The following is a 44,796-nucleotide window of genomic DNA, read 5'->3' as shown; positions in this document are numbered from 1 at the left end:
TTTGATAAAATTTCATTTGATGCGCCTGTTTTTTGCCTTTTTTGTCAGTGTTAATCGGAGCAATCTACGATTTCATAAAACGGATTGTGGCAGATTCGGCGCGATGACTGCATGGGGGCTTAAAGATACTTCCTCACGGCCCGCCAAAGACTTGGGGGGAACCCTGCGGCACACGATACGAACGGTGCTGCGGAGTTATGACAGCCGCGCCAGCGGAGACCTGTTATTATACCGGTCAATAGGCTTGATTATGCCGATTTTTGTAAGGGGTTGAAAGGGATGAAAAGTCAGCAGACTTTAATCAACTAGATTATCACAGGCAGGATGCAATGGGATTGTGTATTTCTGGACGAGGATACACCTTATCTATCGGTGAGGCGGGCATGGCGTACAGAGCATCAAATACACGGTTACCCCAACGCTGGGCATGACCCAGAAAAATCAACCCAAAATCAGATATACGCTGGACTTTGATGTAACCCCGCATCAGCTGCGGCACACTTACATTACCAATCTTCTCTATGCTGGTGTTGATCCAAAGACCGTCCAATACGTTACTGTGAACGAAGTGAACAGTAACCAAAAGTTTGACTTGATTCGAAAAAGTATATTGAGTATATTGCAAACAAAAAATGCATATGATATAATGCCAGTAGGCAAAATGATAAGGTTAAATTCATTTATAACACAGCAAAAGCCCCAGAGTTGCGACCTCTGAGGCTTTTTTATTCCGTTTGGGCAGGGTGGCTTATTCCCCCAGGCTGGCTACCAGCTGCTATTTTCTATCCAACCATTTGCAAATGTAGTAGGCGATTACACTTGCCAAGATAGAAAGCATAAATGATAAGATCATATCCATTTACAACACACCCCCTTTCTGCACCTGTCTAGGGGTGGTAGCTCAACTATTATATCATAGAACAATGTGTACAGAAAGACTATACTTGAAATATATACTGGGATAGTGGTGTGTGAACAGTAACAAATATGTTACAATTAAGTCTGTAATTATTATTAGTCTTTGACATTCCCGCATCTTTTTGATACTATAGAATCAGTAAAAAACTAGCAGACCTCCCATGGGAGAAATCCTATGGGAGGTTTTTGTAACGAGGTGAGGTGTATAATGAAAAAAGAAAACAATTCTGCACATAACCATAACAGAGGAAGCTTTTCCGGAAGGATCGGCTATGTGCTGGCAGTTGCAGGTTCTGCAGTAGGACTGGGAAATATCTGGAGATTTCCGTATCTTGCAGCGAAATATGGAGGCGGAATTTTCCTGCTGATCTATATTCTTCTGACTGCATCATTTGGTTATGTGCTGATCATGTCAGAAACAGCCCTTGGACGAATGACCAGAAAGAGTCCGGTAGGTGCATTTGAGCATTTTGGAAAAACGAAATCCTTCAAAATCGGCGGATGGTTAAATGCAGTGATTCCAATGCTGATCGTTCCTTACTACAGTACGATTGGCGGATGGGTAATTAAGTACCTTGTGGAATATTTCAAAGGAAATGTCCAGGCAGTAGCGGAAGACGGATATTTTGGAAACTTTATTTCCGACTCCTGGCAGGTGGAACTCTGGTTTCTGGTATTTGCGGCGCTTATATTCATCATCATTCTCGGTGGTGTACAGAACGGTGTAGAGAGAATGTCAAAGATCATGATGCCGGTTCTGGTAGTTCTGGCAGTCGTGGTTACAATCTATTCTGTCACACGTCCGGGTGCTGTTGAAGGTGTGAAATATTTCCTGATCCCGAATGTGAAAAATTTCTCCTGGATGACAGTAGTAGCAGCGATGGGACAGATGTTTTATTCTTTGTCCATTGCAATGGGAATCCTGTATACTTACGGTTCCTATGTCCGTAAAGATATGGATATCGAGAGATCTACCACACAGGTTGAGGTTTTCGATACAGGTATCGCAATCCTTGCGGGACTGATGATTATTCCGGCGGTATTTGCATTCTCCGGTGGAAATCCTGAAACACTTCAGGCAGGACCATCTCTGATGTTTATCACATTGCCAAAAGTATTTGCAAGTATGGGATTTGGTACTGCAACAGGAATCGTATTCTTCATACTTGTATTACTTGCAGCTCTGACAAGTGCAGTTTCCCTGATGGAAACCAGTGTTTCCACATTCATGGATGAACTTCACTGGAGCCGTAAGAAATGCTGCGGTCTGATGGTCGTGATCATGATTGTACTTGGAACCGCATCTTCCATGGGATATGGACTTCTGGATTTCATTCGTATCTTTGGAATGAACTTCCTTGATTTCTTCGATTTTATGACAAACTCAGTAATGATGCCGCTGGCAGCACTTGCAACCTGTATTCTGATTCTTCGTGTTGTTGGTATTGATGGAATGGAAAAAGAAATTGAACAGTCTTCTCCATTCCGCAGAAAGAAACTGTACAGAGTATTTATCAAATACTTTGCACCGATTTGCCTGATCATTATTTTGCTGAGTTCTATTGCAAACGTTTTGGGAATTATCAGTATGTAAAAAATATATGACTCTTTTTACAAAGAATGCAGCATGGATCAACTACAAGACAAGAGAAGAAGCAACTGCACAGTTCACCAGAAAGAATGGCTGGTAGGCAAACATGGCAGGAAATCTGCCAATGAATGTGTGAAATGCGGTAAGTGCGAAGAAGTATGTCCGCAGCATATTAAGATCAGAGATGATCTGGAGAAAGTTGCAGCAAAACTTCTTGGAAAATAACATATAATTGTGAGTTGTATTAAGCCTTCTGGATGAATTTCAGGGGGCTTTTACAGATTACAGGTTTGACATTTTCATTCAAGGTGTTAAAATATGTTCTAAATAATTTGTTTTTCAAATGAAATGAGTAAAAATACAATTGACTGTCTTAAATGCATTATTTACGAGGATTGCTATAGGACATTAAGAAAAAGACGAAAGTGAGAAAAACTATGGAGGACAATAAAAGGAAAGGCCTTGGAATGGTTCTGGAAGGTGGAGGTATGCGGGGACTGTATACAGCCGGAGTTCTGGATGAGCTGATGGAGCAGGGGATTTATGCAGATTCTACAGTTGGTGTTTCCGCCGGTGCAATTTTTGGATGTAATTATAAGTCCCGCCAGATTGGACGAACCCTTCGTTATAATACCAGATTCTGCAAGGATAAACGATATATGGGATTGAAAAGCTGGATCACTACCGGCGATCTTTACAGCAAAGATTTTGCATATGGGGAGGTGCCCTGGAAGCTGGATGTTTTTGACACAGAGACATTTGCCAGATCACCCATGAAGTTTACGGTTGTATGTACAGATATTGAAACAGGAAAACCCTGTTATCAGGAATGCAGAATGGGAGACAGGCTGGATGTGGAATGGATGCGCGCATCAGCTTCCCTGCCACTGGCCGCCAGACCGGTAAAGCTGAATGGAAGAATGTATCTGGACGGTGGTATCTCAGATCCGATTCCTGTAAACTGGATGCTTTCACAGGGTTATGAGAAAAATGTGGTAGTATGTACCCGTCATCCGGGATACAGAAAAGAACATAATAAGCTGATGCCGCTGCTCAGACTGAAGTTTAGGGAGTATCCGGAGCTTGTAAAGCTTCTGGATGAACGTCATATTCAGTATAACCGTATGCTGGATAAAATCGCATATCTGGAAAAAGAGGGCAGGATCCATGTTATCCGCCCGGACAGAGACATCAGTGCCAAACCGGTTGAGCGTGATCCCGCCCATTTAAAGGAGATTTATGAGGTGGGACGGAGAGTGATGAAAGCTGATATGGAGAAACTGAAGGCGTATTTGGCAGAGTAATGTTTAGTCTATCAGCAGGTAGCGAATCCGGTGATAGATTTCCATCTGATTGCAATTGACTTTGGGTGAGGAATTATGAACAGCAGCAAGTTATCAGTAAAGCTGTCAGATACAACGAAGTCAGTAAAAACAGACAGGAATAAAAATTGTATAAAACTGGTACATAAACCAATTAAAACAGTACTGATTTATCAGTTGCTGTTTTTTTTTTCGCAAAATAATACTTTTGTTCTATTGCTGTAAACAGCAAATATATCAATGTGTTTTCCTAATCTAAATGCTATAATCCGAAAAAAGTCCCATAGAGAAAATGCTATTAAAGGCTATATAATAAAACCATCAAAAACAAGCGCGCTGATAAAAAACAGGAGGAAATTTTATGAAGAGAAGAGGAATGGCTTTAGGTCTGGCGGCATTAATGACCTGTACTGCTTTATTTACCACAACTGCGAATGCAAAAAACAAGGGCAGTGACGAGAAAGAAACTATAAAATTCACTTACTGGGGAAGTGGAGACGAAAAAAAGGCTATTGAGGAATCTGTAGATAAATTCATGGAAGCAAACCCCAATATTGAAGTGGATCTGATGCATATTCCATCTGAGGATTTCCTGACAAAATTGAATGCTATGATTGCAGCCGGCGAAGCACCGGATGTAAGTTATTCAGCTTCATGGAAATGTCAGATGGGTGAGGATGGCCTGATTTATAACTTCTATGATCTTCTGGATGATATGGGACTTAGTAAAGATGATTATCTGTCTACCTGTTGGTGGAACTGGAGTCCTACAGAATCAGCAGGACCTGTTCAGGCCAATGTTACAACAAACCTGATGTATAATGTAGACTGCTTCGAAGAGGCAGGGGTAGATCTGCCGCCGACTAAGGTAGAGGATGCCTGGTCATGGGATGAATTTGTAGAGATGGCACAAAAACTGACGCTGGATACAGAAGGAAGAAATGCAGCTGATCCGGATTTTGATGCAAATAATATTAAACAGTACGGTGTAATGTTTGGAACAGACTGGAATGTATATATGCCGTTTATTTTATCAGCAGGCGGCGGTTACTTAAATGAGAGTATGGACGGACTTGGATTAAATGATGAGAAGTCAGCTCAGATTTTACAGAATTTTGCAGATCTGATCAATGTGTACCATGTATCTCCTACAGCAGTACAGAAGAATGCAATGCCAAGTGCAGCAACAGCACTGGCTGCAAAACAGACAGCAATGTACATTGACGGAAGCTGGAACCATCTGGATCTTATGAATTCAGGATGCAACTGGGGTGTAGGTGTTCTCCCAATTGATGAAAACTATACTACTTTCTTTGATGGTGGTTCTTTGATTATATTCAAGAGTACAAAGCATCTGGAGGCTTCCGAAAAACTTTATCTGTGGCTTACAAATCCAGAAAGTTCAGAAAGAATCACAGAATTATACAGAACTTTATGGATGCCTGTACAGACAGAATATTATACTGATCCGGATAAGATTGATTTCTGGGCATCTGAAGAATTGCCTGCAAGACCAGAGGGCTTTCAGGACGCTATTGTAAAGGCAACTTATGATCATGCAGTAGTGGCAACCGAAATTAACGTAAAGAATTTTAATGAGATTAATACATTAGTGGGTTCTGCACTGGAACAGGTGTGGTCTGGAAAGAAAACAGCAGAAGAAGCAATGACAGAAGTAAAAAGCCAGACGGATTCTTTGGTAGAAGGAACCTATTCAGGAGAACGTTCTTAAAGTATTCAAGTGAAAGGCTGCTTTTGGCAGCCTTTCCTGATTGAAATAGCTATAATGCCAGAAAGGAATAAATATGCAGACGAAAATAAAGTATAAAGTGACAAATCGCGAGAAAAGAGAAAATCGTTGGGGAATTTTATTCAGTCTTCCCTGTATTCTGGGATTTTTGATTTTTGCATTGCTTCCGATGGCAGTCAGTCTGGGGCTGAGTTTTACAAATTTTAATTTTACAACAGGCGGACAGTTTATAGGAATCAGCAACTATAAAAATCTGTTCAGTGGAAGTGATCCGTATTTTTATAAATCATTACTTGTAACAGTAATTTATGTTGCGCTTTCTGTACCGACAGCTATCATAGTTTCTTTTTTTATAGCAATGCTGTTAAATACAAATGTAAAAGGAAAAGGATTTTTCAGAACAATCTTTTATCTTCCAACTGTAGTTCCGATCGTAGCAATGGCAGCGATCTGGATGTGGATTTTCAATCCGGACATGGGATTGGCAAACAATATTTTAAAGGCAATGCATTTACCGGTAAGCACATGGCTTTCAGGTGAAAGTTCAGTTATTCCCACACTGGTTTTTATTAATCTGTGGACTACCGGATCTACAATGGTAATTTTCCTTGCCGGAATGCAGGATGTACCGAGACAGCTTCTGGAAGCAGTTGAGATTGATGGAGGCGGATTCTGGGCAAAGCTGCTTCATGTTACGATTCCTATGATGACTCCTACAATTTTTTATAATGTGGTAATGGGAATCATCAATGGATTCCAGATATTTACCCAGTCTTATGTTATGACACAGGGTGGACCAAACAATTCCAGTTTGTTCTATGTATACTATCTGTACAGAGAAGCATTTGAGTTTGGAAGAATGGGAAATGCCTGTGCAGTTGCCTGGGTATTGTTTCTGATCATTATGGTGCTGACTGCAGTCATATTTAAGTTTTCCAACCGTTGGGTTTATTATGGAGGAGAATGAATATGAAGAATACAAAGAAAATTATTTCAAAAATTCTAATATATTTTGCGCTGATTTTAGGTGTTTTGTTTTGTCTGGTTCCTTTGTACTGGATGATCAGAAGTTCACTAATGAACACAGTGGAAGTGTTTATGATGCCGCCTCGCTGGATTCCTTCTAAATTTATGTGGGAAAACTATCAGGAAGTTTTTGATACACTTCCCTTTGGAAAATATTTCCTGAATTCATTTATTGTAACCGGAGGATGTGTAGTGGGAACAATGCTTACCAGTTCCATCTGTGCATATGGATTGGCAAGAATTAAATGGAGAGGCAGAAATGTGGTATTTGCCTGCATTATCAGCAGTATGATGCTTCCAGCTGCGGTTACTTTGATTCCTACATTTCTGATGTGGAGAACTATTGGAATAACAGACAGCTTTATTCCACTGATTGTTCCGGCATGGTTTGGAGGCGGTGCATTTTACATATTCCTGCTTCGTCAGTTTTATCTGGGAATCCCGAGGGATTTTGATGAGGCAGCATATCTGGACGGTGCTTCCCATATTCAGATTTTTACAAAAATTATCCTGCCAATTACAAAACCGGCTCTGGCTGTTGTAGGTATGTTTGCGTTTTTAAATTCCTGGAACGATTTCCTGAATCCGCTTGTATATTTAAATTCTGAGAAAAAATATACAGTTGCACTGGGACTTCAGTTGTTTACTGGTTCTTACAGAGGTGAATGGAATTTAATGATGGCAGCAGCCTGCCTGGTGCTTGCACCTGTTGTGGTTGTATTTGCCATTGGTCAGAAGTATCTTATTGAGGGTGTAACAATGTCTGGTGTGAAAGGCTAAGAATAGGAGGAAAAACAATGCATTTAAGAGGAAATGTGATTTATAATACATGGGAAAATTTCTGGAAAAAGGCATATAAGTCTTCTTATTTCAGAGCACAGTATGATGAAACTTCGGAGCGCACAGACTGGTCATTAAGTGAGAGACAGCTATTTACACAGTCAAATGGAAGAACACTTTTGGGCCAGGATACCATGGGCAGACTGCACTTTTTGTGCACTCCTCATGATAAAATTTATGCAGTACCATCCGGAGGAACAGATCTGGGAGGACAGTTTAAAGGATACATAGGTCAGTATTATCAGAATGACACAGCATTACTTCTTGGAAAAATGAAATATGATCTGGAGCTGGACAATGGTCTGATGATCTCAGGTGCAAATAAGCAGTCATGGACAACTTATTATGATGATTTTCTTCCGGTTACTGCTACAGAGCATCCGGAACTGGAAACCAGAATATTTTCTTTTGCGCCGATTCTGGAGAAAGAAGCAGTTCCGGCGTCATCAATCCATCCGGTTCCGGGACCTGCAGGAGCATTCTACTGTATAGAAGTAAAAAATACTTCTGGATGCAAAATTAAAGGAAAACTCCGCCTGTCATTTGACCAGAAGTTTGTAAATCAGTTTGAGCATTATGGAAAATATTTCGATGATTATACAGTAACACCATATAAATCAGAATGGGATCAGAAATTGCTAGTATTATGGCACCCGGAAGCCTGTGCAGCAATTCAGCTTCTGGATTCCGTATGTGAAGGCCAGGGAGATAATCCCAGAATTTATGTACCATTTGAATTAAAAGCAAATGAAAGCAGAACATTTACAACAGTAATTGCTCTTACTCCAAAGAGAGAAGAGATTTATTCTGCCCTTGGAACACTGTATCAACATACACCGCTGGAATGGTTGAATGTTACTGATGATTTCTGGAAAGAAAGATTTGGAAAAATCACTACAGATATTCGGGAAAACCAGGAGGCTGGTGAGAAATACCGTGATATGCAGGTACGGTTTATTCTTGATAATTTTAACTGTCTTTCTTTCAGAGAAGATGGAAGTCTTCTGACCAACTGGCAGGGGGCACCGTCCCATAGTCTTTCGAGGCTCTGGGGAATTGATATTACTCCTGATGTGGTAAGTGTTATGTATGCAGTACCTGAGGTAGGAAAAAGTGCAATGTTTTATCTGGCAGAAAGAAACCGGCCACGTTATAGCCTGTATTCGGATCATAGTATGTTTTACTACATTTCTTTGCTTGTAATAGCAGGAAAATATCTGGAGCTGACAGGAGATGAGAAATTCTTCAGAGATCATCCGGAACTGGTTGCTGCTATTGATGAGATCTACGATGGAATGATGAAGCATAAACATAAAGAAAAAGCACTGATTTCTAGCAGATACGCCAGCGATCTTATTGTATTCCGCAAGTATGATTATGGTGCAAATGTACAGTGTTATTATGCGTTGAAATCTTACAGAAGAATTCTGAAACTTCTGGAACGGGATGCGACAGATGTGGACAGATTTATGGAACAGATGAAAGCAGACATGAAAGAACTGATGGAAGGTAGCGGACCATTCGGCAGACAGATTACAGGCGGAAACAACTTAGGTGAGAATGAGGAACGCTTCTACATCCAGGATGATCTGAATTATTATGGTGGTGAGGATACTGCTACAGTTATGGCACCTTTGTATGGACTATATGATTTCGATTATGAGCCATATGTAAATCTTCATAGATATGCACGTTCTATGTATATCACAAACTATGATCCGGAATTCCAGACAATGCGTGAATTACATTTTGGCATGAATCCATCTGCAACAGGCTGTACTTTAAAACTTGGCGGAAGTCTTACCAGACAGGAAATGCTTGATAACCTGAATCTCCTTTACGAACGTCTGGATGAAACAGGCTCACTTTTCTGGTGGCCAAGAGCAACAAATAAGAAAAGATGCCTGACTAGATGCAGCCAGGGACAGGGTGCATGGATTCAGCAGAGTGTTGAGCAGTGGTTTGGCCTCAGGATGGATGGAACACAGAAAACGCTGGTCATCAAGCCACAGGGATTGCTTTCCGGTTATAAACTTCAGAAAACACATCTTGGAGCTTATGTCTTTGATATTGAATATAGAGAAGAAAAAGGAAAAACTGTTATTAATATTAAAAACTATAATGAAGAAGCAATAAAGGTTGTTTTTGAAGTGCGTAAGTATGGTGCAGGTGCACAGGGAGAATGTATAAGAGCAGAGGAATTGGTACTGGCTGGAGCTTTTGTTGAGAAAGAGTTTGCTACAGAGACAATGGCTGTACAGGAAACGGATATTGCAGGAGCTGAGTGCAGCACAATGACAGAGGATGGAATTTTGTTCAGTCCATATGGAATTATTATGCCTAAACTTTATAATTCAGACTGTGGAATCTTTTTGTTCCGTTATCTGATCAGCCAGTCAACAGACACAGAATGGAAAAATGCAGAAGTGAAGATAGAAGTTCCTGATGGATGGAAAGTACAGTATAAACAATTCTATCACTGGGATTATCAACCTGTATTTTCAGACAATAAGGCAGTATGCATGGTGGGAGAAGTACCACAGAATACCCATAAGGTAGCTGGTTTTTATATCAGTTTGCCAGATGAACTGGCAGGAGGCGAGAAGAGCGTGATGCTGTCAGAGCATCCTTTCCCTCAGGATACACAGCATAAAATGAAACAGGTAACCCTGTATGTGGAGGGACAGAAAACACAGGCAGCAGGAGTGATCAGTGCAAGTCTTGAGACGGATGGAAAACAGTGTAAGGTTTCAGAAATACCGGTACTGATTCTTTCCAAGGAAGACTATGCCGATGCATTGGATAAGATGTATCACGGAACAAAAAAATAGAATTTGTAAAGACAGGTGTGCATTGTTCATGCACACCTGTTGTGCTATAATCAAAACGTATATATCAGACAGAACAGGAGATAAAATGTACAATATATTAGTAGTAGATGATGAGCGAATTCACAGAGAAGGACTTATTATGCTTCTTGAAAAAATATGCCCGGACGATATGCTGTGGGAAGCATCAAATGGTCAGGAGGCAATGGAGATCATGAATAATATTTCCTGTGAGATTGTGATCAGCGATATACGTATGGCAGAAATGGACGGCTTACAGCTGAAAAAAAAAGTAAAAACAGATTATCCAGAAACTGCATTTGTGATTGTAAGCGGATATGCAGATTTTTCCTATGCAAGAGAGGCGTTACAGTTTCATGCAAGTGATTATCTGCTAAAGCCTGTAGATGCAGAAGAGTTAAAGCGTGCCATTAAGAAAATAAAGAAATCAAAAAATCAGGATCAGGTTCAAAAACAAAAAGTAGATCAGATGGAACGACGATTGAAGGAATCTGCATATGGATATATGGAGTGGCTTCTGAATCAGTATATCCACCATACACGACGTAAGGTATGGGAGCCCTTAAGTGAGATGTTTCCTCTGAGACAGGAAGGCTATCTGATGTTGATCCGGATCAATAAGCAGCATCTGATTCTTAATGAAGAGATGAAACGGGAGATAGGGTATTTTATAAAAAAACATCTGATAGATACATCGTCAATTACATTTCAGGTCAACGGAACAGAAAATCTGCTGGCTGTGTTGGCCTTGTCAGGATCAAGAATTGAACAGGAACAGATCACTCAGATAGAGGAGTTTATTCAAAATATCCTGGTACTTGAGAAAAACAGAATTTATTTTGCAGTCAGCTCTCTGTATCCGGATATGGAAAGCTGCGGAAAAAAGGCATATGAAGAGGCTATGGCCGCGATGAAGTATTCTTTTTATGAAGAAGAAAGATATTTGCAGGCAGAGAAATATCTGTCTGATGAAAAGCAGGAGGATTCTGTAGGTAGTGAAGCAATTCTGAATTCTATAAAAGAAGGAAATCTGGAAAAAAGCGAAGCAATTTTTGAAAAAATAACAGAGGTTCTGTCAGAGCATAAAAGTGTTCAGCCGGATATTTTTAAAAGAAAAATCGTATTCTTTTTTTTCAGAATCTTACGTTATATGGAGCCCTATCTGAAAGCTGAACACTTGTCAGAATTAAATGCATTGGATAATCGTCTGATCGAAAGTCAGTGGTATTCTGAATTGAAAAAAAGGTCAGCGGAATTAATAAAAAATATAATCGCTTTCCGGGAAATAGCAGATTCACAGGAGACAGATCCTTTGGATGAAAGCAGAAGGTATATAGAGGAACATTATCGGGACGAGATCAGTCTGGAAAGGATTGCAACATTGTATCATTTTAATGCTTCGTATTTCAGTACTTTATTTAAGCAGAGATTCGGAATTTCCTTTTCTGAATATCTGTCAGATATTCGTATGGAGAAAGCAGAGGATCTTTTGAAAACATCTTCCGACAAGGTAAGGGAGATTGCATTGGAAGTAGGGTATAAGGATCCCAATTATTTTAACAGGGCATTTAAGAAACGTCATAATATGACACCTGAAGAATTTCGCAAAAGAGTTGGGTGATGATGGAAAAATTAAAATATACAAAATTTAAAACTCTGCTGATTAGTTCATTTATTTGTATTTCCATTATTCCTGTTGTGCTTTTGGGTTTATTTATCTTCCATTTGTCAAAACAGGAACTGATCAGGCAGTCAGAAAAACAAATGTGGCAAAATGCTGAGAATGTCAGTGATATTCTGGATGAAAAGTTGGATTATATTGAGGAATTTTCATTAAAAATAAATGTAGATGCGAGAATTTATAAAATATTTCAGAATCTGGATACGTCTGACAGTGTGCAGCTTGAAAGTGCCAGTCAGGAAATTTCAAAAATTTTGTTGGACTATCTGCCGTGGAATAACACGGTTTATTCTACGCATATTGTGACTCCGTATTATCAGTTTGGCGAAAAGGAAAAGAACTATTATCCAAATCATAGCTTTATGGGTTCTAAAATACAGAAAGCAGCAGATGAGTCAAATGGAAAACTTGTGTGGATTCCGGCATATAATTATCTGGACATGTTTTCAATTGAAGATATGTCGATAGATTTTCTGGAATATGAGCATGTATTTACGGCTGTCAGAAAGCTGCAGTTAAGCAGGGTAGAATCAGGACATATTGAACATCTGGAAAATAAGGCAGATCAAATGTATCTGGTGGTTAATTTTACAGAGGATAATCTGAATAATATGCTGAAAAAGTATACAAAGGCAAATTCTCAGATTCTTTATTATATCATGAGTGAAGATGGCAGTGTTGTTGGTCCTTACGGTGAGAATGAATCAAAGCTGTTTCGAAATGTAACTGCAGCTGATATGGGAATTACGGAGAATAAAGGAACTGTAAAATACTACGGTGCAAATAATCAGGAATATATCGTAACCTATTCCAAAAGTATGGTGACGGGATGGTATACACTTGCCATGATTCCAGTTAATGTTTTTAGCAAGAATATTGCTACAGATCTTACCAGGGCAATATTGATTCTGGTAACTATAGAAATTATTTTATCTGTTACTACGGCTGTTCTTATTTCCAGAAAGATCGGGAAAAAAGTTTATAAACCGCTGCACATGATAGAGAAAACAGAAGAGGGTAATTTTACTGCAAGAATTGTATATGACGACAGGGACGAGTTTGCGTTTTTTTATAAAAAACTGAATGAAATGAATCAGAACCTGCAGATGTTGGTTCATGAGAAATATGAGATGATGATCCAGAAACGAGACACGGAGATCATGTCGTTAAATATACAGATGAATCCCCATTTTCTCTATAATTCGCTGAATATCATTAACTGGGTATGCCTTAAAGGAGAACAGGAAAATGCCAGCAAAATGCTTTTGGATCTGTCGAGAATGCTTCAGTATACCAGCCAGAATGGTGATGTTCTGGTTCCGCTGTGGGCGGATCTGGACTGGCTTAAACGGTATATTGGAATTATGCAGAAAAGATATCAGGATCAATTTGAAGTGAGTATGGATATACCGGAGTATTTAAGAAGTCTGGAAGTTCCAAAGTTATTTCTGCAGCCGTTTGTAGAGAATGCCATTGTGCATGGATTTAAAAATTATCAGGATTCCGGGAAGATCTGGATTTCAGCAGAGGAAGAAGAAAATGATATTCTTTTTTATGTAGAGGATAATGGATGTGGAATCTGCGAGGAAGATTTGAAAGAGGTTCTGAATAAAGAGCGAAAGAGTATAGGCGTCAGAAATACAAATAAAAGGATTCGTATGATTTATGGAGAGAAATATGGGGTTACCATAAGCTCACAGCTGGAAGAAGGCACAGTTGTAACCATAAGGCTTCCGTTAAAAATTAATTCGAAAAAACAGAGTTAGATTAAGGTTATATGGATATTCAATTTTATGAGAAGGCAATTGTGAAAGATTGCTGGAAATAAGGTTGAATATCCATTTTTGATTATAATCAAATAAATACCATGTATAACAGTACAAAACAGTTGACAACAGTTATGCACTGTTATATACTGTTTGCAGATGGAGGAGAAACATATGCATATAATAATCAATAATTCATCCATGGTACCTATTTATGAACAGATCATAGACCAGATTAAGTCTGCGATTATCAGAGGAGAGTTACAGCCGGACACTGTATTACCTTCAGTACGCAGTTTGTCAAAGGAATTGAAGATCAGTGCCCTGACTGTGAAGAAAGCCTATGACAATCTGGAAGAAGAGGGATTTACCGTCACTGTTCATGGAAAAGGAACCTACGTTGCAGCCACAAATAAAAACCTGATGAGGGAAGAACAGCTCAAAGAAGTAGAACATGATCTGGAGCAGGCAATCATGAAGGGCAGAAGATGTGGACTGAACGATGAGGAAATCAGAAATCTTTTTGAAATGATCATGGAGGACTAAGACATGTTGAAAATCAGTCATTTGCAGAAACATTACAGAGGTTTTTCGCTGGACTGTTCTATGGAAGTACAGCCTGGGATGATTACAGGACTTATTGGAAGAAATGGTTCCGGGAAATCCACCACATTTAAAGCTTTGCTCGGCTTGATTCATCCGGATGGCGGAGAGATAGAGGTCTTTGGGAAAAAGGCAGAAGAGCTTAAGCCGGAGGATAAGCAGAAACTGGGAGTTGTTTTTGCAGATTCAGGCTTCAGTATGTATCTGACAGCAGCGGGCGTGGCCAATATTATGAAAAGCATATATCCGGATTTTGACAGAGATGAATTTCTGCAGCAGTGCAGGAGATTCAATCTGCCCACAGACAAGAAAATCAAAGAATTTTCCACTGGTATGAAAGCAAAGTTTAAAGTACTGGCAGCATTAAGCCATAAGGCAGAACTGCTGATTCTGGATGAGCCCACAGTTGGTCTGGATGTGATTGCCAGGGATGAGGTGCTGAACATGCTGAGAGAATATATGGAAGAAAATGAAAGCAGTTCTATTCTGATCAGTTCCCATATTTCATCAGAACTGGAGAGTCTTTGTGACGATTTTTATATGATCCATGCCGGAAAAATTATCCTTCATGAGGATACAGATGTACTGCTGTCAGATTATGCAGTTCTTAAAGTTGCAGAAGAAGAGTACGAAAAACTGGATCAGCAATACCTTATTAAGATCCGGAAAGAAGCTTATGGATACAGGTGTCTGACAAACCAGAAACAATTTTATATGGAAAATTACCCGGATGTTGTAATTGAGAATGGAAAGATTGATGATCTGGTAGTGATGATGGAGGAACAGGTATGAAGGGATTATTTGTAAAGGATATAGAACTGATGAAACAGCAGAAACAGTATTTTATCCTGGTTATTGTAATGGGAGTCATCCTGAATCTGGCAGGAAGTGGGAGCGTCAGTTTTGCTATAGGATATTTTACGTTTGTCACAGCAATTTTTGCCATTACGACTATAAGTTATGATGAGTTTGATAATGGTCTTGCATTTCTTATGACCTTGCCGGTTACCAGAAAACAGTATGTGGCGGAGAAATATCTGCTGGGAGCAGGGCTTACGGCTGCAGCGTGGGGAATTGAAGCAATAACGGGAGTGATCTGTAAAGGTGTGGCAGAGCTTCAGGGGTGCCTGAGTGAGAAAATTATTGGCACTCTGATATACATTCCACTGGCGCTTCTTATGTTGTCAGTATCGCTCCCGCTTGTAATACATTTTGGAGCAGAAAAAGGACGTTATATTGCAATGGTCATGTGGGCTATTATAATTGCCGTAGTTTATGCTCTGATAAAAACAATGGGACTTTCAGCAGACGCAGTCGATGAATGGCTGAATGGACTTAACCGGGGAATGGTATTGGCCGGAGTTGTATTATTTACAGTAATTGTATATATGGGATCTTTTTGGATTGGTGTCCGGCTTATGGAGAAGAAAGAATTCTGATGTGTATCGAATATGGTTGTAATTATAAAAGCAGTGTGCTAAAATTGTATCAGCGTAATTGAATAAGCTGTTAAGTGAACATTATCATATGCAGATTTTGTGTATGGTAATATGAGAGGGAATCAGGTGAAATGCCTGAACGGTTGCGGCCACTGTATACAGAAAAAAGCGGGATTGTAATATGTCATTGCATAAATATGTGAGAAGGCGGAATCCGGCTGTCAGAGAGTATCTGGAAATATTTCTGATACAACATTCATGAACTGTTGAAGCATGGATGTTGTATCAGTTTTTATTTTATGGAAACTTTCTGTGATCTGTGAGTCAGGAAACCTGCCTGACAGCGTAAAGAAGGAGCTTCCGTAAAAAGTATCCGTTATTTTTATCACTTCTATTTTACTTTTTCTGAAGTCCCATCTTTTCGGTTACACGAACAGGTAAATAACATATACGAAAAGAGAGGAAGTCAAATGAAAAACAGGTATTTATCCACAAGAATCATGGCAATTATGATGGCAGCAGCTATGGCTGTCTCCGCAGCTCCGGCAGCTTTTGCAGCAGAGAGAGCAGACTCTGAGACAATCAAAGAGGACAACCAGCCGGCAGCAGATGCAGACTCTGATACACAGGAAGATGCAGACGCGCAGGATTCAGCAGATGCAGATAAGACAGCAGACGCAGAAGGTACAAAGACAGAATATCCTCTGACCATCACAACCTATGATTATGATGGAAATGAAATCGAAACAACCTATGAAAAGGCACCGGAAAAAGTTCTTGCTGTATATCAGGGAAGCATTGAAACCATGCTTGCACTTGGCCTGGAAGACCGTCTGGTAGCTACTGCAGGTCTTGACAATGAAGTTCCGGATGAACTTAAAGATGCATTTTCAAAAACAAATTATCTTGATGAATTTACCCCATCCCTTGAGACTGTAACGATGTTGGAGCCAGACATGATCTTATCCTGGAGCTCCCTGTTTTCTGATAAAAATCTCGGAAATGTAACAGACTGGATCGACAAAGGCTGCAACACTTATTACAACACAAACACACGTCCTGACGGAGACAGAACTCTGGAAAATGAATTTACAGACATCTTAAATCTTGGAAAGATTTTTGATGTACAGGACAAAGCACAGGCAATCGTAGATGATGCAAAGGCAGTGATCGATAAAACTCTTACAGCAACAGCAGATGTAGAAGAGAAACCAAGCGTAATGGTTCTGGAACCTCTTGGAGAAGATATCACAAACTATGGTGCAAAGAGCCTTGGTGGAGATATGGTAACACAACTGGGTGCGACTCTGGCAAACCCGGATGCTTCTACAGCAGGAAAAGAAGATATCATTGCAGCAAACCCTGATGTGATTTTTGTTGTATACATGCCATATGCAGGTGATGATCCGGAAACTGTAAAAGAAAGCCAGCTTGCCGTTATCAAGGATGACGAAGCACTTCAGAGCCTTGACGCTGTAAAGAACGGTCGTGTTTATCCGATCATGCTCAGTGAAATGTACGCAAGTGCAACACGTACACAGGATGGTATTGAAACTTTCGCAAAAGGATTATATCCGGATGTGAATCTTGACTGATTGAGGACATAACAGTGAAAGAACAGGTTTCACAGACAAAAAAAGGCAGTGTGCTCAGGACATCCATGTATGTGGCAGTTCTTATCGGGCTTGCGGCATTTCTGATTTTTTCCATTCTTGCAGCAATCACTTTTGGAAATGCAGATCTGTCACTGAAAGATGTTTACAGTGTCATTGCATATAAATTGTTTCATATCAAAAGCCTGTCCGCCTATGCAGAAGGCGCAGTTCACGATGTTGTGTGGCTGATCCGGCTGCCCAGAGTCCTGCTGGCTCTGGCAGTTGGAATGGCTCTTTCCGTCTGTGGCGTAGTTATGCAGGCGATTGTCCAGAACCCACTGGCAGATCCGTATGTACTTGGTATTTCATCCGGTGCATCCCTTGGTGCAACACTGGCGATCATGCTTGGAGTTGGTGGATTTCTCGGTGGAAACTCAGTTGGTGTTCCTGCATTTATTGGTGCAATGGTCACTTCTTTTGCAGTAATTGCCATTGCAAACATGGGCGGAAAAGCTACTTCTGCCAAACTGATCCTTGCCGGAATGGCTGTCAGTGCGGTATGTTCTGCTTTTTCCAATTTTGTTATCTATATCACCAATGACAAAAATGCAGCAACAGAAGTAATGAAGTGGATGATGGGAAGCCTTGCAGGCGCAAGCTGGAGCAGAGTAGGTGTAATGTTTCCTGTTACATTGATCTGTGTAATGATTTTCTGGACGCAATATCGTAATCTGAATCTGATGCTGTTAGGAGATGATGTATCGATCACACTGGGAACTGATTTGCACAGGCTGAGAACTTTTTATCTGATCGTTGCTTCTGTAATGATTGGGTTTGCAGTATATTGTGCGGGTGTGATCGGCTTTGTAGGACTTGTGATCCCTCATGTGATCAGAATCCTGTTTGGAACAGACCACAGAAGATTACTGCCATTAAGTGCACTGCTTGGTGCATCATTCCTGATCTGGTGTGATGTGGCATGTCGTGTGATCCTGAAGAATTCTGAGATGCCGATCGGTGTGCTGGTATCCATTATCGGTGCTCCATGCTTTATTTATCTGCTTGTGCGGAAATCCTATGGATTTGGAGGTAGTAAGTAATGAAAATCACTACAGAAGATATTCAGGTTGGATTTCACGCCAGACAGATACTGAAGGGAATTTCCATAGAGTCAAAGGATAAGGAACTGGTAGGGATCATCGGACCAAACGGAAGCGGAAAATCTACATTATTAAAATGTATCTACCGTATCCTGAAGCCAGATGCAGGTGCCGTTTATCTGGACGGCGAAGAACTCCATTCCATGAGCGTAAAAAGCTCCGCCAGAAAAATGGCAGTTGTGGCACAGCACAATTACTACAACTTTGATTTTACCGTACGGGAAGTCGTGTTGATGGGACGTGCACCTCATAAGAAAGCATTGGAACGGGATAATGCAAAAGATTACCGGATTGTTGAAGAAGCACTGAAAACGGTACAGATGGATGCATTTGCGGATCGCACATTTTCTACGCTGTCAGGTGGAGAGCAGCAGAGGGTTATTCTGGCAAGAGCACTTGCACAGCAGACACCTGCACTGATCCTTGATGAGCCGACTAACCATCTGGATATCACACATCAGATCATGCTGATGGAACTGGTAAAGAAACTTAACGTAACTGTAATATCAGCTATCCATGACCTGAATATTGCGGCGGCATACTGCGATAAGATTTATGTATTGAAAGATGGTGTGCTGGAAGGATATGGAACTCCACAGGAAGTACTCACTTCGGAGCTGATTAAAAGGATTTACCAGGTAGATTCGGAAGTGGTAAATGACAGCCGCGGGAAGATGCATATTTTATTTTTATAATATGATATCAGGGTCAAAAGGTCAGAAAGTCGTTCGTGCTTGCACGATAAGACTTTGGAGCTTGGGACTTGTCAAACATGAGAAAGTAGCAATTTACGTAGTAAATCAGAGGATTTCGAATGTTTGAGTATTGACAGGCCAGAGTCAGGAAAATTTTTGACTCTGGCCTGCTATATATGGAGGAAAAAGATGAATAAAATAGGAATTTTGACGTGTATTCATTCTAATAATGTATGCGCCAGAGTTGGATGCCTGGCAGCATTTCAGAACAGAACCGATTTCTTTCAGGATTATCCGGAAGATACCTGTCTGGCAGCAATGATGACCTGTAACGGATGCAAAGGCGCCAACCCGATAGAACCCATAGAAGACAAAGGAATCCTGGAAAAGATAGACAGACTGGTCAGTGAAAAAATCAGTACCATCCACGTTGGTGTCTGTCGTCTCCCGGATGGAAAGCATGAATGTCCAAGGATGACACAGATCTGCAATATGATAGAAGAACGTGGAATCAAAGTAGTCAGAGGGACACATAAGGAATAAAAAAGTTCCCATACGTTACTGTTCACTCCGTTCACAGTAACGTAGCCAAAATTCATTCCAGATTGCCTGCGGCAATGGAATTTTGGCTTGTATGTCTCGGGATTTTGGCATATTCATGCCAAAACACCTCGCGGGACAGTGGCGTGTGAACAGTAACTTCCATACAATTTATAAAATAAAAAGAATATAAAATGCCTTGAAAATAAGAGTAAGTAATGCTAACATAAGTATAAAGCATATTTCTCTTATATTTCAAGGCATTTTTGCCGTCTGATTATTCTAATCTCAATTCAGAAATCCATGCTTTTAATTCCAGTTAATTATGAAAAGCAGGAGCTGAGAAGTGATAAGAATAGCACAAAATGTTCTTTGACTCCTGCGGAAAACAGGAGGTATTGCCAATGGCAAAAAGAAAGAACAAAAAAATTATTGTGAAAAGAAACCGATTGAAAGGCAACACAGCAACTGCAAACCGTAAGTACAAAGATACAGTCTTCCGTATGCTGTTTTCAGACAGAAAGAATCTGTTGTCGCTGTATAATGCAATCAATGAAACTTCTTATACAGATGCTGCTCAATTAGAGATTGTGACACTTGAGAACGCAATCTATATGGGAATGAAGAATGATCTGGCGTTTATTATAAATACGAATCTGTTTCTGTATGAACATCAGTCTACGTATAACCCGAACATGCCTTTGAGAGACTTATTCTACATTTCCAGCGAATATCAGAAAATGGTGGATTGGAAGTCCTTGTATACCTCAACAAGACTGAGAATACCCACACCGAATTTTATCGTATTTTATAATGGAACAGAGAAAAAAGAAGATAGGTGGGTAGATTATCTGTCAGAATCGTATGAAAATATGTCAGGAGAACCAAATCTTGAACTAAAGGTCATCACATTAAATATCAATGTAGGGCATAATAAAAAACTAATGGAAGAATGCCGGACGCTAAGAGAATATGCTCAGTATGTTGATAAAGTACGCAGATATTCTAATGAAATGGAACTGAATACGGCAGTAGAACGTGCAGTGAGCGAAAGCATTCAGGAGGGAATTCTCAAAGAATTTCTGCAAAAGAATCGAGCGGAGGTAGTCGCTATGAGTATATTTGAATATAACGAGGAAGAGGAAAAAAGGAAACTCAGGAAAGCTGAGTATGAAGCTGGTATGGCAGAAGGAGTAATGAAAACTAAAAAGGAAACAGCAATTTCATTGGCTGAAATGGGATTATCTGTGCAGCAGATTGCTCAGGGAGTAAAAGTAGAAGAAAAGACTGTACATAAGTGGCTGAATGAAAAAAAGAATATGAAAACCACATATTAAAAATAATGGAAGTGGAGTCCACATTAACTGTAAATGTGGGCTCTTTTGGACTAAATGAACACATAAAAACACAACCCTATTGGATTTATCTATATCAGTATGTTAAAATAATTAATTGATAAAGGATTTTAACAGATGAAGCGATAAAAGAATAACTACTGATTTTATAAAGAAAAAGGAGCTTTTAAATATACTATGGAGAAACTTGTCATTGGTATCCTTGCCCACGTAGATGCAGGTAAGACTACGTTGTCGGAGGGGATTTTATATTTAACGGGAAAAATCCGTAAGCTGGGGCGTGTGGATCATAAGGATGCGTATCTGGACACCTATAACCTGGAGAGGGAGCGTGGAATCACGATTTTTTCCAAGCAGGCGGAGTTTGAACTGGGAAACAAGGGGATAACTCTTCTGGATACGCCGGGGCATGTGGATTTCTCAGCGGAAATGGAGAGGACACTGCAGGTTCTGGATTATGCCATTCTTGTGATAAATGGAGCGGATGGTGTGCAGGGGCATACTATGACCTTATGGAGACTTCTGTCAAGATACCAGATCCCGACGTTTCTGTTTATCAATAAAATGGACCAGGACGGAACTGATAAAGAGAAACTTCTGGCAGAATTAAAGAAGCGATTAAGTGATAATTGCGTTGATTTCACCTGGGAAAACACAAGTGGAATGGAAAATAGTATTGACGAAACAGCGGAGAAAGCAGAAGATGAAATATCAGATCTGCAGTCTCAGTTTCTGGAAGATGTTTCTGTCTGCGATGAGGAACTGCTTGAAAAATACCTGGAAACAGAGGAAATATCAACATCGGATATCCGAAAAGTAATCAAAGAGCGAAAACTTTTCCCATGTTTCTTCGGTTCTGCTCTGAAAATGACAGGGGTAGAAGAATTCCTTCATGGGCTGGAAAAATACTGTGAGACACCAGAATATCCTTCAGAGTTTGGTGCAAAAGTATTCAAGATTGCCAGAGACGATCAGGGCAATCGTTTAAGCTATATGAAAATCACCGGAGGAACATTGAAGGTAAAGGAACTTCTTACAGATACAGAGAAAGCGGATCAGATCCGTATTTATTCCGGTGCGAAATTTGAGCTTGCAAAGGAAGCTCCTGCAGGAACTATCTGTGCAGTGACCGGCCTTTCCCAGACACATCCGGGACAGGGATTTGGGATTGAACGGGAATCTGAGATGCCGGTTCTGGAACCTGTATTAAATTACAGAATTCTGCTTCCTGAGGACTGTGATGTTCACCAGATGCTTAAGAAACTCAAAGAGCTGGAAGAGGAGGAACCGGAACTTCACATTGTATGGAACGAACAGCTTGGGGAAATCCATGCCATGCTGATGGGTGAGGTTCAGATCGAGATATTAAAGCATCTGATCTGGGAGCGTTTCCATGTAGCAGTAGAGTTTGGCACAGGAAATATCGTATATAAAGAAACAATCGCAGAGCCAGTAGAAGGTGTAGGCCATTTTGAACCGCTGCGTCATTATGCAGAAGTACATCTGCTTCTGGAACCGGGAGAGCCGGGGAGCGGTCTGCAGTTTTTTACTGCATGCAGTGAGGACGTGCTGGATCGTAACTGGCAGCGACTGATCCTGACTCATCTGGAAGAACGGGAGCATCCGGGAGTACTGACCGGTTCTCCGATTACGGATATGCAGATTACACTGATCACAGGACGCGCCCATCTGAAACACACAGAGGGCGGCGATTTCCGGCAGGCGACGTACAGGGCTGTGCGTCAGGGATTAAAGAAAGCAAAGAGTGTCCTGCTTGAACCATATTATGAGTTCAGACTTGAGATTCCGGGAGATATGATAGGGCGTGCCATGACTGACATTCAGAAAATGAATGGAACCTTCCAGCAGCCGGAAGCAGATGAGGATGATATGATGGTTCTGAAAGGCAGTGCGCCTGTATCAATGATGCGAGATTATCAAACCCAGATAACTTCCTATACAAAGGGACGTGGCAGATTATTCTGTTCGTTGAAAGGCTATGCCCCATGTCAGAATCAGGATGAGATTGTAGAGGAGATAGGATATGATTCTGAACGTGACCTGGACAATCCCACAGGTTCTGTATTCTGTGCTCATGGAGCAGGATTTGTGGTGCCATGGTATGAAGTAGAGGATTATATGCACCTGGAGGGAGTGGACGACTCTGAACTGAGCAGCCGTATATACGATGGAGAAAAATACGGATCGGGAAATGGAGAAACAGGAGCTGATAGTGGATTTTCTTATGTTTCAGGGAGTGCAGGACAGGGGAAAAACAGGAACAGTAACAATCAGACAGATTCAGGTTATCGTCCACCCAGGAATGCCGGCGTAGGAAGCTATGAGGATGAAGAAGAGCTGAAAGCCATTTTCGAGCGCACATTCGGACCGGTCAAGCGTTACAAAGAACCACAGTTTAAGAGAACATTTTCTGCAAAATCTGACAGCGGCAGCTATTACCGCAACAGTTCTTCTGCTAAGAAGAAAGAAAAAGAATATCTCCTTGTAGATGGTTACAATATCATCTATGCCTGGGAAGATTTAAAAGAACTGGCAGATGCAAATCTCCATGCTGCCCAGACAAAACTGATGGATATTCTGAGCAACTATCAGGGCTTTAAGAAATGTACGTTAATTCTTGTATTTGACGCTTACAAGATAGAGGGCCATGCAGAGGAAGTGATCACCTATCATAACATCCACGTAGTCTACACAAAAGAAGCTGAGACAGCAGATCAGTATATCGAGAAAACGGTCCATAAGATCGGCCGTGAAAACCAGGTAACGGTAGCTACCTCCGATGGACTGGAGCAGATCATCATCATGGGACAGGGTGCCCACCGTATGTCTGCCAGAGGTCTTCGGGATGAAATAAAAGCTACAGAAAATCAGATCCGCCAGCAATGGCATGAGAAACGTCAGAGCAGTAAGAATTATCTGATCGACAATATTTCTGATGAAATGGCACAATATATGAAAGAGAAACGACTTGGAAAACAGTAAAAGGGAGATGCAGTCATGAAAGAAAAGCTGACACAAAAAGATGTTGAGAAAATTCAGCAGGAGATCGACCACCGCAAGCTGGTTGTACGAAAAGAAGCAATAGAAGCTGTAAAGGAAGCCAGAGCTCAGGGAGACCTGAGTGAGAATTTTGAATATTATGCGGCCAAGAAACATAAGAATCAGAACGAAAGCCGCATCCGCTACCTTGAGAATATGCTGAAAACAGCAACCATTGTTTCTGATGATTCCAAAGACGATGAAGTTGGAATGGATGATATTGTAGAGGTATATTTCGAGGAAGACGATGAGATTGAGAAATACAAACTGGTTACTTCCATAAGAGGAAACTCCATGGAAAACCGCATCAGCATTGAATCTCCCATTGGTATGGCTCTGAAAGGTCACAAGGTTGGAGACAGAGTGGAAGTAAAGGTAAATGATAACTACAGTTATTTCCTGGAAATCCGTTCTATTGATAAGACTGGTTCCGAGGATGAAGAAATCCGCGGATTCTGATAATAATACTGTCGAAATACAGGATCCGGATTGATAAAAGAACTATTGTAAGAGATGAACACCGGTTAGTGTCATATCTCCTGCAATGGTTCTTTTTATTTTTATATCAAAAATACGGATGGATTTATGGGAACCTTACACAGAATGAATATGATGACTGGAAATTTTACATGGATTTAACATTCTCATGGGGATGATTTTACAAAGCATGGTTATGATGGGAAACAAGTTAAATAACCATATACTTATGAAAAGGGAAAAGGAGAATAATCATGGATTTATTCAGTATATTAACATTGATCGGAGGCCTTGCATTATTTTTGTATGGTATGAATGCAATGGGAGATGGCCTTGCGAAGGTTTCCGGCGGAAAGCTGGAGAAGATTCTTGAAAATCTTACTTCAAATCCGATAAAAGCAGTGCTTTTGGGAGCAGGAGTAACAGCAGTGATCCAGTCATCTTCAGCTACGACTGTTATGGTAGTAGGTTTTGTAAATTCAGGGATCATGAAATTATCACAGGCAGTAGGAGTGATCATGGGTGCCAATATCGGTACTACGATCACCTCCTGGATCTTAAGCCTGACAGGAATACAGAGTGATAATTTTATTATTCAGATGTTTAAACCAACATCATTTTCCCCTGTGCTTGCGATCATTGGTGTGATCTTCATTCTGTTTATCAATGATTCAAAGAAAAAAGATATCGGAACAATTTTTATAGGTTTTGCAATCCTGATGTACGGTATGGATATGATGAGTTCTGCTGTAAAACCTCTTGCAGAAGTGCCGGAATTTACAAACCTGTTACTTAAATTCTCAAATCCGTTGTTAGGTGTTATAGCAGGTGCCCTTCTTACAGCAGTGATCCAGTCATCTTCTGCATCTGTAGGTATTCTGCAGGCCCTGTGTCTTACAGGTGCAGTACCGTTCAGTGCAGCAATCCCGATCATTATGGGACAGAACATCGGAACCTGTATTACTGCAATCCTTTCTGCAATCGGAGCCAAGAAGAATGCAAAACGTGCAGCAGCAGTACATCTGTATTTCAACCTGATCGGTACGGTTATCTTTATGACTGTATTCTATCTTATAAATGCAGTTGTTGGATTTTCTTTCTTCCATCAGGCAGCAACACCGGCAGGAATTGCTGTTATCCACAGTGTATTTAATGTTACTGCAACGATCATTCTCCTTCCTTTTGCAAAGGGACTGGAGAAACTTGCCTGTCTTACAATCCGGGACAAAAAAGAGGATGTTGTTGTTTCAGCAGAGGACAGAGAGTTTATGATCCTGGAGCCTCGTTTCCTGGAGAAACCGGCATTTGCAGTAGAGCAGAGCCGCAATGCTGCCAGAAAAATGGCAGAAGAATCCCACAATGCACTGTTTACAGCACTGAGTCTGGTGGATAAATACAGTGAAGAAGGCGTAGAACGTGTGGAAAACATGGAATCCAAGGTTGACCGCTATGAAGATGAACTGGGAACTTATCTGGTGAAGCTGAGCCACAAAGATATCTCAGAAGCAGACAGTCACAGCCTTTCCATTATGCTTCACTGTATCGGGGATTTTGAACGTATTTCCGACCATGCTGTAAATATTATGGAATCAGCACAGGAGCTTTATGAAAAAGGACTGAAATTTTCCGAAAATGCAAAGAAAGATCTGGAAGTGCTGGGACAGGCAGTAGAAGATATCGTAAATACGGCATATGAAGTTTTTGACAAACAGGATATGAAGCTTGCGGAGAAAATTGAACCACTGGAAGAAGTGATTGATGAACTTTCCAAAGAAGTAAAACGTCGTCATGTACAGAGACTGAGAAACGGTGAATGTACAATAGAGATGGGATTTATCCTTTCGGACATTACAACCTGTCTGGAACGTGTGGCAGACCATTGTTCCAATATTGGAGTCTGTGTGACGCAGGTGAATGAAGATTTGTATGATACTCACAGTCATCTGAATATCGTCAAGAGCCATCCGGACGAAACATTTTATCATGAACTGGAAGACGCACGAATCAAATATCAGCTTTCATAAAAATAAACAGGTGGATGATGGTTATCCGCATGATCAGGAAATCCGGGCACTCTGAAGTATCTGAGAGAGATATTTCAGAGAAAATGGCCGGATTTTTGCTTTAAAGAAATGAAGCAGATGCCGGATATCTACTTGTACAGGGATAAAAAAATAAGTATACTGAAAAAAGAAATACACTTGTGACGACAAAGCAGGTGATAAATAAAGGGGAGGCAAAGCAGAATGATCTATTGTGTAGAAGATGAGCGGAATATCAGGGAGCTTCTTATTTATACACTGGAAACAACAGGATTTAAAGCCAGGGGGTTTGGAAATGGCAATGAACTGATGAAAGCGCTGAAGGAAGAGATACCGGAGCTGATCCTGCTGGATATCATGCTTCCGGGGGATGATGGCTATACCATTCTGGAACAGCTGAAAAGTATGCCATCTGTAAAGGATGTGCCGGTAATTATGGTTACTGCAAAAGAAGCGGAATTTGACAAAGTAAAAGGTCTGGAAGGCGGAGCGGATGATTACATTACCAAGCCTTTCGGTATGATGGAATTTGTTGCCAGAGTAAAAGCAGTTCTCAGACGAAGTGCCCGTCAGAATGAAGATAAGGAACTGCATTACGACGAGCTTTATCTGAATGTAGGACGTCATGAGGTGCATTACCGGGAAGAGAAGGTCGATCTTACCCGAAAAGAATTTGAACTTCTTCAGTATCTGCTGGAGAATAAAGGACTTGTTATGACAAGAAATCAGATTCTCTGCCATGTATGGGGATATGACTTTGACGGTGAAACCAGAACTGTGGATGTCCATGTGAGAACTCTGCGTCAGAAACTTGGCAAGGCAGGAAATCTGATCGAAACGGTCCGGGGTGTAGGATACAGGATCGGCGCATAACAGATAAAACAGACGAAAAACAGGAGTGGAAAAATGAAGCATAAAATATTCAGTCACACCAGTTTACTTATTATCTTATCCGTAATACTTACATTCCTGGCAGCAGGAACTGTCATGTATAACAGATATGATATTTATATGAAACAGGGTGTCAGAGATGAAGCCGCATATATTAAAACAGGTCTGGAAGAAGACGGAGACGTTTTTCTCTCAGACAGGGTCGGAGACGCCACCAGCAGCAGGATCACTCTTCTGGGAAAAGATGGTCAGGTGTTGTTTGACAGTATTGAGAATCCGAAAGAAATGGAAAATCACAGTAACAGACCGGAATTTATTGAAGCTGAGAAGCAGGGATCCGGTGAGATGGTCCGCTATTCAGACACTTTATCAAAACAGACGTTTTACTATGCTGTAAAATTAAAGGATGATCAGGTTCTGCGAGTAGCCAGGACTACAGACAGTCTTCTGGTAACAATGTTAACCAGCTTTCTTCTGCTTGGCGGACTGGTATGCGTGATCCTTGTAATTGAACTTTTTCTTGTGCAGAAACAGACCAGAAAGCTGATAGAGCCTATCAACCGGATTGATCTGGAACATCCTCTGGAGCATGTATGCTACGAAGAATTAAGGCCGTTACTTTTTCGTCTGGATCAGCAGAACAGACAGATTCAGAAACAGCTGGAAGATCTTAAGAATGCAGAGAGTGCAAGAAAAGAGTTTACGGCAAATGTTTCCCATGAATTGAAAACTCCTCTTATGTCAATCTCCGGATATGCGGAGCTTATGATGAATGGAATGGTACCGCCGGACAAGATGCAGGATTTTTCCGGCAGGATTTTTCATGAGTCCGAGCGTTTATCAAATCTGGTTGCAGATATCATTCAGCTTTCCAGACTGGATGAGAAGAACGGAGAAACTATGTTTGAACAGGTTGATATCGGAGAGCTTGGGGAAGATGTGATCAACAATCTGCAGAACAGGGCAGCAAAGAAAAAGATTAATCTGGAATATACAGGCGGACCTGCACAGATGCAAGGAGTACGCCATGTATTATATGAAATGTTCTACAATATTACAGATAATGCTATCCGCTATACCCCGGATGGTGGAGATGTAAAGGTTTTTGTGGGAAAACTCAATGGGAAACCGTACTTTCGTGTGGAAGATAACGGAATAGGAATTCCGGAGAGCGAACAGCAGAGAATCTTCGAGCGTTTTTACAGAGTGGACAAGAGCCATTCACGTGAAACCGGAGGTACAGGCCTGGGGCTTTCTATTGTAAAACATGGCGCAGTTTTGCATCATGCGAAGATTCTTCTGGACAGTGAGCCGGGTAAGGGAACGAAGATGGAAATCCTGTTTGCTCAAACTAAGTAAAGCTCTTGTTTCCATTGCTTTCAGGTGAATTTTGGGGATTGACAGACAAGTGATTATTAGAGAAAATAAAGTCAGACAGTTCCTCTGTAGAGGCAGGTACAAAAATAAATTCATGTGGACAAGTCTGAGAGACAATGGAGGGTATTTTCAGTATGGAAAAATGGAGAAGCATTGCAGCGGGTATGAGCTGTTTGTCAATGCTGTTCGCAACAGGAGCGGTTACTGTATCAGCATCAGATGAAATCACAGAAATTCCGGAACAGAGTATTGTATACTGGTCCATGTGGGAAGAAGATGAACCACAGGCAGATGTGATCAGAGAAGCAGCAGAAGCTTATGAAGAAGCAACAGGTATTTCTGTAGAGATTCAGTGGAAGGGCAGAGGAATCCGGTCTCTGATAGAACCTGCCCTGGATGCCGGAGAACAGATTGACCTTTTTGATGATGATTATCAGAGGATGGCTCAGGAACACAGGGATTATCTGGCAGAATTAAAAGGAATGGCAGATACTGTGGATTATGAGAAGCATATTATGCCGGTACTGTTGGAGCAGGTGAAGAACTGGGGAAATGGAGAACTGCTTGCAATGCCGTATCAGCCTTATATCACAGGCGTCTGGTATAATAAGGATTTATGGGAAGAGGCTGGACTTACAGAACAGGATATCCCGGATACCTGGGAGAAATTGATCAGAGTATGCCGTAAGATTAAAAACAGTGACAGTGGCCTTAGTGCCATGACCTGCGATGAAGAGTATGTGAATCTTCTGTATGGATATCAGCTTGCCAGATATCTTGGACAGGAAAAAGTGCAGCAGCTGATCCGTAACTGTACCTGGTCACAGATTCCACAGGCAAAAGAGGCGGCAGATGATATCAGAATTTTGTTTTTTGCGGGATATATGAGTCAGAGTGCACCGGCACAGCATCCGGAAGGTCAGGATGAAGTGGGAGATGGCGAGGCAGTCATGGTGCTGCAAGGCTCCTGGGTTCCGAATGAAGTGACAGAAGCTACAGAATCTGATGATTCCTGGGGATTTTTTCCATGGCCTGCAGTAAAGGCCGGAACAGACGGCACAGAAGGTGTTATGGTGGGAGCACAGGGATTTGGAGTCACAAAGGATTCGCAGATGAAGCAGGAAGCTTTTGACTTTGCATATTCCATCTGTACCGGGGAAACAGATATGAAAATGACAGATGCGGTTAATTCCATTCCGGCAGATACGGACAATACACAATGGCCGGAAGTGCTGGCAGATGCAGTACCGTATATGAAAGAGATGTCAAAGCCGTACATGTGGGCTGCAGGTCTGGAGGCAGATCCGGATTATAAAGAACAGATACAAAGCGAACTTCTGAAGCTTACAAGATTAGAAGAAACATCGGATGAATTTATAGAGAATCTCAGCAATATGAAATAAGAAAAAGGCTGTTCAACATTATGAAAATATTGGTCTGGTATTACTGGCGCTCTCGTTCTGAGAGCGCCTTTATTGATGTGATATATTCTGTGGGTGTCATTCCGGAAATTTTTTTAAACTGTCTGGAAAAGTAATGGATGGAAGAGTATCCCAGAAATTCCGAAATCTGTGTGAAGTTCATCTGGTTCTCGCGGATCAGCTGTCTGGCATAGGCGATTTTTAACCGGGAAAAGAAATCCATGGCGCCGCACTGATGCTGTTCCTGAAATATTTTCTGAAGCTGGGAGCGTCCGATCATATTGTCATGGCACAGATCGCAGAGTGTAATATTTTCCCGGATGTGGTCTTCCATATAAGCAATGACACGCTTATAGACAGCGGAATTATGTTTCAGATTCACAAATTGGCTGACAGGTACAGTCATGGGAGGAGAAGAATTTCTCCGGATCATGTAGATCAGCATCTGCTCAAGGTAAATACGGATAAGCTGCTGAGAACCAAACAAAAAATCTTCTTTCTTTTCCATCTTTTCTGTATAAGGATCATCCAGAGGGGTTTTGATACAGCGGCGTGCCTCGGCAATCAGCATTCCCATGAGATTTCTCTCAGGATCAGAAAGTTTCAGCAATTTTTTCTCGAAAAATTTCATACATGGAGAATCGCATTCAAAAGAAACTACCACAATATTAGGTGCGGTATTTCCTATGGCAATAAGATTATGAAATTCATTTGGTCTGTGAAAGATGAGCTGTCCGCTTGTCAGATGGTAGATACCGTTATCTGTCTCTATTTCTGCCTTTCCCTTATCTACACATTGAAATTCCCAGAAATTATGGCGTTCTCCTGCAAAGTGAAAATCGCTTTTGTATTCAAAATAGTGGATTGTATAAATCCGGTCAATATGAATATCTTCTTCCAGATACATACTCTCAAAAGCCATTACTGCCACCTCCCTTAGCCTGTCCGAAAACTGCAATATGGTTGTTGTGTATAAGTATACAACAAAAACAGATGAAAAACCAGTTGAAAATGAATTTTTGTACAAAAGAAATGGACGTTTGTGCAAATACTATTTGTGCAAAAATGATAAAATAAGAACTACCAAAAGAAATAATTGTTGAAATTCAACAAAAGAACGAAAAGAGAGAAAAAAGAAGAAGACAAAATGTCAAAACCGACAAAGGAGGAAAAAGGTTATGGGTATGAAGAAAAAGATGCTTAGTGCAACATTATGTGCGGTTATGGTTGGTTCACTTGCAGCACCGGCTTTCACTGTTCAGGCAGCAGATGACACATTAGTTTACTGGTCAATGTGGGAAGCTACAGAGCCACAGGGACAGGTGATTCAGGAAGCAGTTGACGCTTATACAGAACAGACAGGAGTTAAGGTAGACCTTCAGTTTAAGGGACGTACCGGAAACCGTGAAGCACTTCAGCCTGCACTGGACGGCGGCACACAGATTGATATTTTTGACGAAGATATCGACCGTGTAAACGGAATGTATGGCAAATATCTTCTGGATCTGGAAGACCTTGCGAAAGAGAATGACTATGAAGCAACTGCAAATGCAGGTCTGATGGCAGCATGCCGTGATGCCGGCGGCGGCACATTAAAAACAATTCCATATCAGCCAAACGTATTTGCTTTCTTCTATAACAAAGATTTGTTTGAGCAGGCAGGAATCACAGAAGAACCGAAGACATGGGATGAATTCAAAGATGTATGCCAGAAATTAAAAGATGCAGGAATCACACCAATGACTATGGATGATGCCTATGCAACATGTGTGATCGGATATCATCTTGCAAGACTGGTTGGCGAAGATAAAGTAAAAGAGATCGTAACTGAAGGTGAATGGGATGATCCTGCAGTTCTTCAGATGGCACAGGATATCGAAGAACTTGCATCTAACGGATATTATTCAGAGATGGTTGGTTCCAACGTATGGCCTGCAGGTCAGAACACAGAGCTTGCACTTGGAACAGCTGCAATGTATCTGAATGGCTCCTGGTTACCAAACGAAGTAAAAGAGATGGCAGGTCCTGACTTCCACTGGGGATGCTTCGCATATCCGGCACTTACAGACGGAGCAAACGGAATCGAAACAAACAACTTTGGTGCACAGGTATTTGGTATTAACAAAGATACAAAACTTGCAAAAGAAGCTTTTGATCTGATCACATTCCTTACAAAAGGTGAATACGACCAGAAACTTGCAGATGAAACTGTAGGTATCCCGGCTGATACAACAAACACAGAATGGCCGGCAATGGTTGAGTGTGCAAAACCTGTTATTGAGCAGAGCACAAACCGTTTCACATGGGCATGCGGTGTAGAATCTAACGTAGATATGACTCCGGTTATCAAAGAAAACTTTATCAAATTAATGGCAGGTTCCATTACAGCAGATGAATTTGTTTCTACTATGCAGGATGCAGCGAAATAAATAAAGAATTTATAGAGATGGTGGCATCGTATCTACGCTGCCGCCATCTGTCTTTTTGAATATCCAGGTTTCAAAGGCAAAAAGTCGTTCGTGCTTGCACGATAAGACTTTTAGACTTGGAAACCGCCAGACATGAGGAAGTAGCGATTTACGAAGTAAATCAGCGGATTCCGAATGGCTGGAGGATTGCGGGAGCGAAGCGTAGCAATCCGTAGATATGGTATAACTTACAAAGGAGGTATTTATTTGAAGAAGAATAAAACGATGATCGTTGTATTTCTGACTCCGGCAGTTCTGCTGTTTCTGGGAATCTTTCTTTATCCAATCATCAGAACAGTGATCATGAGCTTTTTCAAGATCGACGGAGTTACAGATTCCATGGATTTATGGAAATTTGTAGGATTTGGCAACTATACAAAGCTGATGAGTACCAGCTTATTTAAGACTTCATTTTTTAACCTGTTTCGTATCTGGCTGATCGGCGGTCTGGTGGTAATGAGCCTGTCTCTTTTATTTGCAGTTATTCTTACCAGTGGAATCAGAGGAAAGAAATTTTTCCGCGCGATCATTTATATGCCAAATATTGTCAGTGCAGTAGCGCTTGCAACTATGTGGCTGCAGTATGTATACAGTCCAAGATATGGCTTGTTGAAGGATCTTTTTACAGCACTGCATCTGGACAATCTGGCAAAGATCCAGTTCCTGGATAATGACCACAAATTCTGGGCACTGTTGTTTGCATATTGTTTCGGCATGGTTGGATACCATATGCTGATCTGGCTCAGCGGTATTGAGCGTATCAGTCCCGAATATTATGAGGCGGCAACCATTGACGGAGCGACCAAACCGGCACAGTTCCGTTACATGACACTTCCATTGTTAAAGGGAGTATTTAAGACAAACATTACCATGTGGTCTGTAAGCAGTGTAGGCTTTTTTGTATGGTCACAGCTTTTCTCCACAGTAACTGCAGACACACAGACAATTACCCCTTATGTTTATATGTATATGCAGATTTTTGGCGGCGGCAATACAGTTACAGAACGAAATGCAGGTCTGGGAGCTGCCATCGGTGTACTGCTCAGTGTCTGCGTAGTCATTGTATTTACAATCTGTAACAGAGTGATCAAAGATGATGATCTGGAATTCTAAGGAGGGATGAGAAATGGCAAAAGAAAAAGAGGCACGCAGACCCTTTAATCTGAAAAGAGAAGTCAAACTCCTGCCGGGATACATCATCCTGCTGCTCTGGGTAATCTTTACCATTGCGCTTCTGGGATGGGTATTCGGGGCGAGTTTTTCCACAACAGCAGAGATCTTCCAGGGAAAAGCCCTGAAGTTTGAGTCCGGGTTACATTTTGAAAACTACGCAAAAGCGTGGAATGGTGCCGGAGTTGCCGGCTTCTTCGGAAACTCACTGATCTATTCTGTGATTTCCTGCACAATTCTGATTTTGGTGTGCGCACCGGCAGCTTATGTACTGTCCAGATTTGATTTTATTGCAAATAAATTTATCCAGACCAGCTTCGTATCTGCCATGGGTGTTCCGGCGATCATGGTCGTTCTTCCACTTTTCAGTATTATTTCCGGTATGGGAATTCTGAATAATGTAGCAGCAGGAAGAACCGTATTGATTATATTATATGTAGGAATTAATGTACCTTATACAACAATTTTCCTGCTTACCTTCTTCAGTAATATTTCCAGAACTTATGAGGAAGCGGCAGCGATCGACGGATGCCCTCCCATGCGTACTTTCTGGAAAATCATGTTCCCTATGGCGCAGTCAGGAATCGTAACGGTAACAATCTTTAATTTTATTAATATCTGGAATGAATATTTCCTGTCATTGATCTTCGCAAGCTCGGACAAGCTGAAACCTGTTGCACCTGGACTTTATGGAATGATCAACTCCATGAAATATACAGGTGACTGGGCCGGAATGTTTGCAGCAGTGATCATTGTATTCCTGCCGACATTTATTCTGTATATTTTCCTGTCAGAGAAGATCATCGGTGGTGTTACCGGTGGTATTAAGGGATAAGAATAGAAGGACAGTAGGACAATAGCAATTGTTTGTGATTGCGAAAGGTATTATGTAACACGTTTTGACCTCAAAATCATAGTATGATAAGATGAATGTAAAAAAGTTACCAGGCAATCTGAGAGTAACGAAAAACATTTAAAGAAAAGAGGAAAAAAATTATGAAGAAACCAGTATTAGTAGTTATGGCAGCAGGTATGGGAAGCCGTTACGGCGGTCTGAAACAGATTGATCCGGTGGACAAAGAGGGACACATCATCATGGATTTCTCCATTTATGATGCAGTACAGGCCGGATTCCGGAAAGTAGTATTTATTATTAAAAAAGAAAATGAAGCAGACTTCAGAAGCGCCATCGGTGACCGTCTCAGCAATCAGTTAGAAGTATCATATGTTTTCCAGGATCTTCACAATATTCCGGAAGGCTATGAAGTACCGGAAGGACGTGTGAAACCATGGGGAACCGGACATGCCGTATTAAGCTGCATCAATGAAATCGACGGACCATTCGTTGTGATCAATGCAGATGACTATTATGGAAGCCATGCATTTAAGATGGCATATGATTTCCTGACAGAGAATGAAGATACTGCAGATATTTACAGATATATGATGGTCGGCTATAAACTGGAGAATACTTTGACAGAGAATGGCCATGTGGCAAGAGGTGTGTGCGTGACAGACGAAGAAGGACATCTTCTTAAGATCAACGAACGTACCCATATCGAAAAGCATGACGGCGGCACAGCTTATACAGAAGACGATGGAAAAACATGGACCATGCTTCCGGAAGGCAGTACAGTATCCATGAATATGTGGGGATTTTCAGCAAGCATTCTGAAAGAGCTGAAAGACAGATTCCCTAAATTCCTGGATGAGAATCTGAAAGTAAACCCGCTGAAATGCGAATATTTCCTGCCATTTGTAGTAGATGAACTTCTCGGTGAGAAGAGAGCAACTGTAAAAGTTCTGAAATCTATGGATAAATGGTATGGCGTAACCTACAAAGAAGATAAACCTGTGGTAGTAGCTGCCATTCAGAATTTAAAAGATGGAGGGCTGTATCCACAGAAATTATGGGAGGAATAATTGAGTGGAAATTAACCGGGAAATAAAGAATATCACCAGTGCATTTGTTCTGGAAGATAATCTGACAGAATGTGTTCCTTATGGAAGCGGACATATCAATGATACTTACCGCCTGACTTATGATACAGGCAAACATTATATTCTTCAGAAAATGAACAAGAGTATTTTTACCAAACCTGTGGAACTGATGGAGAATGTCAGCGGTGTTACTGCCTGGCTGAAGAAAAAGATCCAGGAAAACGGTGGAGATGTGGAGAGAGAGACTCTGAATCTTGTGATGACAAAGGATGGACTTCCTTATTATGTAGATGAGGACGGGGAATACTGGAGAGTATATTTGTTCATTGAAGATGCCACATGCTATGACATGGTAAAAGATGAGGAAGATTTTTACCAGAGTGCAGTTGCTTTCGGACATTTCCAGAGGCTGCTTGCAGACTATCCGGCAGAAACTCTTCATGAGACTATCGTAAATTTTCATAATACGGTGGACAGGCTGGAGAAGTTTAAAACTGCTGTGGAGAAAGACGTATGCCACAGAGTAGCAGATGTGGAAAAAGAGATTCAGTTTGTGCTGGACCGCACAGAACTGGCACATGTCCTGTGCGATATGCAGGATCAGGGAAAGCTGCCGTTGCGTGTTACGCATAATGATACCAAGCTGAATAACATTATGATTGATAATGCAACGGGAAAAGCCATCTGTGTGATTGATCTTGATACTGTAATGCCGGGACTTTCCGTAAATGATTTCGGTGATTCTATCCGCTTTGGCGCAAGTACCGGAGCAGAGGATGAGAAAGACCTGACGAAGGTGTCCTGTGATCTTCACTTGTATGAAGTTTATGTCAAAGGTTTCATTGAAGGCTGTGGCGGTGCACTGACTGAGACAGAACTGGATATGCTTCCCATGGGAGCAATTCTTATGACATTTGAATGTGGAATGCGTTTTCTCACAGACTATCTGGAGGGAGATCATTATTTCAAGATTCACAGAGAGGGACATAATCTGGATCGCTGCAGAACACAGTTTAAACTGGTGAAAGACATGGAAGAAAAACTTTCCCGGATGAAAGAGATTGTAAATAAGTATAAACGGGTATAAAAAAACGTAAATGTCCATAAAGACTTGTGTTTATGAACTGATTCGGATAGAATTATCCTGCGGGGATATGAGAGAAATCATATTTTCGCAGGATTTTCTACAATACATGATGTGCCAGGAAACGGTATTTTACAGTTCTGAATATAGGGTGCTGTAAAATACAGAGGTAAATTTTGCAGATGTGAAACAGGATATCCGCAGAATTTTATAGATTACACTCAGAATTATCAAGGATATTTCTGATACTGTGAACTAATATAGGTATTGTTGAAAGAGAAAAAAACAGAAATTGCAAAAAACAGGTATTGTAGCAGGAAGACAGGTTAGGAGGAATTATTATGGCAATTTTAGTTACAGGTGGAGCAGGCTATATTGGAAGCCATACAGTTGTAGAATTGCAGAACGCAGGATATGATGTTGTAGTTCTGGATAACTTAAGCAATGCAAGTGAGAAATCTCTGGAAAGGGTTTCCAAGATCACAGGCAAACCAGTGAAATTCTACAAAGCAGACATCCTGGACCGCGATGCTTTAAATGAAGTTTTTGATAAAGAAGATATTGATTCCTGTATTCATTTCGCAGGTCTGAAAGCAGTAGGAGAATCTGTTGCCAAACCTTGGGAATATTATGAAAATAACATTGCAGGAACCTTAACACTGGTAGATGTTATGAGAAAACATAATGTAAAGAACATTATCTTCTCTTCATCTGCAACTGTATACGGAGATCCGGCAATCATCCCGATCACAGAAGAGTGCCCGAAAGGACAGTGCACAAATCCATATGGATGGACAAAATCCATGCTTGAGCAGATTCTGACAGACATTCAGAAAGCAGATCCGGAATGGAACGTAGTTCTTCTCCGTTACTTTAACCCAATCGGTGCTCATAAGAGCGGAACTATTGGCGAGAATCCAAACGGAATCCCGAACAACCTGATGCCATACATCACACAGGTTGCAGTTGGAAAACTGAAAGAACTTGGCGTATTCGGAAATGATTATGATACTCCGGACGGAACAGGTGTGAGAGATTACATCCATGTTGTTGACCTTGCAAAGGGACATGTAAAAGCTCTTAAGAAAATCGAAGATAATTCCGGATTAAGCATTTACAACCTTGGTACAGGAAAAGGCTACAGCGTTCTTGACATTGTGAAGAATTTTGAAGCTGCTACAGGTGTTAAAATTCCATATGTGATCAAGCCACGTCGTCCAGGCGATATCGCAACCTGCTATTCTGATGCTTCCAAAGCAGAGAGAGAACTGGGATGGAAGGCAGAAAACGACATCAAAGAAATGTGCGCCGACTCCTGGAGATGGCAGTCCAATAACCCGAATGGTTATGATGACTAATTAATACAGAATACAAACATCCCCCACACATGGGAAGAAAAGCTCATGTGTGGGGGATATTTTGAATATAAATATGAAAATTACAAATTAAGTTCTTTCATTAGTTCTTCCTGAGAAATAAATTCATGACAGTCAGGATTGTTTTCAATTTCTTTTAACATCATTAAATCTACTTCATCAGGTTCTACTTCCTCAATATTTGCAAACAAATCAGGAGCTGTAAAATGTTTTTGAATGATATGCCAGAAGATATCAGCATCTTTATCGCTCATAATGGATACAGCACCTATAATACGTTCTTTGACAGCTGTCATAAAATCACACTCCTTTATATATCTGTCCACGATTACCAATAAGTCTGATAACAATAATGTTTTCGATATTATCAAAAATTATACGATAATCTCCTACGCGTAAACGATAACCAATTTTGCCTTGTAATGTTTTTACATCTCCCTTAGGTAAGTTAGAAATTGCGTTAATAATACGCCTTTGAGTTGTAACATCTTGTTTTTTCAAAAACTTAAGGGCTTGTTTTGAATATTCGATTTCCAGTTTTACCACTCCTTTACGAAATTATTATAGAATTTTCTATTTGTTATCTTTCGTAAAGCAGAAATGTATTCTGGTATGTTTAATATAGCATATAAAAATATTGGAAGCAACTTTAATCACTGGATTGTCAGAGTATTTTTTACTGGCTATAATAGACAGGGAAAATATTATATTATTGTCAAAGAAAGGACAGGATACACATGAAGGTAGCAGCAATCCAGATGCCAACAGTAAAAGATAAAATGCAGAATATCCGTACCGCAGGCACTTATATGGAAAAAATAAAAGTAGAACAACCGGACTTCGTAATCCTCCCGGAAATGTTCTGCTGTCCATATCAGACCGAGAATTTCCCAATTTATGCAGAAAAAGAAGGTGGTCCATCGTGGCAGGCGATGTCTGATTATGCAGGGAAATACCATATTTATCTGATTGCAGGTTCCATGCCGGAAGTCGATGAGGCAGGAAATGTTTACAACACTTCTTATATTTTTGACAGAGATGGAAAACAGATTGGCAAGCACAGAAAAACTCATCTCTTTGATATCAATGTAAAAAATGGACAGTACTTCAAAGAATCCGATACTCTGACTTCGGGAGATCATGCCACAGTATTTGCTACTGAATTTGGGAAAATGGGTGTCATGATCTGCTACGACATCCGCTTCCCGGAGTTTGCCCGCACAATGGCACTGGACGGTGCAAGGATGATCTTCGTCCCTGCAGCATTTAATATGACTACAGGCCCTGCACATTGGGAACTGACTTTTCGGGCAAGAGCTCTTGACAATCAGATTTATATGCTTGGATGTGCTCCTGCCAGAGATACACAGGCAGGATATATTTCCTGGGGACATTCTATTGTAACAGATCCATGGGGAAAGGTCATGAAACAGTTAGATGAGAAAGAGGGCATTTTAATAGAAGAAATAGATTTGGACCGGGAAGACCAGATCAGAGAACAGCTTCCATTATTAAAACACCGCAAATCTGAAATGTATCATTTATAGAAGAACACATTTTTTTCGCAGACTGACCATAGATCAAACACATTTACCAGATATAGTAATACCATCAACAAAAACAAAAGAAACAGAGAGAATTCAAAATATAAAGAACAGAGAGGTATTACTATGAAATATAAACATCTGGCAATGATCATGGGAGTTATGATAACAGCAACATCTGTGGGCTCTACGGCAACAGTATTTGCAGAAGAGAGCAAGACAGAAAACACTCAGGATGCAGGTGACACTATAGAAGATACAGCGGAAGCATCAGATGAGGATGCTGAAAAAAAGAATGACGATACAGAGCAAACAAAGGAAAATGAAATTCTCGGAGAAGTAAAATCTGTGGAAGATGGAAAAATCACCATTGCAGTAGGAACCAGAAAAGAAATGGGGCAGCCTGGTGAACAGCCTCAGAGTGGCGAGAACGGAGAAGCTCCGGAAAAACCGGAAAGTGATGACTCAAAAGCAGACGGTGCTGCAGAAGATGCTGAAGAAACAGACAGCGAAGCTACAGAAGATACCAGTGAAGATAAAACTACTGATGCAGAGGAAAACGCAGAAACTACAGATGGCGAAGATGAAACATCCGCAGATAACGCAGACAAAGGCGAAGCACCAGATGGTAACGGTGATGGTCAGGGAGCTCCGGACGGAGAAGCACCATCTATGTTAGATCTGACAGGCGAAGAACAGGAAATCACAGTTACAGACAGCACAGTGATTACGAAACAGTCCATGGGCGGCGGTCAGGGAGCACCTGGTGGAGAGGCTCCGGAGAAACCAGACGGAGATAACGGAGAAGCACCAGAGAAACCGGATGGAGATAATGCCGATGACAATGCAGATGCAAAATCGGAAGATACTGAAAACACTGATGATTCAGAAAAGGCAGATGCATCTGACGACTCAGAAAGCAGTGACGCAGAAAAGACGGAAGAAGCATCTGACAGTGAAAATGCAGACAGCGAAGCCCCGGAAAAACCAGAGGGAGAAGCCCCGGACGGCAACGGCCAGGCACCAGATGGCCAGGGAGCACCGGATGGTGCAGGTCAGACGGAAGAGATTACATTAGATGACATCAAAGAGGGCGACGTAGTAGCTATCACATTAGATGATGACGGAAACGCAGCAACCATCACAGTCCAGTCCATGGATATGGGCGGCGGACAGGGTGGTCCTGGCGGTCAGGCTTCCGGTGTGGACAGCTACGATGCAGCAAATGAATACAGCGAAGATGAAACAGTCTCCGATACCTCTCTGGAATCTACAGGAACAGACGAAAACGCAGCACTTGTTTCCAATGGTGCAGAGGTTACTTTCAGCAATGACGCAATCTCAAGAACATCTTCAGACAGCCAGGGCGGTGATAACTCCAGCTTCTATGGTGTAGGAGCAGCAGTTCTTGCCACAGACGGAACTGCATATGTTAAAGGCAGTACAGTAACCACAGACAGCAAAGGCGGTGCAGGACTCTTTGCATACGGTGACGGAACTGTATATGCAGCAGATACAGATATCACCACACAGCAGGATACTTCAGGCGGAATCCACGCAGCAGGTGGCGGAAAACTTTACGCATGGGATTTGAACGTTGAAACTAACGGCGAATCTTCCGCAGCAATCCGCAGTGACAGAGGCGGCGGAACAATGGTAGTGGACGGAGGTACTTATACTTCTAATGGTGTAGGTTCCCCTGCGGTTTACTGTACAGCAGATATTGCAGTCAACAACGCAGAACTGACAGCAAATGGTTCAGAAGCAGTCTGCATCGAGGGATTAAACTCTCTGAGACTCTATAACAGCAACCTGACCGGAAATATGAGTGATGATGAACAGAATGATACCACATGGACAGTCATTCTTTATCAGAGTATGTCCGGTGACTCCGAAGTAGGTAACAGTACATTCCAGATGGATGGTGGAACGATTACATCCAAGAATGGCGGCTTATTCTATACAACAAATACAGAATGTACAATCACATTAAAGGACGTAGACATCACATACAATGATGACAATGAATTCTTCCTGCAGTGCACAGGAAACAACAACCAGCGTGGATGGGGCCAGAGCGGTGCTAACGGATCTGACTGCAATTTCACAGCAGACAGCCAGGATATGAAAGGAAATGTAATCTGGGATTCCATCAGTGACCTTGATTTCTATATGACCAATGGCAGTACACTGGAAGGTGCGTTTGTCAATGACGAATCCAACGCAGGAAACGGTGGAGACGGATATTGCAACGTAGTGATCGACAAAGATTCCACATGGACAGTAACCGGCGACAGCACCATTACATCCCTTTCAAACGCAGGAACCATCGCAGATGCGGACGGCAAAACAGTTTCCATCGTAGGTACAGACGGAACAACTTATGTAGAAGGCGACAGTGATTACACAATCACAGTAGGCTCTTATCAGGACAGCGCAGATACATCTGCATCTACTACAGTCGATGATTGGTCCAGCTATGAGGTGGAAAGACCGGAATCTCTGTAAAGTAAAATTTAAGTAAAATGAGAAAAAAACTCATTTCCAATGCATGAATAATGTAGAAACAGATAATTAAGACAACAGCAATAAAATCAAAATGTAAAAAAATCACGGCGAACAGTCGTGATTTTTTTATGCGCATTTAACATTTATTTGCCAAAAATAAGATTGTTGGTGATGTCAAAAAGTTTTTATAATAATGCCAGTGGTCAAAAGCAAAATGTCGGTGGACAGTGCAATGACAATAAAAAAGCAATATAGCTAAAAAAGAGGAGAGAAATATCAATATGCAAAACAATCTTGCATCAATGATAAAAGAAAAAAACTGTTCCTCCTGGATATTGACGGAACTGTTGCTCTGGGAAGTGAACTTCTTCCGGGTGCAGCAGACTTTCTTCAGACAGTAAAGGAAAATGGTGGAATTTTCTGTTTTCTGACAAATAACTCGTCCAAAGCAGCCAGTGATTATGTAGAGCAGTTTCGTGACTGGGGAATTGAATAACTGCGCGTCGCATTCTCGTTACTTTAGCCTGCAAATAAAAAGTCAATACTAAAATTGAAGAAAATTAAAAAACTTTATAGGTTAAAAATTAGGCATTAAAATAAGACCACCACACCAGTGCTGGTCTGAAAATCATAATGATGATTAGGATTCTGGAAGAGACGAAAGATATTCTTTCACTCGTCCGTAATAGATTCTTAGAAACTTGTTGGCTCCTGCAGTCATATAGACATAGTAAGGCTTACCCTGTGCCCGCTTCTTGTCTATGAACTGATATACAGGATCATCCTGTGGGTGCGTTTTTATTAAGACATCCATTACCTGAAATAAAGTCTTTCTAAGAATAGAGGAACCTCGTTTGGAAGTTGGAACACTTTTTTGTTCATAACTTCCAGATTCATTAACACCCGGGTCTACACCGGCGAAGGCGGTAATAGCACCTTTGTGAGTAAAACGGGAAACATCACCAATCTCAGCCATCAATTGAGACCCGAGTGATGTGCCGACTCCTTTCATTGCCATAACGACAGGGTATTCAGGAAGTTTGGATGCAGTTTCATTCATAAGTGTGCGTAGGGATTCAACAGTTGTAGAAACACTATTAAGTTGGTCTACAGCCTGCTTAATAATAAGTTTAGTAATGTCATCCTTAGGAAGTACAGGAACAAGCTCCTTGGCTTTCCCATAGATTTCTTCAGCCTTTGACTGACTGAAGTTGTACTTCTTGCGTTTGCACCAGTTTTGATAGTGGTTAATAAAAGCGTTTTTGGACATTTTACAGACACAGTCCACATGCCAGTATGTAGATGCAAAATCACCCCATTTCTGGCTACTGTCACTGCGTGCAGGACTGTCAAAGTAAGTATTAACACCAGGATAGGTTTGGTCAAGGATGCCGATAAGATTATTCTTCATGGCTGTTTTATGCTTCATGTAGAAGCCAAACTGACGGTTCATGGTTTTAAGCTGATTGCGTAATTCATCCATAACACTATACTGTTTAAGATTTTGCCATTTGTCAATAGTATATCGGGCAATCTTAACAGCATCCGCCTTATCGGATTTCACTTTACGAAGAGAATCATTATCAAAGTCTTTGATAAGTTTGGGGTTAATGGCACTGACGAAAAGATTTGCCTTTGAAAGCTGATGGGCGAGGACTTCATAATAACGTTCGGTGTGCTCCAACACGATTCGGGACTCACCTTCAACAGAGTTGATGAGTTCTACAAGTGAATTGATATCACTGGTTGTGTGTTTGATTTCAAAAGGTGAGGAAACGATTTCACCGAAAGGTCGCATGATAGCAACCATACTCTTGCCTTTTGAAACATCGATACCTACTGCGTTCATAAATTGTCGCTCCTTAAGATTATTGCAATGGATAACTACCAGTTTTACTCATTACCTGTTCAAACTACTGTGTGTGACACGAATGCACCTGATGTGATTCAACCTGCATAAAACGAACACTGCGAATGAGAAGCCGGTTATCAGTCTAAAGTACGGACGCGAGGTCCAAGTGATGAAGTCGATATACCATTGCATTCTACATTCTAACAGTTTAAGTAATGAGATGGATAAATCCTTACCGGATGTAAGGGGATTACCCATAAATATATTGTAGTAGTGATGAGTTAGACGGGCAAATTTTTTACTCAAAGAAAGAACACATGTTTACTTCTGGCACTATATGTGCTAAAATATAGCCATGAGTAATAGAAAAAACAACAGAATCTGAGAAAAGAGTTATCATGGAGAAATAAAAATGCAGATAATATCCAGTTATGGTGTAGAATTACGAAAACAGA

General features: G+C 41.1%; 37 protein-coding genes, 1 pseudogene and 1 riboswitch. Of the genes and pseudogenes, 34 read left to right on the top strand and 4 right to left on the bottom strand.

Translation table 11 applies throughout. The annotated features are described in order from the left end of the window. Positions 1-19 precede the first annotated feature (19 nt). From G4417_RS16780 to G4417_RS12660, 25 genes and pseudogenes are all read left to right on the top strand, one after another. Positions 20-274, top strand: a complete 255-nt coding sequence (locus G4417_RS16780; RefSeq protein WP_207718451.1) for a hypothetical protein — start codon at positions 20-22, stop codon at positions 272-274. A 50-nt stretch (positions 275-324) separates the two neighbouring features. Continuing rightward, positions 325-718, top strand: a pseudogene (locus G4417_RS17765) (hypothetical protein); the annotation flags it as partial. Positions 719-1,126: 408 nt separating this feature from the next. After that, entirely contained in the window at positions 1,127-2,512 is a 1,386-nt protein-coding gene (locus tag G4417_RS12770; protein ID WP_055054169.1) for a sodium-dependent transporter, read from the top strand. A 33-nt stretch (positions 2,513-2,545) separates the two neighbouring features. After that, positions 2,546-2,734, top strand: a complete 189-nt coding sequence (locus tag G4417_RS12765) for a 4Fe-4S dicluster domain-containing protein (protein ID WP_173683748.1) — start codon at positions 2,546-2,548, stop codon at positions 2,732-2,734. Between the two features lie 212 nt (positions 2,735-2,946). After that, positions 2,947-3,813, top strand: a complete 867-nt coding sequence (locus G4417_RS12760; protein WP_173683747.1) for a patatin-like phospholipase family protein — start codon at positions 2,947-2,949, stop codon at positions 3,811-3,813. 379 nt (positions 3,814-4,192) lie between these two features. After that, the gene (locus G4417_RS12755) at positions 4,193-5,563 is read left to right on the top strand and encodes an ABC transporter substrate-binding protein (protein WP_118569582.1); all 1,371 of its coding nucleotides are present in this window, start codon (positions 4,193-4,195) and stop codon (positions 5,561-5,563) included. A gap of 73 nt (positions 5,564-5,636) precedes the next feature. After that, positions 5,637-6,548, top strand: coding sequence for a carbohydrate ABC transporter permease (locus tag G4417_RS12750; RefSeq protein ID WP_055060314.1), 912 nt, complete (start codon positions 5,637-5,639; stop codon positions 6,546-6,548). A gap of 2 nt (positions 6,549-6,550) precedes the next feature. Then, positions 6,551-7,387: a carbohydrate ABC transporter permease gene (locus tag G4417_RS12745; RefSeq protein ID WP_330595352.1), complete on the top strand. Its 837-nt coding sequence runs from the start codon at positions 6,551-6,553 to the stop codon at positions 7,385-7,387. 17 nt (positions 7,388-7,404) lie between these two features. Beyond that, the gene (locus G4417_RS12740) at positions 7,405-10,278 is read left to right on the top strand and encodes a hypothetical protein (RefSeq protein ID WP_119241794.1); all 2,874 of its coding nucleotides are present in this window, start codon (positions 7,405-7,407) and stop codon (positions 10,276-10,278) included. An 85-nt stretch (positions 10,279-10,363) separates the two neighbouring features. Beyond that, positions 10,364-11,917 (top strand): response regulator transcription factor, encoded by a 1,554-nt coding sequence (locus G4417_RS12735; RefSeq protein WP_173683746.1) that lies wholly within the window; start codon positions 10,364-10,366, stop codon positions 11,915-11,917. 143 nt (positions 11,918-12,060) lie between these two features. Then, on the top strand, positions 12,061-13,743 hold the full coding sequence (locus tag G4417_RS12730; protein ID WP_173717690.1) for a sensor histidine kinase: 1,683 nt from the start codon (positions 12,061-12,063) through the stop codon (positions 13,741-13,743). A gap of 174 nt (positions 13,744-13,917) precedes the next feature. Next, positions 13,918-14,289: a GntR family transcriptional regulator gene (locus tag G4417_RS12725; protein ID WP_008705927.1), complete on the top strand. Its 372-nt coding sequence runs from the start codon at positions 13,918-13,920 to the stop codon at positions 14,287-14,289. 3 nt (positions 14,290-14,292) lie between these two features. Continuing rightward, a complete protein-coding gene (locus G4417_RS12720; protein WP_173683744.1) occupies positions 14,293-15,138 on the top strand; it encodes an ABC transporter ATP-binding protein in 846 nt (281 codons plus the stop codon). After that, positions 15,135-15,785 carry an ABC-2 transporter permease gene (locus G4417_RS12715; protein ID WP_173683743.1) on the top strand — a complete coding sequence of 217 codons (651 nt, stop codon included), beginning with the start codon at positions 15,135-15,137 and terminating at the stop codon, positions 15,783-15,785. Before G4417_RS12720 ends, G4417_RS12715 begins: the two co-directional genes overlap by 4 nt. Before the next feature lie 75 nt (positions 15,786-15,860). Then, a riboswitch (cobalamin riboswitch) is annotated at positions 15,861-16,141 on the top strand. A gap of 114 nt (positions 16,142-16,255) precedes the next feature. Beyond that, positions 16,256-17,380, top strand: a complete 1,125-nt coding sequence (locus G4417_RS12710) for an ABC transporter substrate-binding protein (RefSeq protein ID WP_020993459.1) — start codon at positions 16,256-16,258, stop codon at positions 17,378-17,380. 14 nt (positions 17,381-17,394) lie between these two features. Continuing rightward, entirely contained in the window at positions 17,395-18,480 is a 1,086-nt protein-coding gene (locus tag G4417_RS12705) for an iron ABC transporter permease (RefSeq protein WP_330598336.1), read from the top strand. Further along, complete coding sequence (locus G4417_RS12700; protein ID WP_022379819.1) at positions 18,480-19,235, top strand: ABC transporter ATP-binding protein; 756 nt, start codon at positions 18,480-18,482, stop codon at positions 19,233-19,235. Before G4417_RS12705 ends, G4417_RS12700 begins: the two co-directional genes overlap by 1 nt. 189 nt (positions 19,236-19,424) lie before the next feature. Next, the gene (locus G4417_RS12695; RefSeq protein ID WP_055060404.1) at positions 19,425-19,778 is read left to right on the top strand and encodes a CGGC domain-containing protein; all 354 of its coding nucleotides are present in this window, start codon (positions 19,425-19,427) and stop codon (positions 19,776-19,778) included. A 401-nt stretch (positions 19,779-20,179) separates the two neighbouring features. Then, complete coding sequence (locus tag G4417_RS12690) at positions 20,180-21,112, top strand: hypothetical protein (protein ID WP_173683742.1); 933 nt, start codon at positions 20,180-20,182, stop codon at positions 21,110-21,112. Between the two features lie 195 nt (positions 21,113-21,307). Beyond that, positions 21,308-24,133, top strand: coding sequence for a translation factor GTPase family protein (locus G4417_RS12685; protein ID WP_173683741.1), 2,826 nt, complete (start codon positions 21,308-21,310; stop codon positions 24,131-24,133). A 15-nt stretch (positions 24,134-24,148) separates the two neighbouring features. Further along, positions 24,149-24,649 carry a transcription elongation factor GreA gene (gene greA / locus G4417_RS12680; RefSeq protein WP_008705914.1) on the top strand — a complete coding sequence of 167 codons (501 nt, stop codon included), beginning with the start codon at positions 24,149-24,151 and terminating at the stop codon, positions 24,647-24,649. A gap of 272 nt (positions 24,650-24,921) precedes the next feature. After that, a complete protein-coding gene (locus G4417_RS12675; RefSeq protein ID WP_008705912.1) occupies positions 24,922-26,691 on the top strand; it encodes a Na/Pi cotransporter family protein in 1,770 nt (589 codons plus the stop codon). 222 nt (positions 26,692-26,913) lie between these two features. After that, entirely contained in the window at positions 26,914-27,582 is a 669-nt protein-coding gene (locus G4417_RS12670) for a winged helix-turn-helix domain-containing protein (RefSeq protein WP_173683740.1), read from the top strand. 33 nt (positions 27,583-27,615) lie between these two features. Continuing rightward, positions 27,616-28,959, top strand: coding sequence for a sensor histidine kinase (locus G4417_RS12665; RefSeq protein ID WP_173683739.1), 1,344 nt, complete (start codon positions 27,616-27,618; stop codon positions 28,957-28,959). Positions 28,960-29,111: 152 nt separating this feature from the next. Beyond that, positions 29,112-30,380, top strand: coding sequence for an ABC transporter substrate-binding protein (locus G4417_RS12660; protein WP_062807319.1), 1,269 nt, complete (start codon positions 29,112-29,114; stop codon positions 30,378-30,380). Positions 30,381-30,420: 40 nt separating this feature from the next. On the opposite strand, the gene G4417_RS12655 is transcribed toward G4417_RS12660, so the two are convergent. Then, complete coding sequence (locus tag G4417_RS12655; RefSeq protein ID WP_173683738.1) at positions 30,421-31,320, bottom strand: AraC family transcriptional regulator; 900 nt, start codon at positions 31,318-31,320, stop codon at positions 30,421-30,423. Between the two features lie 262 nt (positions 31,321-31,582). Between G4417_RS12655 and G4417_RS12650 the strand changes: the two genes are divergently transcribed. The 6 genes from G4417_RS12650 (at position 31,583) to galE (ending at position 38,419) form a co-directional block, all read left to right on the top strand. Continuing rightward, positions 31,583-32,827 carry an ABC transporter substrate-binding protein gene (locus tag G4417_RS12650; protein ID WP_025580678.1) on the top strand — a complete coding sequence of 415 codons (1,245 nt, stop codon included), beginning with the start codon at positions 31,583-31,585 and terminating at the stop codon, positions 32,825-32,827. A 246-nt stretch (positions 32,828-33,073) separates the two neighbouring features. Further along, on the top strand, positions 33,074-33,979 hold the full coding sequence (locus tag G4417_RS12645; protein WP_025580677.1) for a carbohydrate ABC transporter permease: 906 nt from the start codon (positions 33,074-33,076) through the stop codon (positions 33,977-33,979). A 13-nt stretch (positions 33,980-33,992) separates the two neighbouring features. Then, positions 33,993-34,871 (top strand): carbohydrate ABC transporter permease, encoded by an 879-nt coding sequence (locus G4417_RS12640; protein ID WP_025580675.1) that lies wholly within the window; start codon positions 33,993-33,995, stop codon positions 34,869-34,871. A 161-nt stretch (positions 34,872-35,032) separates the two neighbouring features. Then, positions 35,033-35,959, top strand: a complete 927-nt coding sequence (locus G4417_RS12635; protein WP_119243619.1) for a nucleotidyltransferase family protein — start codon at positions 35,033-35,035, stop codon at positions 35,957-35,959. Between the two features lie 4 nt (positions 35,960-35,963). Then, positions 35,964-37,064, top strand: a complete 1,101-nt coding sequence (locus G4417_RS12630) for a phosphotransferase enzyme family protein (RefSeq protein WP_055153373.1) — start codon at positions 35,964-35,966, stop codon at positions 37,062-37,064. Between the two features lie 338 nt (positions 37,065-37,402). Continuing rightward, a complete protein-coding gene (galE, locus tag G4417_RS12625; protein WP_144136790.1) occupies positions 37,403-38,419 on the top strand; it encodes a UDP-glucose 4-epimerase GalE in 1,017 nt (338 codons plus the stop codon). Positions 38,420-38,499: 80 nt separating this feature from the next. Here galE and G4417_RS12620 read toward each other — a convergent pair whose 3' ends face one another. Both G4417_RS12620 and G4417_RS12615 read right to left on the bottom strand, forming a co-directional pair. Then, positions 38,500-38,733 carry a hypothetical protein gene (locus tag G4417_RS12620; RefSeq protein WP_144136789.1) on the bottom strand — a complete coding sequence of 78 codons (234 nt, stop codon included), beginning with the start codon at positions 38,731-38,733 and terminating at the stop codon, positions 38,500-38,502. A gap of 4 nt (positions 38,734-38,737) precedes the next feature. Further along, on the bottom strand, positions 38,738-38,983 hold the full coding sequence (locus G4417_RS12615; protein WP_120062600.1) for a type II toxin-antitoxin system RelE family toxin: 246 nt from the start codon (positions 38,981-38,983) through the stop codon (positions 38,738-38,740). A 191-nt stretch (positions 38,984-39,174) separates the two neighbouring features. Here G4417_RS12615 and G4417_RS12610 point away from each other — a divergent pair, with 191 nt between their 5' ends. From G4417_RS12610 to G4417_RS12600, 3 genes are all read left to right on the top strand, one after another. Then, entirely contained in the window at positions 39,175-39,984 is an 810-nt protein-coding gene (locus G4417_RS12610; protein ID WP_144136788.1) for a carbon-nitrogen hydrolase family protein, read from the top strand. Positions 39,985-40,107: 123 nt separating this feature from the next. Next, on the top strand, positions 40,108-42,489 hold the full coding sequence (locus G4417_RS12605; protein ID WP_173683737.1) for a hypothetical protein: 2,382 nt from the start codon (positions 40,108-40,110) through the stop codon (positions 42,487-42,489). 298 nt (positions 42,490-42,787) lie between these two features. After that, positions 42,788-42,985, top strand: coding sequence for a hypothetical protein (locus G4417_RS12600; RefSeq protein ID WP_144136801.1), 198 nt, complete (start codon positions 42,788-42,790; stop codon positions 42,983-42,985). Between the two features lie 144 nt (positions 42,986-43,129). Here G4417_RS12600 and G4417_RS12595 read toward each other — a convergent pair whose 3' ends face one another. Further along, a complete protein-coding gene (locus G4417_RS12595) occupies positions 43,130-44,338 on the bottom strand; it encodes an IS110 family transposase (protein WP_173683736.1) in 1,209 nt (402 codons plus the stop codon). Between the last annotated feature and the right edge of the window lie 458 nt (positions 44,339-44,796).

Origin of the sequence: Blautia wexlerae, assembly GCF_013300825.1 — a bacterium.
GTDB lineage: Bacteria > Bacillota > Clostridia > Lachnospirales > Lachnospiraceae > Blautia_A > Blautia_A wexlerae_B.
This window is presented reverse-complemented; position numbering and strand designations above follow the sequence as displayed.

Coding starts and splice junctions, on each gene's coding strand:
- greA (WP_008705914.1), top strand. CDS start 24,149: ATGAAAGAAAAGCTGACACAAAAAGATGTTGAGAAAATTCAGCAGGAG.
- G4417_RS12610 (WP_144136788.1), top strand. CDS start 39,175: ATGAAGGTAGCAGCAATCCAGATGCCAACAGTAAAAGATAAAATGCAG.
- G4417_RS12675 (WP_008705912.1), top strand. CDS start 24,922: ATGGATTTATTCAGTATATTAACATTGATCGGAGGCCTTGCATTATTT.
- G4417_RS12635 (WP_119243619.1), top strand. CDS start 35,033: ATGAAGAAACCAGTATTAGTAGTTATGGCAGCAGGTATGGGAAGCCGT.
- G4417_RS12640 (WP_025580675.1), top strand. CDS start 33,993: ATGGCAAAAGAAAAAGAGGCACGCAGACCCTTTAATCTGAAAAGAGAA.
- G4417_RS12725 (WP_008705927.1), top strand. CDS start 13,918: ATGCATATAATAATCAATAATTCATCCATGGTACCTATTTATGAACAG.
- G4417_RS16780 (WP_207718451.1), top strand. CDS start 20: ATGCGCCTGTTTTTTGCCTTTTTTGTCAGTGTTAATCGGAGCAATCTA.
- G4417_RS12760 (WP_173683747.1), top strand. CDS start 2,947: ATGGAGGACAATAAAAGGAAAGGCCTTGGAATGGTTCTGGAAGGTGGA.
- G4417_RS12735 (WP_173683746.1), top strand. CDS start 10,364: ATGTACAATATATTAGTAGTAGATGATGAGCGAATTCACAGAGAAGGA.
- G4417_RS12595 (WP_173683736.1), bottom strand. CDS start 44,338: ATGAACGCAGTAGGTATCGATGTTTCAAAAGGCAAGAGTATGGTTGCT.
- G4417_RS12720 (WP_173683744.1), top strand. CDS start 14,293: ATGTTGAAAATCAGTCATTTGCAGAAACATTACAGAGGTTTTTCGCTG.
- G4417_RS12670 (WP_173683740.1), top strand. CDS start 26,914: ATGATCTATTGTGTAGAAGATGAGCGGAATATCAGGGAGCTTCTTATT.
- G4417_RS12710 (WP_020993459.1), top strand. CDS start 16,256: ATGAAAAACAGGTATTTATCCACAAGAATCATGGCAATTATGATGGCA.
- G4417_RS12650 (WP_025580678.1), top strand. CDS start 31,583: ATGAAGAAAAAGATGCTTAGTGCAACATTATGTGCGGTTATGGTTGGT.
- G4417_RS12755 (WP_118569582.1), top strand. CDS start 4,193: ATGAAGAGAAGAGGAATGGCTTTAGGTCTGGCGGCATTAATGACCTGT.
- G4417_RS12770 (WP_055054169.1), top strand. CDS start 1,127: ATGAAAAAAGAAAACAATTCTGCACATAACCATAACAGAGGAAGCTTT.
- G4417_RS12605 (WP_173683737.1), top strand. CDS start 40,108: ATGAAATATAAACATCTGGCAATGATCATGGGAGTTATGATAACAGCA.
- G4417_RS12655 (WP_173683738.1), bottom strand. CDS start 31,320: ATGGCTTTTGAGAGTATGTATCTGGAAGAAGATATTCATATTGACCGG.
- G4417_RS12695 (WP_055060404.1), top strand. CDS start 19,425: ATGAATAAAATAGGAATTTTGACGTGTATTCATTCTAATAATGTATGC.
- galE (WP_144136790.1), top strand. CDS start 37,403: ATGGCAATTTTAGTTACAGGTGGAGCAGGCTATATTGGAAGCCATACA.
- G4417_RS12730 (WP_173717690.1), top strand. CDS start 12,061: ATGTGGCAAAATGCTGAGAATGTCAGTGATATTCTGGATGAAAAGTTG.
- G4417_RS12685 (WP_173683741.1), top strand. CDS start 21,308: ATGGAGAAACTTGTCATTGGTATCCTTGCCCACGTAGATGCAGGTAAG.
- G4417_RS12660 (WP_062807319.1), top strand. CDS start 29,112: ATGGAAAAATGGAGAAGCATTGCAGCGGGTATGAGCTGTTTGTCAATG.
- G4417_RS12745 (WP_330595352.1), top strand. CDS start 6,551: ATGAAGAATACAAAGAAAATTATTTCAAAAATTCTAATATATTTTGCG.
- G4417_RS12700 (WP_022379819.1), top strand. CDS start 18,480: ATGAAAATCACTACAGAAGATATTCAGGTTGGATTTCACGCCAGACAG.
- G4417_RS12765 (WP_173683748.1), top strand. CDS start 2,546: ATGGATCAACTACAAGACAAGAGAAGAAGCAACTGCACAGTTCACCAG.
- G4417_RS12740 (WP_119241794.1), top strand. CDS start 7,405: ATGCATTTAAGAGGAAATGTGATTTATAATACATGGGAAAATTTCTGG.
- G4417_RS12665 (WP_173683739.1), top strand. CDS start 27,616: ATGAAGCATAAAATATTCAGTCACACCAGTTTACTTATTATCTTATCC.
- G4417_RS12750 (WP_055060314.1), top strand. CDS start 5,637: ATGCAGACGAAAATAAAGTATAAAGTGACAAATCGCGAGAAAAGAGAA.
- G4417_RS12620 (WP_144136789.1), bottom strand. CDS start 38,733: ATGACAGCTGTCAAAGAACGTATTATAGGTGCTGTATCCATTATGAGC.
- G4417_RS12715 (WP_173683743.1), top strand. CDS start 15,135: ATGAAGGGATTATTTGTAAAGGATATAGAACTGATGAAACAGCAGAAA.
- G4417_RS12690 (WP_173683742.1), top strand. CDS start 20,180: ATGGCAAAAAGAAAGAACAAAAAAATTATTGTGAAAAGAAACCGATTG.